The 56,878-nt window shown below is 61.1% G+C and carries 50 protein-coding genes, 1 other RNA gene and 4 pseudogenes (1 of these 55 cut by a window edge); 22 read left to right on the top strand and 33 right to left on the bottom strand.

What is annotated here, in order from left to right; all coding sequences use genetic code 11:
* The 4 genes from glmM to rlmE all read right to left on the bottom strand — a co-directional run.
* A protein-coding gene (glmM, locus tag ACTV8E_RS14670; RefSeq protein WP_443199943.1) for a phosphoglucosamine mutase crosses the window boundary here: on the bottom strand, positions 1 to 977 show its 5' portion. Its footprint begins 361 nt before the window's first position; only the first 977 of its 1,338 coding nucleotides appear in the window; the start codon lies at positions 975 to 977; its stop codon lies off the left edge, out of view.
* 14 nt (positions 978 to 991) lie between these two features.
* Positions 992 to 1,846 carry a dihydropteroate synthase gene (gene folP / locus ACTV8E_RS14665; protein ID WP_251834997.1) on the bottom strand — a complete coding sequence of 285 codons (855 nt, stop codon included), beginning with the start codon at positions 1,844 to 1,846 and terminating at the stop codon, positions 992 to 994.
* A 12-nt stretch (positions 1,847 to 1,858) separates the two neighbouring features.
* Positions 1,859 to 3,766 (bottom strand): ATP-dependent zinc metalloprotease FtsH, encoded by a 1,908-nt coding sequence (ftsH, locus tag ACTV8E_RS14660; RefSeq protein ID WP_251834996.1) that lies wholly within the window; start codon positions 3,764 to 3,766, stop codon positions 1,859 to 1,861.
* Positions 3,767 to 3,922: 156 nt separating this feature from the next.
* Positions 3,923 to 4,552: a 23S rRNA (uridine(2552)-2'-O)-methyltransferase RlmE gene (gene rlmE / locus ACTV8E_RS14655; RefSeq protein ID WP_251834995.1), complete on the bottom strand. Its 630-nt coding sequence runs from the start codon at positions 4,550 to 4,552 to the stop codon at positions 3,923 to 3,925.
* Positions 4,553 to 4,623: 71 nt separating this feature from the next.
* On the opposite strand from rlmE, the gene ACTV8E_RS14650 reads away from it, so the two are divergent.
* Positions 4,624 to 4,935: a YhbY family RNA-binding protein gene (locus tag ACTV8E_RS14650; protein WP_251835359.1), complete on the top strand. Its 312-nt coding sequence runs from the start codon at positions 4,624 to 4,626 to the stop codon at positions 4,933 to 4,935.
* Positions 4,936 to 4,973: 38 nt separating this feature from the next.
* On the opposite strand, the gene ACTV8E_RS14645 is transcribed toward ACTV8E_RS14650, so the two are convergent.
* The 9 genes from ACTV8E_RS14645 to grpE form a co-directional block, all read right to left on the bottom strand.
* A complete protein-coding gene (locus tag ACTV8E_RS14645; RefSeq protein WP_251834994.1) occupies positions 4,974 to 5,408 on the bottom strand; it encodes a DUF4149 domain-containing protein in 435 nt (144 codons plus the stop codon).
* Positions 5,386 to 5,865, bottom strand: a complete 480-nt coding sequence (greA, locus tag ACTV8E_RS14640) for a transcription elongation factor GreA (RefSeq protein ID WP_251834993.1) — start codon at positions 5,863 to 5,865, stop codon at positions 5,386 to 5,388. Before greA ends, ACTV8E_RS14645 begins: the two co-directional genes overlap by 23 nt.
* Positions 5,862 to 9,083, bottom strand: a complete 3,222-nt coding sequence (carB, locus tag ACTV8E_RS14635) for a carbamoyl-phosphate synthase large subunit (RefSeq protein WP_443199942.1) — start codon at positions 9,081 to 9,083, stop codon at positions 5,862 to 5,864. The genes greA and carB overlap by 4 nt, the downstream gene beginning before the upstream one ends.
* Positions 9,084 to 9,098: 15 nt before the next feature.
* Positions 9,099 to 9,752: a leucine efflux protein LeuE gene (gene leuE / locus ACTV8E_RS14630; RefSeq protein WP_433962659.1), complete on the bottom strand. Its 654-nt coding sequence runs from the start codon at positions 9,750 to 9,752 to the stop codon at positions 9,099 to 9,101.
* A gap of 12 nt (positions 9,753 to 9,764) precedes the next feature.
* The gene (gene carA, locus ACTV8E_RS14625) at positions 9,765 to 10,901 is read right to left on the bottom strand and encodes a glutamine-hydrolyzing carbamoyl-phosphate synthase small subunit (RefSeq protein ID WP_251834991.1); all 1,137 of its coding nucleotides are present in this window, start codon (positions 10,899 to 10,901) and stop codon (positions 9,765 to 9,767) included.
* 201 nt (positions 10,902 to 11,102) lie between these two features.
* Positions 11,103 to 11,906, bottom strand: a complete 804-nt coding sequence (gene dapB, locus ACTV8E_RS14620) for a 4-hydroxy-tetrahydrodipicolinate reductase (protein WP_443199941.1) — start codon at positions 11,904 to 11,906, stop codon at positions 11,103 to 11,105.
* 80 nt (positions 11,907 to 11,986) lie between these two features.
* Positions 11,987 to 13,111, bottom strand: coding sequence for a molecular chaperone DnaJ (gene dnaJ, locus ACTV8E_RS14615; protein WP_251834989.1), 1,125 nt, complete (start codon positions 13,109 to 13,111; stop codon positions 11,987 to 11,989).
* Positions 13,112 to 13,233: 122 nt separating this feature from the next.
* Positions 13,234 to 15,159, bottom strand: coding sequence for a molecular chaperone DnaK (gene dnaK, locus ACTV8E_RS14610; RefSeq protein WP_251834988.1), 1,926 nt, complete (start codon positions 15,157 to 15,159; stop codon positions 13,234 to 13,236).
* 98 nt (positions 15,160 to 15,257) lie between these two features.
* Positions 15,258 to 15,824 carry a nucleotide exchange factor GrpE gene (grpE, locus tag ACTV8E_RS14605; RefSeq protein ID WP_443199940.1) on the bottom strand — a complete coding sequence of 189 codons (567 nt, stop codon included), beginning with the start codon at positions 15,822 to 15,824 and terminating at the stop codon, positions 15,258 to 15,260.
* 203 nt (positions 15,825 to 16,027) lie between these two features.
* Between grpE and recN the strand changes: the two genes are divergently transcribed.
* Positions 16,028 to 17,701 (top strand): DNA repair protein RecN, encoded by a 1,674-nt coding sequence (recN, locus tag ACTV8E_RS14600; protein ID WP_251834986.1) that lies wholly within the window; start codon positions 16,028 to 16,030, stop codon positions 17,699 to 17,701.
* 78 nt (positions 17,702 to 17,779) lie between these two features.
* Here recN and fur read toward each other — a convergent pair whose 3' ends face one another.
* The gene (fur, locus tag ACTV8E_RS14595; RefSeq protein WP_251834985.1) at positions 17,780 to 18,184 is read right to left on the bottom strand and encodes a ferric iron uptake transcriptional regulator; all 405 of its coding nucleotides are present in this window, start codon (positions 18,182 to 18,184) and stop codon (positions 17,780 to 17,782) included.
* A gap of 94 nt (positions 18,185 to 18,278) precedes the next feature.
* Here fur and ACTV8E_RS14590 point away from each other — a divergent pair.
* A pseudogene (locus ACTV8E_RS14590) lies at positions 18,279 to 18,638 on the top strand (outer membrane protein assembly factor BamE); the annotation flags it as partial.
* Between the two features lie 48 nt (positions 18,639 to 18,686).
* Here the strand turns inward: ACTV8E_RS14590 and ACTV8E_RS14585 are convergent.
* Both ACTV8E_RS14585 and ACTV8E_RS14580 read right to left on the bottom strand, forming a co-directional pair.
* Entirely contained in the window at positions 18,687 to 19,004 is a 318-nt protein-coding gene (locus ACTV8E_RS14585) for an RnfH family protein (protein ID WP_251834984.1), read from the bottom strand.
* The gene (locus ACTV8E_RS14580; protein ID WP_251834983.1) at positions 18,997 to 19,431 is read right to left on the bottom strand and encodes a type II toxin-antitoxin system RatA family toxin; all 435 of its coding nucleotides are present in this window, start codon (positions 19,429 to 19,431) and stop codon (positions 18,997 to 18,999) included. The genes ACTV8E_RS14585 and ACTV8E_RS14580 overlap by 8 nt, the downstream gene beginning before the upstream one ends.
* A 177-nt stretch (positions 19,432 to 19,608) precedes the next feature.
* On the opposite strand from ACTV8E_RS14580, the gene smpB reads away from it, so the two are divergent.
* On the top strand, positions 19,609 to 20,091 hold the full coding sequence (smpB, locus tag ACTV8E_RS14575; RefSeq protein ID WP_251834982.1) for an SsrA-binding protein SmpB: 483 nt from the start codon (positions 19,609 to 19,611) through the stop codon (positions 20,089 to 20,091).
* Positions 20,092 to 20,145: 54 nt separating this feature from the next.
* Here smpB and ACTV8E_RS14570 read toward each other — a convergent pair whose 3' ends face one another.
* On the bottom strand, positions 20,146 to 20,913 hold the full coding sequence (locus ACTV8E_RS14570) for a GntR family transcriptional regulator (RefSeq protein WP_251834981.1): 768 nt from the start codon (positions 20,911 to 20,913) through the stop codon (positions 20,146 to 20,148).
* Positions 20,914 to 21,270: 357 nt separating this feature from the next.
* Between ACTV8E_RS14570 and ACTV8E_RS14565 the strand changes: the two genes are divergently transcribed.
* The 12 genes from ACTV8E_RS14565 (at position 21,271) to ACTV8E_RS14510 (ending at position 35,658) form a co-directional block, all read left to right on the top strand.
* On the top strand, positions 21,271 to 22,959 hold the full coding sequence (locus tag ACTV8E_RS14565) for a lactate permease LctP family transporter (RefSeq protein WP_273536889.1): 1,689 nt from the start codon (positions 21,271 to 21,273) through the stop codon (positions 22,957 to 22,959).
* 82 nt (positions 22,960 to 23,041) lie between these two features.
* Positions 23,042 to 23,866 carry a (Fe-S)-binding protein gene (locus ACTV8E_RS14560; RefSeq protein WP_443199939.1) on the top strand — a complete coding sequence of 275 codons (825 nt, stop codon included), beginning with the start codon at positions 23,042 to 23,044 and terminating at the stop codon, positions 23,864 to 23,866.
* Complete coding sequence (locus tag ACTV8E_RS14555; protein WP_443199938.1) at positions 23,863 to 25,302, top strand: LutB/LldF family L-lactate oxidation iron-sulfur protein; 1,440 nt, start codon at positions 23,863 to 23,865, stop codon at positions 25,300 to 25,302. The genes ACTV8E_RS14560 and ACTV8E_RS14555 overlap by 4 nt, the downstream gene beginning before the upstream one ends.
* Positions 25,302 to 25,973: a LutC/YkgG family protein gene (locus tag ACTV8E_RS14550; RefSeq protein ID WP_273536885.1), complete on the top strand. Its 672-nt coding sequence runs from the start codon at positions 25,302 to 25,304 to the stop codon at positions 25,971 to 25,973. The genes ACTV8E_RS14555 and ACTV8E_RS14550 overlap by 1 nt, the downstream gene beginning before the upstream one ends.
* A complete protein-coding gene (locus tag ACTV8E_RS14545) occupies positions 25,970 to 28,777 on the top strand; it encodes an FAD-binding and (Fe-S)-binding domain-containing protein (protein WP_443199937.1) in 2,808 nt (935 codons plus the stop codon). The genes ACTV8E_RS14550 and ACTV8E_RS14545 overlap by 4 nt, the downstream gene beginning before the upstream one ends.
* Before the next feature lie 139 nt (positions 28,778 to 28,916).
* Positions 28,917 to 29,177, top strand: a complete 261-nt coding sequence (locus tag ACTV8E_RS14540) for a hypothetical protein (RefSeq protein ID WP_273536882.1) — start codon at positions 28,917 to 28,919, stop codon at positions 29,175 to 29,177.
* A 69-nt stretch (positions 29,178 to 29,246) separates the two neighbouring features.
* A complete protein-coding gene (locus tag ACTV8E_RS14535) occupies positions 29,247 to 29,579 on the top strand; it encodes a hypothetical protein (protein ID WP_251834974.1) in 333 nt (110 codons plus the stop codon).
* Between the two features lie 59 nt (positions 29,580 to 29,638).
* Positions 29,639 to 29,887 carry a hypothetical protein gene (locus ACTV8E_RS14530; RefSeq protein WP_251834973.1) on the top strand — a complete coding sequence of 83 codons (249 nt, stop codon included), beginning with the start codon at positions 29,639 to 29,641 and terminating at the stop codon, positions 29,885 to 29,887.
* A 105-nt stretch (positions 29,888 to 29,992) separates the two neighbouring features.
* Positions 29,993 to 30,386: a transfer-messenger RNA gene (ssrA, locus tag ACTV8E_RS14525) on the top strand.
* 166 nt (positions 30,387 to 30,552) lie between these two features.
* Positions 30,553 to 31,179, top strand: a complete 627-nt coding sequence (gene imuA / locus ACTV8E_RS14520; protein ID WP_443199936.1) for a translesion DNA synthesis-associated protein ImuA — start codon at positions 30,553 to 30,555, stop codon at positions 31,177 to 31,179.
* 7 nt (positions 31,180 to 31,186) lie between these two features.
* Positions 31,187 to 32,593: a Y-family DNA polymerase gene (locus ACTV8E_RS14515; RefSeq protein ID WP_443199935.1), complete on the top strand. Its 1,407-nt coding sequence runs from the start codon at positions 31,187 to 31,189 to the stop codon at positions 32,591 to 32,593.
* Positions 32,590 to 35,658 carry an error-prone DNA polymerase gene (locus ACTV8E_RS14510; RefSeq protein WP_443199934.1) on the top strand — a complete coding sequence of 1,023 codons (3,069 nt, stop codon included), beginning with the start codon at positions 32,590 to 32,592 and terminating at the stop codon, positions 35,656 to 35,658. Before ACTV8E_RS14515 ends, ACTV8E_RS14510 begins: the two co-directional genes overlap by 4 nt.
* Before the next feature lie 77 nt (positions 35,659 to 35,735).
* Here the strand turns inward: ACTV8E_RS14510 and ACTV8E_RS14505 are convergent, their stop codons facing one another.
* The 11 genes from ACTV8E_RS14505 to ACTV8E_RS14455 all read right to left on the bottom strand — a co-directional run bounded on the left by ACTV8E_RS14505 (position 35,736) and on the right by ACTV8E_RS14455 (position 47,907).
* Positions 35,736 to 38,126, bottom strand: a complete 2,391-nt coding sequence (locus ACTV8E_RS14505; RefSeq protein WP_443199933.1) for a response regulator — start codon at positions 38,124 to 38,126, stop codon at positions 35,736 to 35,738.
* Entirely contained in the window at positions 38,123 to 39,367 is a 1,245-nt protein-coding gene (locus ACTV8E_RS14500; RefSeq protein WP_443199932.1) for an EAL domain-containing response regulator, read from the bottom strand. The genes ACTV8E_RS14505 and ACTV8E_RS14500 overlap by 4 nt, the downstream gene beginning before the upstream one ends.
* A 17-nt stretch (positions 39,368 to 39,384) precedes the next feature.
* A complete protein-coding gene (locus ACTV8E_RS14495) occupies positions 39,385 to 40,434 on the bottom strand; it encodes a protein-glutamate methylesterase/protein-glutamine glutaminase (RefSeq protein ID WP_443199931.1) in 1,050 nt (349 codons plus the stop codon).
* Positions 40,431 to 41,258 carry a CheR family methyltransferase gene (locus ACTV8E_RS14490; protein ID WP_443199930.1) on the bottom strand — a complete coding sequence of 276 codons (828 nt, stop codon included), beginning with the start codon at positions 41,256 to 41,258 and terminating at the stop codon, positions 40,431 to 40,433. Before ACTV8E_RS14490 ends, ACTV8E_RS14495 begins: the two co-directional genes overlap by 4 nt.
* An 11-nt stretch (positions 41,259 to 41,269) precedes the next feature.
* The gene (locus ACTV8E_RS14485; RefSeq protein WP_251834965.1) at positions 41,270 to 41,791 is read right to left on the bottom strand and encodes a chemotaxis protein CheW; all 522 of its coding nucleotides are present in this window, start codon (positions 41,789 to 41,791) and stop codon (positions 41,270 to 41,272) included.
* Positions 41,792 to 41,799: 8 nt separating this feature from the next.
* Positions 41,800 to 43,416 (bottom strand): methyl-accepting chemotaxis protein, encoded by a 1,617-nt coding sequence (locus tag ACTV8E_RS14480; RefSeq protein ID WP_443199929.1) that lies wholly within the window; start codon positions 43,414 to 43,416, stop codon positions 41,800 to 41,802.
* 63 nt (positions 43,417 to 43,479) lie between these two features.
* Entirely contained in the window at positions 43,480 to 45,426 is a 1,947-nt protein-coding gene (locus ACTV8E_RS14475; protein ID WP_443199928.1) for a chemotaxis protein CheA, read from the bottom strand.
* An 8-nt stretch (positions 45,427 to 45,434) separates the two neighbouring features.
* Positions 45,435 to 45,713, bottom strand: a complete 279-nt coding sequence (locus tag ACTV8E_RS14470) for an STAS domain-containing protein (protein ID WP_251834962.1) — start codon at positions 45,711 to 45,713, stop codon at positions 45,435 to 45,437.
* 4 nt (positions 45,714 to 45,717) lie between these two features.
* Positions 45,718 to 46,083, bottom strand: a complete 366-nt coding sequence (locus ACTV8E_RS14465) for a response regulator (RefSeq protein ID WP_251834961.1) — start codon at positions 46,081 to 46,083, stop codon at positions 45,718 to 45,720.
* A gap of 11 nt (positions 46,084 to 46,094) precedes the next feature.
* Positions 46,095 to 47,186 (bottom strand): methyl-accepting chemotaxis protein, encoded by a 1,092-nt coding sequence (locus ACTV8E_RS14460; RefSeq protein WP_443199927.1) that lies wholly within the window; start codon positions 47,184 to 47,186, stop codon positions 46,095 to 46,097.
* Positions 47,187 to 47,301: 115 nt separating this feature from the next.
* Positions 47,302 to 47,907, bottom strand: coding sequence for a response regulator transcription factor (locus ACTV8E_RS14455; protein ID WP_443199926.1), 606 nt, complete (start codon positions 47,905 to 47,907; stop codon positions 47,302 to 47,304).
* Between the two features lie 268 nt (positions 47,908 to 48,175).
* On the opposite strand from ACTV8E_RS14455, the gene ACTV8E_RS14450 reads away from it, so the two are divergent.
* Positions 48,176 to 48,955 carry a TatD family hydrolase gene (locus ACTV8E_RS14450; RefSeq protein ID WP_443199925.1) on the top strand — a complete coding sequence of 260 codons (780 nt, stop codon included), beginning with the start codon at positions 48,176 to 48,178 and terminating at the stop codon, positions 48,953 to 48,955.
* Positions 48,956 to 48,994: 39 nt separating this feature from the next.
* Here ACTV8E_RS14450 and ACTV8E_RS14445 read toward each other — a convergent pair whose 3' ends face one another.
* The 4 genes and pseudogenes from ACTV8E_RS14445 to ampD all read right to left on the bottom strand — a co-directional run bounded on the left by ACTV8E_RS14445 (position 48,995) and on the right by ampD (position 52,612).
* A complete protein-coding gene (locus tag ACTV8E_RS14445; protein ID WP_443200053.1) occupies positions 48,995 to 49,699 on the bottom strand; it encodes a methyl-accepting chemotaxis protein in 705 nt (234 codons plus the stop codon).
* 153 nt (positions 49,700 to 49,852) lie between these two features.
* Positions 49,853 to 50,035: pseudogene (locus tag ACTV8E_RS14440) on the bottom strand (HAMP domain-containing protein); the annotation flags it as partial.
* A 1,180-nt stretch (positions 50,036 to 51,215) separates the two neighbouring features.
* Positions 51,216 to 52,052, bottom strand: coding sequence for a regulatory signaling modulator protein AmpE (locus ACTV8E_RS14435; RefSeq protein WP_443199924.1), 837 nt, complete (start codon positions 52,050 to 52,052; stop codon positions 51,216 to 51,218).
* A complete protein-coding gene (gene ampD / locus ACTV8E_RS14430; RefSeq protein WP_443199923.1) occupies positions 52,049 to 52,612 on the bottom strand; it encodes a 1,6-anhydro-N-acetylmuramyl-L-alanine amidase AmpD in 564 nt (187 codons plus the stop codon). The genes ACTV8E_RS14435 and ampD overlap by 4 nt, the downstream gene beginning before the upstream one ends.
* A gap of 531 nt (positions 52,613 to 53,143) precedes the next feature.
* Here ampD and ACTV8E_RS14425 point away from each other — a divergent pair.
* From ACTV8E_RS14425 to ACTV8E_RS14410, 4 genes and pseudogenes are all read left to right on the top strand, one after another.
* Positions 53,144 to 53,962 carry a zinc-dependent peptidase gene (locus ACTV8E_RS14425; protein WP_443199922.1) on the top strand — a complete coding sequence of 273 codons (819 nt, stop codon included), beginning with the start codon at positions 53,144 to 53,146 and terminating at the stop codon, positions 53,960 to 53,962.
* 96 nt (positions 53,963 to 54,058) lie between these two features.
* Entirely contained in the window at positions 54,059 to 54,586 is a 528-nt protein-coding gene (ppa, locus tag ACTV8E_RS14420) for an inorganic diphosphatase (protein WP_251834953.1), read from the top strand.
* A gap of 103 nt (positions 54,587 to 54,689) precedes the next feature.
* Positions 54,690 to 54,874, top strand: a pseudogene (locus ACTV8E_RS14415) (IS3 family transposase); the annotation flags it as partial.
* Positions 54,875 to 55,465: 591 nt separating this feature from the next.
* A pseudogene (locus ACTV8E_RS14410) lies at positions 55,466 to 55,650 on the top strand (hypothetical protein); the annotation flags it as partial.
* Here the strand turns inward: ACTV8E_RS14410 and ACTV8E_RS14405 are convergent.
* On the bottom strand, positions 55,647 to 56,126 hold the full coding sequence (locus ACTV8E_RS14405; RefSeq protein ID WP_443199921.1) for a VOC family protein: 480 nt from the start codon (positions 56,124 to 56,126) through the stop codon (positions 55,647 to 55,649). The pseudogene ACTV8E_RS14410 and the gene ACTV8E_RS14405 overlap by 4 nt on opposite strands.
* Positions 56,127 to 56,352: 226 nt before the next feature.
* Here ACTV8E_RS14405 and ACTV8E_RS14400 point away from each other — a divergent pair, with 226 nt between their 5' ends.
* Positions 56,353 to 56,844: a MarR family winged helix-turn-helix transcriptional regulator gene (locus tag ACTV8E_RS14400; RefSeq protein WP_443199920.1), complete on the top strand. Its 492-nt coding sequence runs from the start codon at positions 56,353 to 56,355 to the stop codon at positions 56,842 to 56,844.
* Positions 56,845 to 56,878 lie beyond the last annotated feature (34 nt).

Here is a 56,878-nt window from a genome sequence, read left to right as displayed (position 1 = left end):
GACCCCTCACCGCCCAGCTGCCAGCCACGAGCTGACAGCTCAGCCATCACATGACGATCCCCGACCTTAGCTCGAGTGAACGGAATTTGCAGCTCTTGAAGCGCGACCTCCAGACCCAGATTACTCATCTGAGTGCCCACGACCCCACCGTTGAGGATGCCGCGCTCATGATAGTCACGGGCAATGATGAACAGCAGTTCATCGCCGTCCACCGCCTGCCCACTCCGATCGACCATCAGCACCCGATCACCATCACCATCGAAAGCGATCCCGATATCTGCGCCTTGCTTGAGCACTTCGGCCTGCAGCGACTCTAAATGCGTGGAGCCGCAACCCTCATTGATATTCAAGCCGTCGGGCTGGGCAGACAACACACTCACCTGCGCACCCAGCTCGCGAAATACGCTGGGCGCCACTTTGTATGTAGCCCCATGGGCGCAGTCGATCACCAGCTTCAGACCACCGAGCTTAGTGCTGGTCGGTACACTGCTTTTGCAAAACTCGATGTAACGCCCGGCGGCATCGTTGATTCGCGATACCTTGCCGATCTGAGCCGACTCGACAACACTCATCGGTTGATCGAGCAGCTCCTCGATCAACGCCTCCACTTCATCAGGCAACTTGGTACCCTGACCGGAGAAGAATTTGATGCCATTGTCATAATGCGGGTTATGCGATGCACTGATGACGATTCCCGCTTCGGCATTGAAGGTGCGAGTTAGATAAGCGATGGCCGGGGTCGGCATCGGCCCGAGCAGCATCACATCTGCGCCCGCTGCTACCAGACCCGCCTGCAAGGCCGATTCAAACATGTAACCGGAGATCCGCGTGTCCTTGCCGATCAACACCCGGCAAGTACCCTGCCGACGGAAAGCCATGCCTGCCGCCCAACCCAGCCTGAGCATGAACTCGGGAGTAATTGGAAATTGGCCGACGCGTCCACGTATGCCATCGGTACCAAAGTACTTTCTACTCATGCTTGCTCCATAAATTACTCAGCGGACTCGACTGCCGCGATCATCCTTACGACATCGGCCGTTTCCGCGACATCATGAACCCGAATGATGCGAGCCCCCTTGGCCACCGCCAGGGCTGCCAAGGCCAGGCTGCCGTAAAGCCGTTGTGGGACCTCACGGCCCAATGCCTGACCAATCATTGTCTTGCGCGAGACACCTACCAGCAACGGACGACCGAGCTTGTGCAGGTCGGTCATGTGTTTAAACAAGCTCAGGTTATGCTCAAGCGTCTTGGCAAAGCCGAAGCCCGGATCGAGCACGATGCGCTCCTCGGAAATACCCGCCTGTACGCATTCAGTCATGCGCAGCCGCAAGAACTCCGCCACTTCAACCGTTACTTCCCGATCATAGTGCGGGCTGTGCTGCATGGTCCCCGGCTCACCTAGCATGTGCATCAAGCAAACCGCCATGTTGCTATCCACAGCCGCATCCAAAGCGCCATCGCGACGCAGGGAGCGCACATCATTGATCAATCCTGCGCCCAGACGAGCCGTTTCACGGATCACTGCCGGCGTGGATGTATCAACCGAGATCACCACATCCAGTTCGCGAGCAATGGCCTCGACAATCGGCGCCACGCGCTCAATCTCCTCAGTGGGGGATACCGGTCGCGCTCCCGGGCGCGTCGACTCGCCGCCTACATCGATCAGCGACGCGCCGGCCTGTACCATTGCCGCCGCATGTCGTAAGGCTGAGTCGCGTTGAGTGTAGCTGCCGCCGTCGGAAAAGGAGTCCGGCGTGACATTGAGGATGCCCATCACGTGTGGACGGGACAAATCAAGAACCCGGTTGCCGCAAGGCAACCGGGTCGGGTCAAGCAGTTTGGTCATGAAAAACCTTGATCAGTGTTCGCCTGCCGGGCCTCCGATGGGCGACTCCGGCCGTTCGGCACGAGGCTCGGAATTGCCCGAGGCGCCCGAACCATCCTCCCAGTCGCGTGGCGCTCGTGGCGTGCGACCGGCCATAATGTCATCGATCTGTTCGGCATCGATGGTTTCGTATTTCATCAAGGCTTCAGCCATCGCGTCCAGCTTGTCGCGATTATCCACCAGCAGTTGCTTGGCGGTGGCATAGCAGCCATCAATGATACTGCGAACCTCTTCATCGATCAGCTTAGCCGTTTCACCCGAGACATTGGTGTGCTGGCTGCCTGCGCTGCGCCCGAGGAACACTTCGCCTTCTTCTTCGGCATACATCAGCGGACCAAGCTTTTCCGAAAGCCCCCATTTGGTCACCATGTTCCGCGCCAGCTGTGTGGCCCGCATGATGTCATTGGAGGCACCGGTGGTCACGCCATCAAAGCCCAGTGTCATCTCTTCGGCGATACGTCCACCGAACAACGAGCAGATCTGGCTGATCAGTGCGCGCTTGGACAGGCTGTAGCGATCCTCTTCCGGCAGGAACATGGTCACACCCAGAGCCCGACCACGGGGAATGATCGAAACCTTGTAAACCGGATCGTGCTCGGGCACCAAGCGACCCACGATTGCATGCCCGGCCTCATGAAAAGCGGTGTTGAGCTTTTCTTTCTCGGACATGACCATGGTCTTGCGCTCGGCGCCCATCATGATCTTGTCTTTGGCCAGCTCGAATTCCTTCATTTCCACCAATCGCTTGCCGGCACGCGCAGCAAACAAGGAAGCCTCATTCACCAGGTTGGCCAGGTCGGCACCGGAGAAACCGGGTGTACCACGGGCAATTACCGAGGCCTCGACGTTATCGCCGATCGGCACCTTGCGCATGTGCACCTTGAGAATTTGTTCGCGACCGCGGATATCCGGCAGACCGACCACCACTTGCCGGTCAAAGCGCCCAGGGCGCAGCAGCGCCGGGTCAAGCACGTCGGGACGGTTGGTGGCCGCGATGACGATCACACCATCGTTCGCCTCAAAACCATCCATCTCCACCAGCAACTGGTTGAGCGTCTGCTCGCGCTCGTCATGACCGCCACCCAGCCCGGCACCACGGTGACGACCGACGGCGTCGATTTCGTCGATGAAAATGATGCAGGGCGCGTGCTTTTTGGCCTGCTCGAACATGTCACGCACACGACTGGCGCCGACACCGACAAACATTTCCACAAAGTCCGAACCGGAAATGGTGAAGAACGGCACCTTGGCCTCACCCGCAACGGCCTTGGCCAGCAGGGTTTTACCGGTACCCGGTGAACCGACCATCAGCACGCCGCGCGGAATGCGTCCGCCCAGGCGCTGGAACTTGCCCGGATCGCGCAGGAACTCAACCAACTCGCTGACTTCTTCCTTGGCCTCGTCGCAACCGGCGACATCGGCAAAGGTGGTTTTGACCTGGTCTTCCGAAAGCAGGCGCGCCTTGCTCTTGCCGAAGCTCATCGGACCGCCCTTGCCACCAGCGCCACCCTGCATCTGGCGCATGAAGAACATGAACACGGCGATGATCACCAGAATCGGGAAGCTGGCTACCAGCAACTGAGTCCAGATGCTCTGCTGCTCAGGCTGCTTGCCTTCGATCACTACGTTGTTGTCGATCAAGTCCCCGATCAGGCCACTGTCCTGAATGGCCGGACGAATCGTCTTGAAAGTCCCACCATCGGTGCGCTTGCCGGCGATCACGAAGCCATCGACGGTCACCCGCTCGACGCGCCCCTCTTTCACCTGACTGATGAACTCGGAATAGTTCAACGTTTGCGGTTCGTTGGGGGTGGAGAAGTTGTTCATCACCGTCACCAGCACGGCTGCGATGATCAGCCACAGGATCAGATTTTTTGCCATATCGTTCAATTAGCTACCCTCTGAAGCTGGCCCCGGTCCGGAGCATGCCCCGCATGACGGCTGGTTTATTCCGGCCTAACTTACTACACAACCCCTGCCAGCGCAGGTGCCGTCTGTAACCCTTTATGAACCTTTGACTGCAGGCTCGGGCGTTAATTACATCTGCTGATCGCGAAAACCGCGGGCCAGCAAATACTGCTCTCGCGATCTATCCCGCGAGGACAGGGGCTTGCGCATCTGCACCTTCTCGAACATCTGGCGCGTCTGCTTGTGATACTCGTCGAAGCCTTCACCCTGGAAAATCTTGATCAGAAAATCGCCACCAGGGCGCAGTACCCGGGTGGCCAGGTCCAATGCCAACTCGCACAAATACATGGCGCGTGGCTGATCGGAGGCTCTGACACCACTCATATTGGGGGCCATATCGGAAATCACAAGGTCTACTTTGGAATCACCAATGGCTTCCAGCAATTGCGCGAACACGACATCATCGGTGAAGTCGCCCTGGACAAAGGTCACATCAGGGATGCTGTCCATCTCCAGAATGTCCGACGCGATCAGGCGCCCCCTGTCACCAATAACCCGGCTGGTCACCTGTGACCAGCCCCCAGGGGCAGCGCCCAGATCGACCACGGTCATGCCGGGGCGCAGGATGCGATCCTTCTCCTGGATCTCCAACAATTTGTAGCTGGCACGGGATCGGTAACCGTCCTTTTGCGCCATCTTCACATAGGGGTCATCAAAGTGTTCTTTCAGCCAGCGCTGGCTAGTCTTGGAACGGGCCACGTAATACCTCTTGGACGACGGCTCGGGTACACTAGCCGCCTTTTTTGTACATTGAACTTCAGGGCTTGATTATGGCGCTCTCGCAAGAGCAGAAGAAACAATTCAAATCTATCGGCCACCATCTGAAACCGGTATTGATCGTCGCGGATAATGGCTTGAGCGAAGGAGTCCTGGCTGAGCTGGAACGCGCGCTTGCCGACCATGAACTGATCAAGATCCAGTTTCGCATCGCTGAACGGGATGATCGTCACGCAGTGATCGTGGAGCTGTGCCAGGCCGCCAACTGCGAGCTGGTACAAAGCATCGGAAAAATGGCCTTGGTGTATCGCAAAAATCCTAATGCGAACCGCCAGCTTTCCAACGTCCATCGGCACCAGGCTTAAGCAAAACGCAAAGCTGGAAGCCAACAGGCTGCCAGCTTCTAGCGCTGCTCTCTGCCCGGCACGGGCTGCAGCACAAGCAGCAAACCACAGACCGCCATGGCCAGGTAGCTGAATACTTGCCAATACGCCGAGCCCATCCAGCCAGCACTACTTGCCAGATGACCGGCCGCCAGCAACACGACAGCCAGTAACAATTGGCTGCGCGTGTCTCGCCAAATTCCCCGCGCGCCTTGCGCTAATACCAGCACGACAGCCTGCATAACCGCGCAAAAAGCTGCAAAGCCTACCAGCAGTGGGCGCAGCCCATTGGCAATTTCGTCAATCAGTAGTGGTGCCAGCCCGACTTTTTCCAGCGCAGGAAAGACCACGAAATGCAGCAACCACAGGCCGCCAACCCAGAATGTCTGGGCCAGCAGCCAGGTGATGCCAGCGGCCCGCAAGGGCCGTGAGTCAGATGTGTCGAACCTGGACAATCTCGTACTCAATCAGCCCACTCGGTGTCTTTACCGTCACCACATCACCCTCTTCCTTGCCCACCAGGGCGCGGGCGATAGGCGAACTGACCGACAGCTTGCCGATTTTCACATCAGCTTCGTCGTCACCCACGATTTGGTAGGTCACCTGCTCGTCGGTTTCGCAGTTAGCGATATCCACAGTGGTGCCGAAAATTACTTTACCGGTGTGAGCAATGGTCGTGACATCGATAACGATCGCATGCTGCAGCCGACCTTCGATATCGCGAATGCGCGCCTCGACCATGCCTTGCTGCTCGCGGGCCGCATGGTACTCAGCGTTTTCCTTGAGATCGCCCAATTCACGCGCCGTACCGATCTCCTTACTAAGTTTCGGGCGCACGACCTTGGTCAAGTGAGCCAATTCTTCTTCCAGGGCGCGAGCGCCCTGAACGGTCATGGGAAATTTGCTTGTCATGCCTTGATTCCTGCATGGAGCTCCTGCAGCCGACGGACCGTCTTCTCGGGGCCGAACTTCAGCGCTTCACACACCGCCTGGCCGCCTGCCAGTGTGGTGGTGATGCATACTTTGTGCTGCAGGGCATTACGTCGAATGGAATAAGAATCAGCGATCGACTGACGTCCTTTGGTGGTGTTGATAATCAGCGTCACTTCTTCGTTTTTGATCATATCAACCACGTGAGGACGACCTTCGGTCACCTTGTTCACGCGGCGCACCGGCAGACCGGCGGCCTCGATGATTTTAGCGGTACCAGCGGTTGCGACCACTTCGAAGCCCAACTCGACCAGATCAGCAGCTACCTGCGCAACGAACGGCTTGTCGTCCTCGCGCACGCTGATAAAGGCACAGCCACCGGTCGGCAGTACTTCACTGGCACCCAACTGAGCCTTGGCGAAAGCCTCGGCGAAGCTGTCGCCCACGCCCATGACTTCGCCGGTGGACTTCATCTCTGGGCCAAGGATGGTGTCGACGCCCGGGAATTTGGCGAACGGGAAGACCGCTTCCTTGACGCTGTAGAAGTTTGGAATGATTTCCTGGGTGAAACCGATTTCCGCCAGGGTCTTGCCGGCCATGACGCGCGCGGCCACCTTGGCCAGCGACTCGCCGATGCACTTGGACACGAAGGGTACGGTACGCGAAGCACGCGGGTTCACTTCGATGACGAAAATATCTTCGCCCTGCACCGCCATCTGCACGTTCATCAGACCGACCACGCCCAGTTCCAGGGCCATGGCCTTGACCTGTTCGCGGATCTTGTCCTGGATGTGCATGGGCAGCGAGTAAGGCGGCAGCGAGCAGGCGGAGTCGCCTGAGTGCACGCCAGCCTGCTCGATGTGCTGCATGATCGCGCCGATGACCACTTGCTCGCCATCGCACACGGCATCGATATCGACCTCGATGGCGCAGTTGAGGAAGTGGTCCAGCAGCACCGGGCTGTCGTTGGAGACTTGCACGGCTTCGCGCATGTAGCGCTTGAGTTCTTCTTCCTGGTAAACGATTTCCATCGCCCGACCGCCGAGCACATAGGAAGGGCGTACTACCATCGGATAACCAATGGTCTTGGAAGCGGTCAACGCTTCGTCTTCGCTGCGCGCGGTGGCGTTCTGCGGCTGACGCAGGCCCAAACGCTGGACCATCTGCTGGAAACGCTCACGGTCTTCGGCGCGATCGATGGCGTCCGGGCTGGTGCCGATGATATTGACACCCGCTTCTTCAAGCGCGCGGCACAGCTTCAGCGGCGTTTGACCGCCGTACTGCACGATCACGCCCTTGGGCTGCTCGATGCGCACGATTTCCAGCACGTCTTCCAGGGTGACCGGCTCGAAATACAGACGATCAGAGGTGTCGTAGTCGGTCGAGACGGTTTCGGGGTTGCAGTTGACCATGATGGTCTCGTAACCGTCTTCACGCATCGCCAGCGCTGCGTGCACACAGCAATAATCGAACTCGATGCCTTGGCCGATACGGTTCGGGCCGCCGCCAAGAATCATGATCTTGTCGCGGTCAGAAGCATTCGCCTCGCACTCTTCCTCATAGGTCGAGTACATGTAGGCGGTATCGGTGGCGAACTCGGCGGCGCAGGTGTCCACGCGCTTGTAGACCGGCAGCACCTTGAGCTTGTGGCGATGGTTGCGCAGGCTCTTCTCACTGACGCCGAGCAGCTTGGCCAGGCGCGCATCGGAGAAGCCCTTGCGCTTCAGCTTGTACATCAAATCTCGATCGATGCTGGAGAGGTTCAGGGTCTTGACCTTTTCCTCCTCCTTGACCAGGTCTTCGATCTGTACCAGGAACCACTCGTCGATGCGGGTCAGCTCGAACACGTCGGCAATCGTCTTGCCTGCACGGAAGGCATCGGCGACGTACCACACGCGGTCGGCGCTGGGCACGGTCAGCTCACGCTTGAGAATGCTCTCGGCTTCCGGGTCGTTCAAGTCGAGCATGGGATCGAAACCGCTCACACCCACTTCCAGTCCGCGCAACGCTTTCTGCATGGACTCCTGGAAGGTCCGGCCAATGGCCATGACCTCGCCCACCGACTTCATCTGTGTGGTCAGGCGAGCGTCAGCCTTGGGGAATTTCTCGAAGGCGAAGCGCGGAATCTTGGTCACGACATAATCGATGGCCGGCTCAAAGGAGGCCGGGGTGCGGCCGCCAGTGATGTCGTTGGACAGCTCGTCCAGGGTATAGCCGACCGCCAGCTTGGCGGCAATCTTAGCGATCGGGAAGCCGGTGGCCTTGGAGGCCAGCGCCGAAGAACGCGACACGCGCGGGTTCATCTCGATGACCACCATCCGGCCGGTGTCCGGGCAGATGCCGAATTGCACGTTGGAGCCGCCGGTTTCCACGCCAATCTCGCGCAGTACCGCCAGGGAGGCGTTGCGCAGGATCTGGTATTCCTTGTCGGTGAGCGTCTGGGCCGGGGCGACAGTAATCGAGTCGCCGGTATGCACGCCCATCGGGTCGAAGTTTTCGATGGAGCAGACGATGATGCAGTTGTCGTTCTTATCGCGGACAACCTCCATCTCGTACTCTTTCCAACCGATCAGCGATTCGTCGATCAGCAACTCGTTGGTTGGCGACAGGTCCAGACCCCGGGTGCAGATTTCTTCAAACTCTTCCCGGTTGTAGGCAATGCCGCCACCGGTGCCGCCCATGGTGAACGAGGGGCGAATGATGCACGGGAAACCGACCTTCTCGAGCACCTTGAAGGCTTCTTCCATGCTGCGCGCAATGCCTGAGACCGGACAGGCCAGGCCGATGTCTTTCATGGCCTTGTCGAAGCGCGATCGGTCTTCGGCCTTATCGATGGTGTCGGCATTGGCTCCGATCATCTCGACGCCAAATTTTTCCAGCACGCCGTGCTTTTCCAGGTCCAATGCACAGTTCAGCGCGGTCTGGCCACCCATGGTCGGCAGCAGCGCATCGGGACGCTCTTTCTCGATGATCTTGGCCACGGTCTGCCATTTGATCGGCTCGATGTAGGTGGCGTCGGCCATGGCCGGGTCGGTCATGATGGTGGCCGGGTTGGAATTCACCAGAATGACGCGAAAACCTTCCTCGCGCAGGGCCTTGCAGGCCTGGGCGCCGGAGTAGTCGAATTCGCACGCCTGGCCGATGACGATGGGGCCGGCGCCGAGAATCAGGATACTTTTAATGTCTGTACGTTTTGGCATGGGACTCTCGAGTAATCAGGACAAGGTTGCGGTGGCCAGCTTCACGCCAAAGCCGACGAACAAGGCGCCGATGCCACTACTGGCACCGGCGACCAACCGCTGCCGCTGGCGAAACCACTGCGCCAGGCGTGCACCGGTGAAAATCAGAACGCTCAAGTAGGTCAGGCTGATTACCTGCAGAATCGTGCCCAGCACCAGGAATGACAAACCCGGATTGGCGTATGCCGGGTCGACGAACTGGATAAAAAAGGACACGAAAAACAGGATCGCCTTGGGGTTCGACAGGCTGAGCAACAGAGCGCGCCGGAACGGCTCAGCCAACTCATGCGCGGATGTTCCAGCTGCTTTCTGCTGCGGCTGATGCCACTGGCGCCAGGCGCCGCGCAGCATGTTGAAGCCGATGTAGAACAGGTAGGCCGCTCCCAGGTACTTCAGGGCAACGAATAACAGCGGCTCGGCCTTGAGCAGCGAGACCACGCCCAGTGCAGCAGCGAGCATCAGCAGGCTGTCACCGATGAACACCGCAGCAGCGGCACTGTAGCCGGCTGCCACCCCTCGACGAGCAGCGCTGGCGAGCACGAACAGTGAATTGGGGCCTGGCAACAGAATCACCAGTACCGTCCCGAGGACATAGGTCCACAGGTCAATTACCCCCAGGCTCGCCAGCATCGTCGCGCGACCTTACTTGCGCGCCGCCATGGCGGCGATGAAGCGGTCGAACAGCGGAGCCACATCGTTGGGGCCCGGGCTGGCTTCAGGGTGACCCTGGAAGCCAAAGGCAACCTTGTCGGTGCGCTCAATACCCTGCAGGGTGCCATCGAACAGCGACTTGTGCGTGGCGCGCAAGCACGACGGCAGGTTGTCAGCATCCGCAGCAAAACCGTGGTTTTGGCTGGTGATCATCACCACGCCAGTTTTGAGGTCCTGCACCGGGTGGTTGGCACCGTGATGGCCACAGCCCATTTTCACTGTCTTGGCGCCGGACGCCAGGGCCAGCAATTGATGACCCAGGCAGATACCGAACACCGGGATGTCTGTCTCGAGAACGTCCTTGATCGCCTGGATGGCGTAGTCGCATGGCTCGGGATCGCCAGGACCATTGGACAGGAAGATGCCATCGGGATTCAGCGCCAGGGCCTCGCTGGCCGGCGCCTGGGCTGGCAGCACGGTCACCCGGCAACCCCTCGCGACCAGCATGCGTAGGATGTTGCGCTTGACGCCGTAATCGTACGCCACGACATGGTAGGGCAACTCGGCTGCGGGGATCTCCGGATGGCTGTCAGTTTCCAGTGTCCACATGCCCGAGCGCCACTCGTAGCGCTCCTGGGTACTGACTACCTTGGCCAAGTCCATGCCTTTGAGGCCGGGAAAGCTGCGCGCCAGCTCAAGGGCTTTTTCCTCGGTGGCGTCGGTACCGGCCAGGATACAGCCATTCTGAGCGCCTTTTTCACGCAGGATACGGGTCAATCGACGAGTATCAATACCAGCAATGGCCACCGTGCCGTGTTCTTTGAGGTACTCATCCAGCGGCTGCTTGCAGCGCCAGTTACTGGCCAGCAACGGCAGGTCGCGAATGACCAGGCCGGCAGCCCAGACACGATCGGACTCGGCGTCTTCCGGCGTGGTGCCGGTGTTGCCGATATGGGGATAAGTCAGGGTGACGATTTGCTGTGCGTAGGAGGGATCGGTGAGGATTTCCTGATAGCCGGTCATGGCGGTGTTGAACACGACCTCGCCGATGGTTTGCCCATCGGCACCGATGGATTCACCGCGAAAAATGCTGCCATCAGCAAGTGCAAGTATGGCTGGCGTACTCAAGAGACCTCCCGTAGATCTGGCTGGCGCAAACGCAGACTGTAAAAAAGCGGGATGACGTGTGAAGGTCATCCCGCTTTTTTATTGGGTCATTCTGCGTAACTTTAGTGGACACACTAAATGCGAAAGTGTACAGAAATGACCGATTTGGGTCCACCGTTAATGCGCATGGATTTTCGCCTCCAGTCGCACCGCCTGCATCCATTACTGGAGCCCGAGCACATCCTGCATGTCATACAGCGACGCTGGCCGATCCTTCAACCACAACGCGGCGCGCACCGCTCCCTTGGCAAAGGTCATGCGACTGGATGCCTTATGGGTGATTTCCACGCGCTCGCCATCAGCAGCGAACAGCACGGTGTGGTCACCGACCACATCGCCAGCGCGGACGGTGGCGAAACCGATGGTTTCGCGCTCTCGGGCACCGGTCTGACCTCCGCGCCCATACACCGCAACCTTCTGCAGATCGCGCCCCAGGGCATTGGCGACGACTTCGCCCATGCGCAGCGCGGTACCCGACGGTGCATCGACCTTGTGACGATGGTGGGCCTCGATGATTTCGATATCCACATCGTCACCGAGCACGCGCGCGGCGGTGTCCAGCAACTTCAGGCACAGATTGACGCCGACGCTGAAGTTGGCCGCAAAGACGATCGGAATTTCCTTGCCTGCTTCGGCCAGCAGCTCTTTTTCTTCAGGACTGAATCCTGTAGTGCCAATTACCATGGCCTTGCCGGCCTGACGGCAGAGCTCGAGATTCTTCAACGTCACGGTCGGGTGAGTGAAATCGATCAACACGTCAAAGTTGTCCAGCACGCTGGCCAGATCACCCGACAGTTGCACGCCGATTTTGCCCAACCCCACCAGCTCGCCGGCATCCGCGCCCACCAGACTGCTGTCTGGGCGATCGATGGCGGTGCTTAGCTGAGCACCCTCGACCTGGCGCACCGCTTCGATCAGGGTTTTGCCCATGCGCCCGGCGGCGCCCATGACTGCTATACGTTGCATAAAGTCAGCTCCGAGCTGCAAGCCTCAAGCTGCAAGCGCCGCCTGATTGAGGCTTGCAGCTTGCAGCTTGCAGCTTTGAGTTATAGATCGCCGAAAAAGCGCTTCATGCCTTCGAACCAGCCGCTGGCCTTGGGCGAATGCGAGCTGTCGTTCTGCAGGCTGCTGCGGAACTCTTCCAGCAGTTCGCGCTGACGCTTGCCGAGATTCACCGGGGTTTCCACCACCACCCGGCACATCAGATCGCCTGCACCGCCACCGCGCACTGGCGCCACGCCCTTGCCGCGCAAGCGGAACATCTTGCCGGTCTGGGTCGCCTCAGGGATCTTCAGCTTGACGCGGCCATCCAGGGTCGGCACTTCCAGCTCACCGCCCAGCGCGGCATCAGCGAAGCTGATCGGCACTTCACAGTACAGATGCTTGCCATCGCGCTCGAAGATTGCGTGCTCACGTACGTTGACCACCACATACAGGTCACCGGGCGGGCCGCCCAGCGTGCCGGCCTCACCTTCGCCCGACAGGCGAATGCGATCTCCGGAATCGACGCCCGCTGGCACTTTGACCGACAGGGTCTTGTGCTCTTCCGTGCGCCCCTGGCCATGGCAGGTGCCGCAGGGATCGGTGATCATCTTGCCACTGCCATGGCAGCGCGGGCAGGTCTGCTGCACCGAGAAAAAGCCCTGCTGCATGCGCACCTGACCGATACCGCCGCAGGTCGTGCAGGTGACCGGGCTGGTGCCCTTCTTTGCCCCGGAGCCGTCGCAGGTTTTGCAACCGACCAGGGTCGGCACACGGATGGTCACTGTCGTGCCGCGCACCGCTTCTTCCAGATCCAGCTCCAGCGTGTAGCGCAGATCGCTGCCACGCATCGGACCGCCGCGCTGGCCGCCACGCTGACCGCCGAAGAAGTCACTGAACACGTCGCCGAAGATGTCGGAGAAGCTTGCGTTACCACCGAAGCCGGCCCCACCGCCCATCTGCGGATCGACACCCGCGTGGCCGTATTGATCATAAGCGCCGCGCTTACTGGCATCGGAAAGAACTTCATAAGCCTCATTGGCTTCTTTGAATTTCTCTTCCGCGTCATGGTCGTCCGGATTGCGGTCGGGGTGGTACTTCATCGCCAGACGTCGGTAAGCCTTTTTCAGCTCGGCCTCACTGGCACTGCGCTCCACGCCCAGTATTTCGTAATAGTCTCGTTTTGCCATTTCTCTCGGATTCCTCTGACGCCCCTCCAGACACGTCAACGCGGGAGCAGGCTCCCGCGTGGCGTGTCAAGGACGCACGACCCCAAGGGCCGTGCGTGGTGAGGCGGAAGCAAACGTGACGTTTACTTGTTTTCCTTGACCTCTTCGAACTCGGCGTCGACCACGTCGTCGCCAGCCGATTTGGCACTGCTCTCGTTGCCAGCGCCCGGCTGGGCTTCGCCGGCCTGGGGCTGTTCGGCATACATCTTCTGCGCCAGCGGGGCGGTGACTTCCGACAACGCGGTCATCTTCGCCTCGATCACCGTCTTGTCGTCGCCCTTCACCGCGACTTCAAGTTCGCCAATGGCTTTTTCGATGGCAGCCTTGTCTTCGTCGGTGGCCTTGTCGCCCGCTTCGACAATCATCTTGCGGGTGGCATGCACCAACTGATCGCCCTGGTTGCGCGCGCCGGCCAGCTCTTCGAACTTGCGGTCTTCCTCGGCGTTGGCTTCGGCATCACGCACCATTTGTTCGATTTCTTCATCGGAGAGGCCGGAGTTGGCCTTGATCACGATGGACTGCTGCTTGCCGGTGGCCTTGTCCTTGGCGGACACGTTGAGGATACCGTTGGCGTCGATGTCGAAGGTCACTTCGATCTGCGGCACGCCGCGCGGTGCCGGCGGAATATCGGCCAGGTCGAACTTGCCCAGCGACTTGTTCTGCGCGGCTTGCTTGCGCTCGCCCTGCAGCACGTGGATGGTCACGGCGCCCTGGTTGTCGTCGGCGGTGGAGAACACCTGAGATTTCTTGGTCGGGATGGTGGTGTTCTTCTCGATCAGCGGAGTCATCACGCCACCCAGGGTTTCGATACCCAGGGTCAGCGGCGACACGTCGAGCAGCAGCACGTCCTTGACATCGCCGGCCAGCACGGCGCCCTGGATGGCAGCACCCATGGCCACGGCTTCATCCGGGTTGACGTCCTTGCGCGCTTCCTTGCCGAAGAACTCGGCAACTTTCTGCTGCACCAGCGGCATGCGAGTCTGACCGCCGACCAGGATCACGTCATCGATCTTGCCGACGTCGATACCGGCATCCTTCAGAGCAATGCGGCACGGCTCAATGGTGCGCTGCACCAGGTCTTCGACCAGGGCTTCCAGCTTGGCGCGGGAAATCTTTACGTTCAGGTGCTTCGGACCCGACGCATCGGCGGTGATGTACGGCAGGTTGACGTCGGTCTGCTGCGCGGAGGACAGCTCGATCTTGGCCTTCTCGGCAGCTTCCTTCAGGCGCTGCATGGCCAGCGGGTCGCCCTTGAGGTTCATGCCGGTTTCTTTGTTGAACTCGTCGACGAGGTAGTCGATCAGACGAATGTCAAAGTCTTCACCGCCCAGGAAGGTGTCGCCGTTGGTGGCCAACACTTCGAACTGGTGCTCACCGTCGACTTCAGCGATCTCGATGACCGACACGTCGAAAGTACCGCCACCCAGGTCATAGACGATTACGGTGTGGTCGCCCTTGGCCTTGTCCATGCCATACGCCAGCGCAGCCGCGGTGGGCTCGTTGATGATGCGCTTGACGTCCAGGCCAGCAATGCGACCGGCATCCTTGGTGGCCTGACGCTGGCTGTCGTTGAAGTAGGCCGGCACAGTGATGACCGCTTCGGTAACCGGCTCGCCGAGGTAGTCTTCGGCGGTCTTCTTCATCTTCTTCAGCACTTCGGCGCTGATCTGCGGCGGGGCCATCTTGTCGCCCTTCACCTCGACCCAGGCATCGCCATTGTCAGCCTTGACGATCTTGTAAGGCACCATGCTGATGTCTTTCTGCACGACGTCCTCATCGAAACGACGGCCGATCAGACGCTTCACCGCGTACAGGGTGTTGTGCGGGTTGGTGACCGCCTGGCGCTTGGCCGACTGGCCAACCAGGGTTTCGCCATCATTGGTGTAGGCGATGATCGACGGAGTGGTGCGACCACCCTCGGCGTTCTCGATAACCTTGACGTTACCGTTTTCCAGAATAGAGACGCAGGAGTTGGTTGTCCCCAGGTCGATGCCGATGATTTTACCCATTTCATTTCTCCCGAAATTTGGTTTTTACCGCGTCCCTATTCCGGGCCGCTCCAGCTCAATTACGCTTGTTCACACAGATGGGGGCTGGCTGATGGATTTCAAGCCTGCTCGTTGATCGACGGCGGCGTGTTGGCCGCGGCCTTGCTGACCACCACCATGGCCGGGCGCAACAGCCGGCCATTGAGCAGATAACCCTTCTGGAACACCTTGACCACGCTGCCTGGCTCGAGCGTTGCGCTCTCTTCCATGGCCATGGCCTGATGATGCTCAGGGTCGAAAGGCTCGCCGTGGGGGTCCACTTGCTCCAGTTGATGGCGCTTGAGCGTGTCGAGCAGCAGTTTATGCGTCAGCTCCAGGCCTTCGCGTACCGCCTTGCTGGCCTCATCATTCGGGTTGGTCATTTCCAGCCCGCGCTCCAGGCTGTCGACGACGACCAGCAGGTCCGCGGAAAACTTTTCCAACGCGAACTTGTGTGCCTTTTCCACATCTTGCTCTGCGCGGCGACGCACATTCTGCAATTCGGCTGCGGTGCGCAACACTTGATCCTGTGCGCCGGCCAGTTGCTCTTCCAACTCTTGGATACGAGCGTCCAGCGCCTCGCCATTTGCCTCAGCAGCCGGGGCTGCTTCCGCATTCTGGTTTTCCAGGTTTTGTTCATCAGCCATGGGAGTCTCCTATGAAAGGGAATGCCGGACATTGCCAGCGTCGAATGCCGGCCAATATGGGGGCGCCGCCTGCTTCTTCAACCCCCGCACGCACACACACCCCCAACATCGTAATTTTTTTCTTCAAACCAGGAAGAAGGACGCTTGAAGCGCCCCCGCCGACCACTGTATAAATACACAGCCAAGAATTCTGGGAGCTCATCATGCTGGCGCACCTGTCCATCCATAATTACGCCATTGTCGAACACCTGGACCTCGAACTGAGCGGCGGGATGAGCGTCATCACCGGCGAGACGGGGGCCGGCAAGTCGATCATGCTCGACGCCCTCGGTCTGGCTCTGGGCGATCGCGCCGACAGCAGCGTGGTACGCCCCGGTGCAGACAAGGCCGATATCCTGGCCAGCTTTGATGTCACCCGAATTCCTGAAGCCCAGGCCTGGCTGCGCGAGCGCGACCTTGAACAAGACGGCCCATGTATCCTGCGCCGGGTGATCACCGCCGAAGGACGCTCACGCTCCTATATAAATGGCACCCCCTGTCCGCAGGGCGATCTCAAAGCCCTGGGCGAATTGCTTATTGATATCCACAGCCAGCATGAGCATCAGTCGCTGCTGAAGATCGACACCCATCACCGCTTGCTAGATGCCTATGCCGGCGCCAGCGAACTGGCCCGCCAGGTGCAACTTGCCGCAGTTCGCTGGCGGCAGACTCGCCAGGAATTGGAGCGCATCTCCAGCACCAGCGAAGAGCAGCGCGCGCGCCACCAGTTGCTCAGTTACCAGCTGGAAGAATTGGAAAACCTGGCCCTGGGCGAACAGGAACTGGAACAACTGGAGCAGGAACACAAGAATCTCAGCAATGCCGAACAGCTGCTGAGCGCCTGCCGTCTGGTGATCGAGCTGTGCAGCGAGAACGATGCCGGCAACGTCCTCTCGGCCTTGACTTCCAGCCTCAGTCGCCTGACTGGCTTCAGCAGCCAGCCCGGCGCACTGAGCGAAGCCGTGAACCTGCTGGCCAGCGCGCAGATTCAGGTCGAAGAAGCCGTCGGCGAGTTGAACCGTTTCCTCGATCATTTCGATGCCGATCCCGAGCGCCAGCAATTTCTCGAAGAACGCCTCGACACCATCTATACCCTGGCCCGCAAACACCGCGTGCAACCGAGCGAGCTGGGTGAATTGCAGCAACGCCTGCTTGATGAGCTGGAGGGTCTGAACGCCGATGACCAGGCACTTGAACGCCTGGACGAAGAACTCACCGCTTACACCCGTCACTATCAGGACAAAGCCACCGAACTAAGCGCCTTGCGCAGCGACGCCGCCCAGCGCCTGAGCGCGGCCGTAGAACAGGAAATGCAGCGCCTGGGCATGCCCGGCGGGCGCTTCAGCATCGAACTGCACGCCGGCAAGCAGGACATTCCGCAGCCTCAAGGATTGGAGCTGGTTGAGTTTCAAGTCAGCGCCAACCCCGGCCAACCTCTGCGCCCACTGGGCAAAGTGGCGTCAGGCGGCGAACTGTCGCGCATCAGCCTGGCCATCCAGGTGATTACGGCACAGACCTCGCGCGTACCCACTCTGGTGTTCGATGAAGTGGACGTCGGCATTGGCGGCCCCACCGCCGAAGTGGTCGGTCAGCTGCTACGCCGCCTAGGCGAAGGCGGCCAAGTATTGACCGTCACCCATCTGCCCCAAGTCGCCGCGCAAGGTCACCAACACCTGTTTGTGCACAAACTGCGCGGCAGCGATGAGACACGCACTGCCGTGACCCACCTTGAGTCGGCACAACGCATCGAGGAAGTCGCACGCATGCTCGGCGGTGTCGACCTGACCAAAGAATCTCTGGCCCATGCACGCAAGATGATCAGCAGCGCCAAGGCCTGACTTGCACGCAGAGCAACCAGAACACCGCCATAAAAAAGGCGACCTATAAAGGTCGCCTTTTTGCTATTCGGATTCGCCTTATGGCTTCTTGCGTACGTACAGCACCAGATTGTGGTTGACCAGCTCAAAGCCATGCTCTTCAACAATCTGCTTTTGGCGCCGCTCGATATCGGCGTCCATGAATTCGATGACCTCGCCGGTATCGACACACACCATGTGATCATGGTGGCCACTGTCGGCGAGTTCGAAAACGGCGTGACCACCATCGAAATTATGCCGAGTCACCAGACCGGAGGCTTCGAATTGGGTCAGCACGCGATAGACGGTGGCCAAGCCAACATCTTCGCCAGCCTCCATCAATGCTTTGTAGACATCTTCCGCGCTCATGTGCCGCTGTTCTGCGGTATCCAGCATTTGCAGGATCTTGACTCGCGGGAGAGTTACTTTAAGGCCTGCCTTTCGCAGTTCGTTGTTTTCAGACATGGTCAGCTTTCTCGTGGCTGCTGTTTCGCAGCTCCCTACATACGGGTATGATCCGGGTCAACTGCCCGGCCAAGATAGTGGAAGTCACCCTCCGATGCAAAACACCAAGCTCTTGCTCTCGAGTTTCTGCCTGATGGCACTCCTGGCAGTCGCCGGCTGTTCATTCCCTGGGGTCTATAAAATCGACATTCAGCAAGGCAATGTCGTCACGCAGGACATGATAGACCAGTTGCGCCCTGGAATGACCCGACGCCAAGTGCGGTTTATCATGGGCAACCCCTTGATTACAGATACATTTCACGCCAATCGCTGGGATTATCTCTACAGCCTGCAGCCCGGTGGCGGTGAGCGTCAGCAAGAACGCATAAGCCTGGAATTTGATGGCAACGACCAGCTGGTCAGCATGTCTGGCGACTTCCGTCCCGGCGTCAGCCGCGATGAAGCCATTCTGGGTACAGCGCCCCGCCCGTAACGCCTAACGCGCGCTTGGGCGCCAGGTGCTTTAGTCCCCCTCGCCCGCCTTGGCGCGTGCCGCACGCGCAGCACGCTGCTTGCGTACTTCCTTGGGATCAGCTATCAGCGGTCGGTAGATCTCCACCCGCTCACCGTCTTCCAAAACACGCTCCTCCGGCTTGGCCACCGCCTTGCCAAAGATTCCCAGCGGACTACCCGCCAGATCCAGCCCCGGAAACTCCGCATCCAGCCCCGAGCGCAACGCAGCCTCGCGCAGGGTAGTGCCGCTCGGCACGCTCAGTCGCAGCAATTTCTGCTTGTCGGCCAGCGCATATACCACCTCGATGGCGATAGGCGACTTATCCATATAGCTGCTTGGCTCGCTGGCAAAAAGCATCCACCAAGGTGTTGGCCGCCTGATTGAATAATGGCCCCAGGGTCGCCTTGATCAACGGACCGTCGTAATCGAATGTCAGGTCCAGGCTGATCTTGCAGGCTTTTTCAGTCAGCGCTTTAAAATGCCAAACCCCGTGCAGTTGACTGAACGGGCCATCCTCCAGGTCCATGATGATGGACTCGCCCGCCTGCAGGCTGTTACGGGTCACGAAGCGCTGACTCATACCCGCCTTGGCCAAGGTCATGCTGGCCCGCATCTCGTGCTCATCACTGGCCAGGATTTCGGTGGCTGAACACCACGGCAAGAACTCCGGATAACGCGCCACATCATTGACCAGGTCATAAAGCGCCCGCGCCGGATACGGCAACAGCGCGGAGCGTTGGATATGCGTCGTCATGCGGACTTAAATTCCTCGATTCGGCGGCGCAGCACCGAAAACGGCAATACGTCGTGGCCGCTGGCCAGGGGATGACTAAAAACTGCGCGCATTGTCGGAGATTAGTCGCTGTCTCTCAAGTTTTGACATGCGCGGGCAGTCGCCATCAGCATCGCGACTCCCTATAATGCGCGCCCTATGGCTAAACAAAAGAAACAATCGCAGGGCAGCATCGCACTTAATAAAAAGGCGCTGCATGATTATTTTATCGAGCATAAGTTCGAGGCCGGCCTGGCCCTGGCTGGTTGGGAAGTCAAAAGTCTGCGCGCGGGCAAGGCCCAGCTGGTGGATAGCTATGTCCTGCTCAAGGATGGCGAAGCCTGGCTGATGGGTTGCCATATCAGCCCGCTCAAGACCGCCAGCACCCACGTCATTGCCGACCCGACACGGACCCGCAAGCTGCTGCTGAATGCGCGCGAGCTGGACAAGCTGTTTGGCTCGGTGCAGCAAAAAGGCTATACCTGCGTGGCCCTGTCGCTGTACTGGAAAAGCCACCTGGTCAAATGCGAAATCGCCTTGGCCAAGGGCAAGAAGGACTTCGACAAGCGCCACACCGAGAAAGAGCGCGACGCCGATCGCGAGGTGCAACGCGCCATGCGCACCAAGGGCAAGGGCGACTAAGCGCTCCAGCTCCCGGTCGGGCGCCCTGCTTCTAGCATTCAGGCGCCCCGCCCACTACACCCCTACCCGCCGTCGCGCTCGCGCTTCGCGCTGCTCTTCCTGCTGACCGGCCGCCAACACATCCTGCACGTAGCTGATATGCCGGTGCACGATATCTCTGGCATCCGCTGCTCGGCGTTCGATAACCGCCTCGTACAACTCCCGGTGCTGCTGCATCAGCATGTCACGGGTTTCGCTGCGCACGGCGTACATACCACCAATATTGGTGACCACGTTGCGCTTGAGCAGATCGAACAAGCCGCGAATGGTGTGCAACAGAACCGCGTTGTGGCTTGCCTCGGCAATGGCCAAGTGAAAGTGCGCGTCCGCCACGCCTTCTTCCATACGCGTGACGGTATCGCTGCGTGCGTAACACTCCTGCAGCTCAGCAAAAGCGGCAGTCAGGCGCTGCTGATCAAGCTCCGTCGCCCGCTGGGCGGCGTAGTAGGCGCATGCACCTTCCAGGGTGTGGCGAAATTCCAGCAGATCGCGCTGGGCATCGGCATTATTCTCCAAGAGCTGCAGCAGCGGATCGCTAAATGTCGAACCCAAGGCTTCAGCGACAAAATTACCGCCGCCCTGACGACTGACCAACAGCCCCTTGGCCGCCAGTTTTTGGATCGCCTCGCGTAATGAAGGGCGCGATACACCAAACTGCTCGGCCAGCACGCGCTCGGCCGGCAGGCGCTCGCCTGGTTTGAGGGTGCCTTCCAGAATCATGCTCTGCAATCGCTCGACGATATCGTCTGATAAGCGCCGCTGCTGCACCCGCCCGAACCCCATACGCCCTTCCCCTTTCACGCATTGATTAAGTCAGCGGTCATTCTACCCGCGCCGTCTGAGCCCTGATATGTCGCCCTTTCGCCACCGACAGCTCATCGGCGCCGGCCGGTCCCGTATCAGCGCTGCATATACTTTAAACGACCCATTCCTCTTGCTTGGCTCGCTAGATCGCACCAACCCATTACGTGGCGCAACCAATACCAAAGTCGCAGGTGCGCAAATTGACAGGCAATCGACAGCACTTTTACTCTGTCGATCCTGAACTGTAAATTGGTCTGACCAATTATCCTGTCAGCTGTTTTTGCTGCCCTAGCGGCCACCCGCCGGGCGATCACAACAATTAGGGAGCCACCCCAGATGCAAACCTGGCAACAACTCTACGCCCCACTGGGCAGCCTCGGCCTTTCCGCACTGGTGGCGCTGATCCCCATTGTGTTCTTCTTCCTGGCCCTGGCGGTGTTCCGCCTCAAGGGGCATGTGGCGGGCACCATCACGCTCGCGCTGTCGATCCTGGTCGCCATTCTGGCCTTTGGCATGCCGGCCGAAATGGCCGTCGCCTCAGCTGGCTACGGCTTCATCTACGGTCTCTGGCCGATTGCCTGGATCATCGTCGCGGCGGTGTTCCTCTACAAGCTCACGGTGAAGAGCGGCCAGTTCGAGATCATTCGTAGCTCGGTGCTGTCGATTACCGGGGACCAGCGCCTGCAAGTGCTGTTGATCGGCTTCTGCTTCGGCGCGTTTTTGGAAGGTGCCGCCGGCTTTGGCGCACCGGTGGCAATCACCGCCGCCCTGCTCGTTGGCCTGGGTTTCAACCCGCTGTACGCCGCAGGCTTGTGCCTGATCGCCAATACCGCGCCGGTGGCCTTTGGCGCCCTGGGCATCCCGATCATCGTCGCCGGCCAGGTGACCGGCATCGACGCCTTCGACATCGGCGCCATGGCCGGTCGCCAACTGCCGATTCTGTCGGTCATCGTGCCGTTCTGGCTGGTGGCAATGATGGACGGCTGGCGCGGCATCAAGGAAACCTGGCCTGCAACTCTGGTAGCTGGAGTCAGCTTTGCCGTAACCCAGTATTTCACCTCCAACTACATTGGCCCGGAACTGCCGGACATCACCTCGGCGCTGGTCAGCCTGGTGTCCCTGACGCTGTTCCTCAAAGTTTGGCAGCCGGCGCAGGCCGCCGTGCCCGCAGTGGCTGGCGTCAGTGCAGGCAGCGCAGCGGTAGCCGGCGGTTTCGGCAAGATGCGCACCACCGAGCCGTCACCCTACAACTTCGGCCAGATCCTCAAGGCGTGGTCGCCCTTCCTGGTGCTGACCGCCATGGTGACGCTGTGGACCCTGAAACCATTCAAGGCGTTGTTCGCAACCGGCGGCCCGCTGGATTTCACCGTGTTTATGTTTGAAATTCCGTATCTGCATAATCTGGCGATCAAGATCGCGCCGATCGTCACCGAGCCGACGCCGATCGCTGCGGTATTCAAGCTTGATCCGATTTCTGCCACCGGGACCGCGATCTTCTTCTCGGCGCTGATTTCCATGCTGATCCTGAAGATCACGCCTAAAAATGGCCTGACCACTTTCAAGGACACCGTGGTGGAACTGAAATGGCCGATCATCTCCATCGGCATGGTGCTGGGCTTCGCCTTTGTTACCAACTATTCGGGCATGTCCAGCACCCTTGCGCTGGTCTTAGCCGGCACTGGCGTCTTGTTCCCGTTCTTCTCGCCCTTCCTGGGCTGGCTGGGCGTGTTCCTGACAGGCTCGGACACGTCGTCCAATGCCCTGTTCAGCTCGCTGCAGGCCACTACTGCGCAGCAGATCGGCGTCAACGAAACCCTGCTGGTGGCGGCTAATACCAGCGGCGGCGTAACCGGCAAGATGATTTCGCCACAATCCATCGCCGTGGCCTGCGCCGCCACCGGCATGGTCGGCAAGGAGTCGGATCTGTTCCGCTTCACCCTGAAGCACAGCTTGATCTTTGCCACGTTCGTCGGTCTGATCACCCTGGCCCAAGCGTATGTATTCACTGGCATGCTAGTGAACTGATTTCACCACCATAACAACAAGCCGGGCTCCGCCCGGCACCTGCCACTTCGTGGACAACCGGGCCCACCGGGAGAATTAGCCGATGAGCGATCTGTTTTATAACGCAGCCCCCAATACCACACGGGTGGCGCCGCCGCTACCTGCTCCGCGTGAATATCCAGCCAGCAAGCCTGCCGAGGTTTACCTGTTCGGCACTTGCGTGGTCGATCTGTTCTTTCCCGAAGCCGGCCTCGACACCATTCATTTACTGGAACGCGAAGGCATCAAGGTGCACTACCCCCAGGGCCAGAGCTGCTGCGGCCAGCCTGCTTACACCAGCGGCTACACCGATGAAGCCCGAGAAGTGGCGCGCGCTCAGCTCAAGCTGTTCGACGAAGGTTGGCCGGTGATCGTGCCGTCCGGTTCCTGCGCGGGAATGTTTCGCGAGCACTACGCGCTGTTGTTTAAGGACGAGCCGCAGATGCTGAAACAGGCCCAGGCGCTCGCCGAGCGCACCTTCGAGCTGGCCGAATTCCTCCTGCATGTGTGCAAGGTGGACTTCCAGGACCAGGGCGCACCGATCAAGATTGCCCTGCACACCTCGTGCACGGCACGCCGAGAGATGAACACGCACCTGCATGGCCGCGCACTGCTTGCGCAGCTGAACAATGTCGAGCGTGTCGAGCACGACCACGAAAGCGAATGCTGCGGCTTTGGCGGCACCTTCAGCGTGCGCATGCCGGACATCTCCGGTGCCATGGTGGCGGACAAGACCCGTGCACTGAAGGAATCCGGCGCCGACCAGATGCTCACCGCCGACTGCGGCTGCCTGATGAATATCAATGGCGCCCTGGAAAAGCAAAACGCCACGCTGCGCGGCCAACACCTGGCCAGCTTCCTGTGGGAACGCACCGGAGGTAAGGCATGAGCCAGCAGATCCCCGTCGTTGACCTTTCCAGCCGCGAGCTGAAGCACAATGCCCACCACTCCCTTGGCGACGTCCAGTTGCGCAACAACATGCGCACCGCCATGGACTCGCTGATGGTCAAGCGCCTGATCTCGATGCCCGACGAGTACGAACGCGAACATTTGCGCGAGCTGGGCAACCACGTGCGCGCCCGCGCCCTGTCGCAACTGCCCGACCTGCTGGAAACGCTCGAAGCCAACCTGACCCGCAACGGCGTCACGGTGCACTGGGCCGAGACCACCGACGAGGCCAACGCCATTTTCCTAGAGATCGCCCAGGCCCATCAGGCCAAACAGGTGATCAAGGGCAAGTCGATGGTCAGCGAGGAAATGGAGATGAACCATTTCCTCGAAGGCCACGGCATCGAGGCGCTGGAGTCGGACATGGGCGAGTACATCATCCAGCTCGACCATGAAAAGCCCACCCACATCATCATGCCGGCGATCCATAAGAACGCCCGCCAGGTCGGCTCGCTGTTTCGCGACAAGCTCGGCATCGAGTACACCGAGGACGTCGATGCGCTGATCCAGACCGGTCGCAAGATCCTGCGCCAAAAGTTCTTCGAGGCCGACATTGGTGTTTCCGGGGTCAACTTCGCCGTGGCGGAAACCGGTACCCTGCTGCTGGTGGAAAACGAAGGCAACGGCCGCATGTCCACCGGTGTGCCGCCTGTGCACATCGCCGTTACCGGCATTGAGAAGGTGGTGGAAAACCTGCGCGACGTGGTCCCGCTGCTCTCGCTATTGACCCGCTCGGCACTGGGCCAGGGCATCACTACTTACGTCAACATGATCTCCGGACCGCGCCAGGCCGATGAGCTGGACGGCCCGCAGGAAGTCCACCTGATCCTGCTCGACAACGGCCGCAGCCAGGCGTTCGCCGACAGCGAATTACGCCAGACACTGAATTGCATCCGCTGCGGCGCCTGCATGAACCACTGCCCGGTGTATACGCGCATCGGCGGCCAGGCTTACGGCACCGTGTATCCGGGGCCGATCGGCAAGATCATCTCGCCGCACCTGCTGGGCCTGGAAAACACCCCGGATCACCCGTCCGCCTCGTCGCTGTGCGGCGCCTGTGGCGAAGTCTGTCCGGTGAAGATTCCGATTCCGTCGTTGTTGCGCCGTCTGCGCGAAGAGAACGTGAAAAAGCCTGACGCAGCCCATCACCTGTTGCGTGGCCAGGGCAGCAAGTACTCGGCTCAGGAACGGCTGCTGTGGAAAAGCTGGCAACTGCTCAACACCTCACCGCTGCTCTATCGCGTGTTCGGCTTCTTCGCCACCCGCTTGCGTGGCCTGACCCCGAACATTGGCCCTTGGGCACAGAACCACGGCGCGCCGAAACCGGCGGCCCGTTCGCTGCATGAACTGGCGAAACAGCATCTGGAGGCCAAATAATGTCTGCCAAAGCCAACATTCTCGCCAAGCTGCGCAACAGCCTGGCCGGCACCCAGCCGCTGATCGACGACTTCGACGAAGCCCTGGTGACCGAGCCCTGGAGCTACCCGGCCGAGCAACGCACCGAGCGCTTGCGACAGTTGATGGAAGCGGTGCACACCGAAACCCACCTGACCACAACAGATGCCTGGCCCGCATTGCTGGAAAAACTGCTGACCGACAAACAGCTGCCCAGCCTGCTGATCGCGCCGACCACGCCTTGGGGCGCGCAAATTGCCGAACACTTCGCCGGCCGCGACGCTGCGCCGACATTGAAGGCCTACGACCGTCCCATCGAGCAATGGAAAGCCGAGCTGTTCAACGACACGCCGGCCAGCCTGACCGGAACCCTGGGTGCCATCGCCGCCACCGGCAGCTTGATCCTCTGGCCGACCCCGCAGGAACCGCGCCTGATGAGCCTGGTGCCGCCGGTGCACTTCGCGATCCTCAAGGCCAGCGAGGTGTACAACAATTTCTACGAGGTGCAGCAGAAGCAACAGTGGGCACAGGGCATGCCGACCAATGCCCTGCTCGTCTCCGGCCCCTCGAAGACCGCTGACATCGAGCAGGTGCTGGCTTATGGCGCCCACGGCCCGAGGGACCTGATCGTGCTGATCCTGGAGGATGCATGAGTCTGCCCGGCGTCTTTCTTAAAGCAGTCGAGGCGCTGATTCCCCGCGAGCGGCTGTTCGACGACCCGCTGTCCACCCTGGCCTTCGGCACCGACGCCAGTTTCTACCGGCTGATTCCCAAGCTGGTGGTGCGCGTCGAGTCCGAACACGAAGTGGTCGAACTGCTCAAGCTGGCCAACGCCGAGCGGGTGCCGGTGACGTTTCGCGCCGCCGGCACCAGTTTGTCCGGCCAGGCGATTTCCGATTCGGTGCTGATCGTTCTGGGTGATCATTGGAACGGTCGTGACGTCCGCAACGGCGGCGCACAAATCCGCCTGCAACCCGGCGTGATCGGCGCCAATGCCAACGCCGTGCTGGCCCCACTGGGACGCAAGATCGGCCCCGACCCGGCCTCGATCAACGCGGCGAAGATCGGCGGCATCGTCGCCAACAACTCCAGCGGCATGTGCTGCGGCACCGCGCAAAACAGCTACAAGACCCTGGCCGGCTTGCGCCTGGTCCTGGCCGACGGCATGGTAGTCGATAGCGAAGACCCGGCTAGCGTTGCCGCCTTCGAACACAGCCATGCCGATTTGTTGGAGCAATTGGCCCAACTGGGTCGGGAAACCCGCGCCAACACCGCGCTGGCCGACAAGATTCGCCACAAGTACCGGCTCAAAAACACTACCGGCTTTTCCCTCAACGCCTTGGTGGATTTCGACCAGCCGCTGGATATCCTCACCCACCTGATGGTCGGCTCCGAAGGCACCCTGGCATTCGTCAGCGCGGTCACCTACGACACCGTGCCCGAGCACCCGCACAAGGCCACCGCGTTGATCGTCTTCCCCGACGTAGAAACCTGCTGCCGCGCGGTACCGGTGCTCAAGCAGCAGCCGGTGTCGGCCGTGGAACTGCTGGATCGGCGCAGCATGCGCTCGGTGCAGAACATGCCCGGCCTGCCGGAGTGGGTCAAAGACCTGTCCGCCACGGCCTGCGCGCTGCTGATCGAGTCCCGCGCCGCCACCCAGACGCTGCTGCACGAGCAACTGGCGAGCATCAACGCCTCGATTGTTGATTTTCCGGTGGAGAAGAAGGTCGACTTCAGCGAAGACCCGCTGGTCTATAACCAGCTCTGGCGCATCCGCAAGGACACCTTCCCGGCCGTCGGCGCGGTGCGCAAGATCGGCACCACGGCGATCATCGAAGACGTCACCTTCCCGGTGGAAAAACTCGCCGACGGCGTCAACCGCCTGATCCAGCTGTTCGAAAAGCACCATTACGACGAAGGCATCCTCTTTGGCCACGCCTTGGAGGGCAACCTGCACTTCGTCTTCACTCAGGGCTTCGACGATCCGGCCCAAGTGGCGCGTTATGAAGCCTTCATGCACGACGTCACCCAGCTGGTGGCCGTGGAATACGGCGGTGCCCTCAAGGCCGAACACGGCACTGGGCGCAACATGGCGCCGTTCGTCGAGCTGGAATGGGGCAGCGACGCCTATCAACTCATGTGGCGGATCAAGCACCTGCTCGACCCCAACGGCATCCTCAACCCGGACGTGATTCTTTCCGAAGATCCGCGCATCCACCTGAAGAACCTCAAGCCGCTACCGGCCGCCGACGAGATCGTCGATAAATGTATCGAATGCGGTTTCTGCGAACCGGTGTGCCCGTCCAACGGACTGACCCTGACGCCACGCCAGCGCATCGTCATCTGGCGCGATATCCAGGCCAAGAAACGCGCCGGCATCGATACCACTGATCTTGAGCGCGCCTACGAATACCAGGGCCTTGATACCTGTGCGGCGACCGGCCTGTGCGCCCAGCGCTGCCCGGTAGGCATCAACACCGGTGATTTGGTGCGCAAACTGCGCGGCGTCGACGCCCACCGCCAGGGCACCGCCACTTGGCTGGCCGAGCACTTCGCCACGGCGATGAAAGGCGCACGCTTCACCCTGGCAGCGGCCAATGGCGCCCGCAAGCTGCTCGGCGCGCCGCTATTGGCAAAAACCTCGGCCAGCCTGCGCAAACTTTCCGGCGAGCGCCTGCCACAATGGACGCCGGCCTTGCCCCAAGCGGTCAAACCCATCGCCTACACCCCGGCCAGCGAGGATGCACGGCCACGGGTGGTGTACCTGGCCGCCTGCGTGTCTCGCGCCATGGGCCCGGCGTTCAGTGACAGCGAACAAACGCCACTGATCGACAAGACCCGCGCACTACTGGAAAAGGCCGGCTACCAGGTCGTCTTCCCCGAGGAATTGGACAACCTGTGCTGCGGCCAGCCGTTCGCCTCCAAGGGCTACGCCGAACAGGGCGAGCGCAAGAAGCAGGAGTTGCTCGCTGCCCTGGCCAAGGCCAGCCGTGGCGGCCTCGACCCGATCTACTGCGACACCAGTCCCTGCACCCTACGCCTGGTACAGGACCTGGGAGATAGCCGCCTGGATATCTACGACCCGGTAAAATTCATCCGTGAGCATCTGCTCAATCGCCTGGACATCACCCCACAGGACACGCCGGTGGCGGTGCACGTCACCTGCAGCACCCAGCACCTGGGCGAAGCGCAAACGCTGATCGACATTGCCCGGCGCTGCGCCACGGACGTGGTGATTCCAGAGGGCATCCACTGCTGCGGCTTCGCCGGCGACAAGGGTTTCAGCCAGCCGGAGCTCAACGCCCATGCACTGCGTTCGCTCAAGGATGCGGTGCGGGTCTGCACGGAAGGCATCAGCACCAGTCGTACCTGCGAGATCGGTCTGTCCAGCCACAGCGGCATCGACTACCACGCACTGGTCTATCTGGTGGACCGCGTCAGTCACGCCAGGGCCTGAAGGTTCGCACAATATAGAGCCCCGCATCGACGGGGCTTTTTTATGCTTTATCCACAAATCTGAACCCTTGGCCAACCGGAGCGTCAACGTTATGAGTCCACGAACTCACTATTGCCCTGACGCAAACCGAGGACACACCATGAAAAGCCCAGCCCTGCTTATTGCTGCTGCACTGTTCTTTGCCCCGGCCGCTTTTGCCGACGATGACCAATGCTCGGCCAGCATCGACCAGCTGGATGAAGCCATGGACCAACGTGAACTGACCGACACCCTGGAAGACCAGGTCGATGAGCTCAAAGACCAGGCCGAACAATACAAGGATGACGACAACACGGCCGAATGCATCAGCACCGTCGACCAAGCCATGCAACTGCTCAACAGTGCTCCGATGAAAAACTGACACGGCGCTGGGCCGGCATAGTGGACGTGCCGCGGTGGCCAGCACCGCTTACCCGAGATGGAGTCCACCATGAAACGCATAGCGTGCTTACTCATCGCCGCTTGGCTCACTGCTCCGGCATTTGCCGCCGACGATCGCTGCTCCGCCAACCTCCAGCAAATCAATGACGATAAAGCCACCAAGATTACGGTCGGCGATCCCATGACTACCCAAATCGAGATGCTGGAACAACAAGCCCAGGAAGCGCAAAGCGCAGGTGATACCGAAGGTTGTATCGCCTCGAGCGAACGCGCCCTGCAAATGCTGGACAGCGCCAACCGTCAAGGTTCCGGTGAGGGCAGCGGCTCCGGAGGTGCGAATGGCGGCACGGGCGGTGGTGCGGGTGGCGGCGCTGGGCAGTAAGCCCGCGCGCCCACACCGCAGACTATTCCCACCCAGCCGCTCTTTGCGTGAGGTGATTTATGCGCCGTTTAATGCTTACCCTTGCAGCCGTGTTGATCAGCTCTTCGGCATGGGCCATGCACTGTCCTCAAGACATGGCCCGTATCGATGCCCAGCTCAGCAGCGATCCACCCAGCGATCCCGCCGTCCTCGCACAGGTGCAGAAGTTGCGCGCCGAAGGCGAAACGCTGCACAACGAAGGCAAACACGAGGAGTCCATTCAAGTGCTGGAACAGGCCCAAAGCCTGCTCGACGAGCATAAAAACTGACCAGCGGCCTTGAAAAAGATCTTCGTGCCCTTATCTTGATGACAAGCGTTCGACGCAGTGACGCCTTTGGCGTACACTGCGCCAACGTTGTCACCACAACGTTTTGGGGCCGATTAGGATTCGACGCCGGTTGCGAAACTCTAGGTGCATGCCGAGTTGGTAACAGAACTCGTAAATCCACTGTTGCAACTTCTTATAGTTGCCAATGACGAAACCTACGGGGATTACGCTCTCGCTGCGTAAGCAGCCTTAGCCCTTCCCCCCTGGTCGCTTCGGCGCCAGCAATCATCAGGGGATGCCTGTAAACCCAAAATGATTGTCATATAGAACAGGATCGCCGCGTAGTACGTTGTGGACGAAACGGCTAAATATTACACAACTCGCCCAAAACACCCTGCCAATCGGGCGGTCGCGGGTTAACTCAGTAGATCTGGCTAAGCATGTAGTACCGACAGCGGAGTACTGGCGGACGGGGGTTCAAATCCCCCCGGCTCCACCAAACAAACAAAAGACGTCTTCGGACGTCTTTTTTTGTGCCCGGATTCCGGGGTTGGTGGGCGGTGCTGGCGATCCCCCAACAACTGGTCCGGCATTTATCGCCACTGCTTGACCGATTCTTGGTCAAACGAAATACTGTACCTATATACAGTATACGAGTACTTAGCATGTCCTCCGTGGTCGCCCTTGATCGCCTGCTCGATACGCGTCGTGTCTGGCGTGGCCAGGCCGTCGTTTCGCACTCCGCCCGCCAGCCCACCGGGCACACTGAGCTAGACGCCGCCCTGCCTGGTGGTGGCTGGCCGGACGCCGCGCTGAGCGAAATTCTCGTCGTTGCCACCGGCCTGGGCGAGCTGCGTCTGCTGTGGCCGACCCTGGCACGCCTCACCGCTGCCGGCGAGCGTGTGGTGCTGGTCGATCCGCCCCATGTTCCCTACCCGCACGCCTGGCTGGCGGCGGGCGTCGATCTGCGTCAGCTGAGCATCGTCCAGGCCCGTGGCCGCGACGCCCTCTGGGCCGCCGAGCAGTGCCTGCGCTCGGGCTGCTGCGGCGCTGTGTTGTGCTGGCCAAAACAGGCCGATGACCGCGCCCTGCGTCGCTTGCAGATTGCTGCGGAGACCGGCCAGACCCCGGCTTTTGCTTATCGCTCGCTGGACGAAGCGGCCAATCCCTCGCCCGCCGCCCTGCGCCTGGCAGTGGACCCCAAGCAGGTGCGTATCCTCAAGTGTCGCGGCGGTCTGATCCCGGCCCGGCCGATTGCTACAGCGGCCTTCGCTGCCCCCGGTGGGCGCTGAGACCGTTATGCGCTGGGCCTGTATTCTGCTCCCGCAACTGGCCATGGATGGCGAATTGCGCCAACGTGCAAACCCAGACGAACCGTTGGTCTTGCTGGCCGGCCCGGCGCAGCGGCGCAGGCTGCAGGCGGTCAATCCGGCAGCGCGCGCCCTTGGTCTGAAGCCGGGCCAATCCCTCACGTCCGCCCAGGCACTCAGCCAGAATTTCGCAACCGCCCCATACGACCTGGCGGCGATTGAGCGTTGCCAACAGTTTCTGGCTGCCTGGGGGTACCGTTACAGCGCCCAGGTCAGTCTGCATTATCCGCGCTGCCTGCTGCTCGAAGTGCAATCCAGCCTGGGCCTGTTCGGCCCCTGGCCGCGCTTCGAAGCGCGCCTGCGCAAAGAGTTGACCACTCTGGGCTTCCGCCACCGCATTACCCTCGCGCCTAATCCCGCTGCCGCGCGAGCGCTGGCCAATGTTCATGATGGCCTGGCAGTGGACGACGGAAATGCACTGCATCAGGCTCTAGGCCAGTTGCCGGTGGATCGTATCGGGCTCTCCCGCGAGGTTGCCACCGCACTCTCCCGTATGGGCGTGCGCAACCTCGCGCAGATTCTCACCCTGCCTCGCGACGGCCTGGCCAAACGCTTTTCTGCCGAGGTGCTGATTCAGCTGGACAGGCTGCTCGGACAGCGCCCGCTGGCGCTGGAGTTCTACCGGCCGCCGGATGTGTTCCAGGGGCGCATCGAGCTGAACTTTGAAGTCGAGTCGCACCAGGCACTGCTCTTCCCGCTGCGCCGGCTGACCGCCGATCTCGCCGCCTACCTGGCGGGGCGCGACAGCGGCGTGCAGCGTTTCATCCTGCACCTCGAACACCGCAACCGCCCTGACAGTCAGGTGCCGGTCGGCCTGCTGAGCGCCGAGCGTGAGGCAGCCATGCTCTTCGAGCTGACCCGTGGTCGCCTTGAACAGCAGCAACTGCCGGCACCGGTTCTGGCAGTACGGCTGGTGGCCCATGATTTGCCACCGTTCGTGCCGGAACACCGCGTGATGTTCGAGGAACGTCCACAGCAATCGCTGCCCTGGGAACAGCTGCGCGAACGGCTGCGTGCGCGCCTTGGCGACGACGCCGTGCAAGGGCTTGGCGCTCGCGCCGACCATCGTCCCGAACGGGCCTGGAGCAGCCGGTGGGCAGACGTGACGCTGCCGCCCTGCGGCCCCCGCCCCGGCTGGCTGTTGACCGAGCCGCAGCCACTGCGCGAAGGCTCCGTGAAGCTATTGAGTGGCCCGGAGCGCATCGAATCCGGCTGGTGGGACGGCGGCGATGTGCGCCGCGACTATTACCTGATCGAAACCCGCGCTGGCCAGCGTGGCTGGGCCTTCAGGACGGTGGGCGACGGGTCACTGATGCTCCACGGGTGGTTCGCATGAGCGACTACGCCGAGCTGCATTGCCTGTCGAATTTCAGCTTCCAGCGCGGCGCATCCAGCGCGTCTGAACTGTTCGAGCGTGCCGCCCGTCTCGGCTACAGCGCCCTGGCAATCACCGACGAGTGCTCGCTGGCCGGCATCGTGCGCGCTTGGCAGGCGGCCAAAGAGCATAATCTGCCCCTGATCGTCGGCAGCGAAATGCGCATCGAGGACGGCCCGAAGCTAGTGCTGCTGGTCGAGAACCTGGTCGGCTATCAGACGCTGTGCCGGCTGATCACCCAGGCCCGACGCCGCGCCGAAAAAGGCCGTTATCGTCTGCTGCGCGAGGATTTCGACGCACCATTGGACGGGTTGCTGGCCATCTGGCTACCGGACAATGACGCTGGGCAGGCCATCTGGCTGCGGGGCTGCTTCCCGCAGCGACTTTGGCTGGGGGTGGAACTGCACCGCGGTGCGGACGATGCAGCGCGTCTGCAGCACATGCTGGAAATAGCCACTTCCCGCGACCTGCCGGCCGTCGCTTGCGGCGATGTGCACATGCACGCCCGCGGGCGCCGAGCCCTGCAGGACTGCATGACTGCCATCCGCCATCACCTGCCGGTCAGCGAGGCCGGCGCCCACCTGCACCCCAACGGCGAACGTCATTTGCGCCGCCGCGAGGAGCTGGCCGAGCTCTACCCGCCCGAGTTGCTCGCCGAAACCCTGCGCATTGCCGAACGCTGCACTTTCGAGCTGGGCCAGTTGCGCTATCAGTACCCGCAAGAGCTCGTCCCCGCCGAACACACTGCGACCAGTTGGCTGCGTGAATTGGTCAATCAGGGAGCGCGCGCGCGCTGGCCGGATGGGGTGCCGGACAAGGCACAGGCGCTGATCGATCATGAGTTGGCGCTGATCGCCGAACTGAAGTACGAAAGCTACTTTCTGACCGTCCATGACATTGTCCGCTGGGCTCGCGCACAGGGCATTCTCTGCCAGGGGCGCGGCTCGGCAGCCAATTCAACGGTGTGTTTTGCACTGAGCATCACCGAGCTGGACCCGTCGCGCAGCCGGCTGCTGTTTGAGCGTTTCCTGTCCCATGAGCGCAACGAGCCACCGGATATCGACGTCGATTTCGAGCACGAGCGCCGCGAGGAAGTCATCCAGTACATCTTCCACCGCTACGGCCGGGAGCGCGCAGCGCTCACCGCCGTGGTGAGCACCTACCATGGCGCCGGTGCGGTACGTGATGTGGCCAAGGCGCTTGGCCTGCCACCCGATCAAATCAATGCCCTGGCCGACTGTTGCGGGCGCTGGAGCGATCAACCGCCGGCTACCGAACGCCTGATGGAGGCCGGCTTCGATCCGAAAAACCCGCTGTTACATCGGGTGCTGACGCTTACCGGCGAGTTGATCGGCTTTCCTCGCCATTTGTCCCAGCACCCGGGGGGCTTTGTCATTTCCGAGCAACCGCTGGCCACCCTGGTGCCGGTAGAGAACGCCACCATGGCCGAGCGGACGGTGATCCAGTGGGACAAGGACGATCTGGATCTGGTCGGTCTGCTCAAGGTCGACGTGCTTGCCCTTGGCATGCTCAGCGCACTGCGCCGCTGCTTCAACCTGATCAAGCGGTATCGCGGCACGCGCTGGACCCTGGCCACCCTGCCCCAGGAGGACCCGGCCACCTACCGCATGATCAGCCGCGCCGACACCATCGGCGTATTCCAGATCGAGTCGCGTGCGCAGATGGCCATGCTGCCGCGCATGCGCCCGCAGACTTTCTACGATCTGGTGATCCAGGTGGCCATCGTGCGTCCCGGGCCGATCCAGGGCGACATGGTCCATCCCTACCTGCGCCGGCGCAACGGCGAGGAGGCGGTGCTCTACGCCTCGGAGGAACTGGTCCCGGTATTCGAGCGCACCTTGGGCGTACCGTTGTTCCAGGAACAGGTCATGGAGCTGGCCATGGTTGCCGCTGATTACACCCCGGGCGAAGCCGACGAGCTGCGCCGCAGCATGGCCGCCTGGAAACGCCATGGCGGCCTGGAAAAACACCGTGAGCGGCTGACCGAGCGCATGCTCGCCAAACAGTACCCACCCGAATTCATCGCGCGCATCTTCGAGCAGATCAAGGGCTTTGGCAGCTACGGTTTTCCCGAATCCCACGCGGCCAGCTTTGCGCTGCTCAGCTACGCCAGCAGTTGGCTGAAATGCCACGAGCCAGCCGCCTTCGCCTGCGCGCTGGTGAACAGCTGGCCGATGGGCTTCTACAGCCCCGATCAGGTGCTGCAGGACGCCCGTCGCCATGGCATCGACGTGCGCCCCGTTGATGTGTGTTGCAGCGACTGGGATTGCAGCCTGGAGGATGCCGGCGGCCCGCAACCGGCAATCCGCCTGGGGCTACGCATGATTCGCAGCTTTCGCCAGGCCGATGCGCAGCGCATTGAGGCGGCTCGTCAGGCGGGTCCCTTCATGTCGGTCGAAGACCTGAGCCTGCGCGCCGGCCTTGACGCTGTCGCCCGCGAACGCCTGGCCGATGCCGGCGCCTTGCGCGACCTGGCCGGCCACCGTTATCGGGCGCGCTGGGCCGTGGCGGGAGTAACCCCTCAACTACCGCTGTTTGCCGGTCTTTCGGCCGACGAGGAGACATCAGTAAGCCTGCCACTGCCCACGGTGAGCGAGGACATGTTCACCGACTACGCAACCTTGGGCACTACCCTGGGCCCACACCCGCTGACGCTGCTGCGTGGCCAGCTCAAGGCCATGCGCTGTCGGAGCTCGCAGGAGTTACTCGTGGCCGAACCTGGCCCGCCAATCAGCGTTGCCGGCCTGGTCATCGGCCGTCAACGTCCCCAGACCGCCAGCGGCGTGGTCTTCGTGACCCTGGAAGATGAATTCGGACTGGTGAATGTGATCGTCTGGCACGACCTGGCAGAGCGCCAGAGACGACCACTGGTGCAAGCACAGCTACTGCGCGTCGATGGTCATCTGGAAGCGGCGGATGGCATACGCCATGTCATCGCCGGCCGACTGACCGACCTTTCCCCGCTTCTGACCGGCCTGGAGGTGCGCAGTCGAGATTTTCGGTGACGGCCGGTGATGTGATTGACAACGCGACTCCTTGCCCGGGGTCGGCGCACGGCGGGTTATTTCATCCGCCTTTGCCCTCAAGAGGCCAGCCCAGCCTTGATCGCCTTCAACAATCGGTCGAATTCAGCAACGAAACGCTCATACATCCCGCCCCAGGCACGCCCTTCCCGCAGGCACAGCTCCAGATCCACGCTGAGTTCCTGCAAGCGCTCAGCGCCTAGAGTGGCGGCCATTGACTTGAATCGATGCAGCGATTCCTGCGCGTCCGCGAATTGCTGTTGAGTCAGGTTGGCGTAGAGCTTGTCCGCCACATCCGCGTGATCATCGACAAAGCGGTGCAGCAGGCTGCGGTACAGCTCATGATTGTTGAGCAGACGTCCCAGTGCGGCATGCTGCTCGAGGCCTGGAATGGCGGGTAATCCCCCCTCGGCCGGGATGGGAATGCGCAGAGCGAGGGCCTGTTGTGATCGGCGGCCCAGCCAGCGCTCGAGCACGGACTCGAGGTGTTGCGGGTCGATGGGTTTGGCCAGGTAGTCGCTCATGCCTGCTTGCAAGCAGCGTTCGCGGTCGCCGCTGAGGTTGTTGGCGGTCATGGCGATGACAGGGAGATCAGGATGGCCGGGGCGCAACCTGCGTATGGTTTCCAGCCCATCCATGACAGGCATTTGGATGTCCAACAGGACCAGATCGATGCTCGGGTCGCTCGCCAGTTGCCGCAAGGCCTCGGCGCCGTTTACCACCGAGGTGACTCGCAGCTCCAGTGCCGCCAACAGTTCACCAGCGACCTCGCGATTCAGCGGGTCATCCTCGACTAGCAGAACGTGCCGGCCCCGCACGGATGGCATAGTGAGCACATCGCCATAGTCCTCTTCCGGCACTGGCGTACCAGGTGCAATTTCTAGGGTGAGCAGAAACCCGAACAAGCTGCCAGCCCCTAGCTCACTGCGGATCACCAACTGCCCACCCAGCAGGGTCACCAACTGCGCGCTGATGGCCAGCCCCAAACCTGTGCCGCCGTAGCGGCGGGTCGTGGAGTCATCCAGTTGCTGAAAGGGCTTCAACATCTCATCCAGCCGGGCGGCAGGGATACCGATGCCGCTGTCTTGCACCTCGAAACACAGCCGGCAATGACCCTCACCCTGTTCTTGCTGGCGCACTCGCAACGTGATGCTGCCGCGCTCGGTGAACTTGATCGCGTTGTCCATGAAGTTGATCAGAATCTGCACAATGCGCAGCGGGTCGCCAAAGAACAGCCCTGGCAATTGCGGGTCCACATCTACAACGAGCTGCAGCGGCTTGTCCCTGGCACGCTCCCACACGATGTCCACCGCGCTGTCCAGCAGACGCTGCAGGGAGAATTCCACCCGCTCGGCCTGCATTTCTCCGGCCTCCAGCTTGCTGAAGTCGAGGATATCGCCGACCACGTTCTGCAAGTGCTCTGCCGATTTGATGATCTTGTCCAGATAGGTGTTCACCTTGAACTCAGAGTTTGCGCGCCGGGCCAGGTGCGTGAGTCCCACCACTGCGTTGAGGGGCGAACGAATCTCGTGGCTCATGTTCGCCAGGAAATTGGCCTTGGCCTGCGTAGCGGTCTCGGCTTGCTCCTTAGCCTCCATCAGCTCGGCGGTTCGCTCCTGGACCTGCCTGTCGAGATCGGTGGCCAAGCTCGCCAACGCGTGCCGTACACGTGCCTGCTCAGTCTCATCGATGGCCAGGCTGCCCAAGGCTCGTGGTTGGCCATTCGTGTCATGAATCGGAAATGAAATCAGCCGGTAGGCTCTGAAATCAGGATGCTCCACCTCGCCGGTTTCAAAATGCCGTGTTTGAGGAGCTTCTGAGTGCAGCGTGTCTCGCTGTATCTGCCAGAGAACACGCGTTAATGGGGGTAGCTCGTTGCCGGGGTTAATGTCCGACAGGTTGAGGCTACCCCATCGGGCAACCTCCTCAGACTTCAAGGTCGCCCGGTTCTCGAACTTCACCTGGCCCGTCAGGCCACGAATGCGCACCATCAGAGGCAGATGGTTGAGTACCTGGTGATAGAGCACCTCGCGCTCAGCGAGATGCTTGCGGTTTCGCCGCGTCCACATCGTCAGCCAGATCACCAAAGCAATGGCCACGGCGCAGAGTGTCAGTATCAGGTTTCGCGCAAGCCGATGCGTGTCGCGCAACAACTGCAAATCGTGCTCTACATGCAGGCCCAGCTCGAGTTCGTCCAGCCATAGCGTTGCGCCTGTCTGGGGAGCACTGCTGTAGTCGAGCTGATTCTCGGCATAGCCTACCGTGCCCAGTGGGCGCCGGTTGCCGGCCTCGTCCACTGCGAATACGCGTACCTTTTCGCGTAACTGCGCGGCATCACAGTCGCCGAACTTGCCCTCCACCGCCTGCAGGGTCGCTAGGGTGATCAGTACCAGTAGCAGGCACGCGCCTGCCGGAGCGAGCAGCCAGGAACACCTTGTACCCCGCTTCACCCGTCAATCCACTGCGCAAGTGACGTGCGACCCGCATGCCGCTGATGCCAGCCAGCCAGCTGCTCGCCTGGCATCGGGCGTGAAAAAAAGTAGCCCTGGCCGGAATGGCAGTCGAGTGATTCCAGCAACAAAAGATCTTCAGGGTGCTCAATACCTTCGGCAACACAGGGCAAACCGAGCTTGTGCCCCATCTCGATGGCTGAGCACAAAATAGCCCGCGCTCGCTGGTTCTTGTGCGCCTCGCGGATAAAGGCATGATCGATTTTGAGTTCGGTAAAGGGCAAACGCGAAAGCTGGCGTAAGGTGGAAAATCCAGTGCCATAGTCGTCGATCGAAAGACCAAAACCTGCCAGACGCAAGCGACCCACCGAAGCCAGGGTGAGCATCGGATCGTTCATCAAGGCACTCTCGGTCACTTCCAGCACCAGTTGGCTCGGCTGGCAGCCGGCCGCAGCCACCCGATGGATCAGCTCATCAGCAAAATGGCGGTCGGCCAGGAGACTGATATCGACATTGAGCGCCATGCTGATCGAGTCATCCGTCAGTCCCAACAGATCTTGCAGAACCTGCTCCACAAGGCTGAACGTCAATTTGCCGAGCAATCCGCAGCCCGTTGCCAGAGGAATGAAGTCGGCCGGGTGAATCAATTCGCCGTCAGGCTCCACCCAACGCGCCAGCACCTCGTACCCCGTCACGCGCCCGCTCTGCAAGTGCACCTTGGGCTGGTAAAAAGGGTGGATGAAGCCCCGCTCAATCGCCACATCGAGTTCGGCCTCGTCCGGCGAGCGCCGTGACAAGACACGGCGCCTTGAGCCAGCTCGCCTCTCGCCCGCGGTGGATAGCAGCCGGTGCAGGTCCTGCCCCACGATGGGCTTTTGCAAGCTACCCAGCAACGGCATATCCGCCGCCTGCAGCATGCCCTCAACGGTAGAAATCAGCGCTTCCTCACGCCCACTGATGATCAGCACTTCGGCGAGAATATGTTCCTCAATCAAGCGCTGCAGCAGCTCAATGCCATTCATGACCGGCATTTCCAGATCGATCAGCAGCAGCGGCAATTCATCGCGGCACTCGCGCAAAAGCGCTAACGCAGCGTCCCCATCGGCAACCTGCTGAACGTCAGCGATTCCAAACTCCCTCAGCAATGCGCCAAGCAGTTCACGCTGGAAGGGGCTGTCTTCGACGATAAGTCCCTTTCGCTGCCGGACGGCATCGGGGAGTTCGGGCAACGCTGCACACATAGATCGTTCCGTTGATTTCATACTCTCTGCCCAAAATGGGCGATTCGCTCGGGTATCTCGTCCAGGCTACAAATCTGCGCGACCCCGCCAAGGCGGATGGCCTCCTTGGGCATGCCAAACACCACGCAGCTCTCTTCGTCTTGAGCCACGGTAAAGGCTCCTGCATCGCGCATGGCCTTCAACCCACGGGCGCCATCATCGCCCATGCCCGTCATAATGACACCGAGTGCGTTACTTCCCGCTGCCTTGGCAATCGAACGGAACAGGACGTCCACCGAAGGTTTATGCCGCGACACCGGCGGGCCATCCTGCACCGTTACCTGGTATTGCGCACCATTGCGTCGCACGCTCAGGTGCAAGCCGCCCGGCGCGATAAGGGCCCGCCCCGGCATGACGCGATCACCATCCTGCGCCTCACGAACGTCTATTTCACAGGCACCATTGAGCCGCTGGGCGAACTGCCGGGTGAAGTTGGCCGGCATGTGCTGGACGATCACCAATCCCGTGCAGTCCTTGGGCAACTGCTTGAGGAGAAACTCCAGCGCCCGGGTTCCACCCGTTGAGGTTCCGATCGCAACGATGGCATCGGTGGTGCGGCCCAGTGCAGCGACATTGGCCAGCGGTGCAACGCTACGCACCTTGGTTTTGACCGTGCGGCCTATCCTGCGCATGCGGCTGGAGGCTGCCTGACGCACCGTCTGCACCAGTTGCGCGCGCTGTTCCTGAATGAACTGACTCACCCCTGCCCCGGGCTTGCACAGGATCGCCACCGCGCCGGCATCCATGGCATCCAGCGCCACCGCCGAGCCTTGTTCGGCCAGGGAGGAAAACACAATGGTGGGGATAGGGTCCTCCAGCATCAGCTGACGCAAAAAGGTCAGCCCGTCCATGCGCGGCATTTCCACATCAACAACCAGCACATCGGGACGCAGGGTGCGCAGCTTCTGGAACGCGAACAGCGGATCAGGTGCGACACCAATCACGTCGATGTCCGGTTCTGCCTCCAGTTGCTCACGCAACAACGAGCGCACCACCGCCGAATCGTCGACGATCATGACCTTGATCATGCCGACACCCTGTGCACCGCGCGCTGTTCAGTGTTTCGATACACCGACGGCGCCAGTTGCTGCAGCGGCAAACGAATGCCGGCCAGGGACTCGCAATGCCCGGTGATCAACCACCCGCCTGGACGCAACGCTGCGCAGAGATTGTCGATCACCCGCTGACGCGTCGGCTGGTCGAAATAAATCAGAACGTTACGTAGAAAAATCACATCGAAGCCTCCAGCCTCGGGCCAGGAATGCAGCAGGTTATGCTGCTCGAAGCGCACCCGCTCCCGCAGTTCCCGATCCACCATCATCATGCCCTGATAAGCCCCCGTGCCACGCCGGCAATAGCGCTTGAGGTACTCCATCGGCAGCAGCTCCAGGCGTTCCATGCGATACAGCCCACGACTTGCCTGGTTCAGAGCGCGGCCACAAATATCGCTGGCCACCAGCTGCCAGCCGTCCAGGCCCAACTGGTCGGCGAGCACCATCGCCAGGCTATAAGGCTCCTCACCGGTTGAAGCCGCCGCGCACCAGATCCTGGCCGGGCGCTCCTTGAGGCTGGGCAGTATCTGGCTCTTGAGCCGGGCGAAATGCGCCGGCTCACGGAAAAAGTAGGTTTCGTTAGTGGTCAGGCGATCGAGCATTTCGCTGCGCTCCGCCGTACCTTCAGCACTGAACACGTAAGCGAGGTAGGCCTCGAAATTATCCAGCCCCAGCGCCTCTACCCGGCGCCATAGCCGGCTTACCACCATCGCGCTTTTCTGCGCATTGATGACAATGCCAGCGGTTTCGTAGACCCATTCCTGGATCCTGCGCAAGGACGCGGGGCTGAGCGACAGCATGGACATATCCCCTAATCAGCAGCCGTAGCTGCGCCGGCAGGGTCTGCGCCTGCTTCGATGAGCGCTTCCAGCTCGGCCATGGACAGCACCGAGGCGATATCGAGGATTGGAATGAAGCCCTGTTCGCGACGCAGCATGCCGATGACGAAGTCATTGCGCAGACCAATACCGAACTGCGGCTTGCGCTCCACTTCGGCCGGTTCCACTTCACGCACCTCGGTCACGCCATCGACCAGCACACCCAGCATGTGCAGGGTGTCGCCCTGCGCCACCTCCACCACCACGATGCAGGTGCGACGATTGATGCCGGTGGGTGCGCGATCAAAGCGCACCGACAGGTCCAGCACCGGCACCACCGCGCCGCGCAGATTGATCACCCCATGCATGAAGCGAGGTGCCAGCGGAATCGCTGTCACGCCTGGGTATTCAATGATTTCGCGGATGGCGTGAATCCCCACGCCATAGGTCTCACCGCCCAGATTGAACATCAGGTACTGACGTACCAATTCGAGATTTTCCTCGGACTCGGCCATGGAACACCTCAAAAATTAACGAAGAGTTTTTCGTCGACGGTATCCGTCACCGCAACGGTCTTGGAGACGCCACGCTTGGCCACTGGGCGCGCGCTGCGCGCTGCGGTCGGTACACGCTCGCTACGCTGTTCCGTGGTGAAGAACTGCATGACGCTCTGCAGCTGCAGGGCCTGACTGCTCATTTCCTCCGCCGTGGCGGAAAGCTCTTCAGAGGCCGAGGCGTTGGCCTGCGTGGTCTTGGAAAGCTCGACAATGGCGCCATTGATCTGATCGATACCCGAACGCTGCTCCTGGGACGCAGCGGCGATTTCCTTGACCAGATCGGCGGTGCGACCGATCGAGGGCAGCATCTCTTCCAGCAAGGTGCCGGCGCGCTCGGACATCCTCACGCTGGAACCGGCCAGTGCGCCGATTTCCTGTGCAGCCACCTGGGAGCGCTCGGCCAGCTTGCGCACCTCGGCCGCCACCACGGCGAAGCCCTTGCCATGGTCGCCAGCACGGGCCGCTTCGATGGCCGCATTCAACGCCAACAGGTTGGTCTGGTAGGCGATGTCGTCGATGATGCTGATCTTGTCCGCGATGGACTTCATGGCATCGACCGTCTCGCGTACCGCATTGCCGCCTTCTTTGGCGGACGTGGCGGACTGAGTGGCCATGCTGTCGGTGAGGCCGGCATTCTCGGCATTCTGGGTGACGGTGGCAGCGGTTTCCTCAATGGAGGCGCTGATTTCCTCGACGCTGGACGCCTGTTCTGTGGCGTTTTGGCTCAGGGTGCCGGACGAGGCCGACACTTGTTCGGACGCGGAGGCCAGCGAATCGGCGGAAGAGGTGACCTGACCGATCACGTCGGTCAGGCGTTGCACCATGCCGTGCATTGCTGCAAGCAGGCTGTCTTCGTCGCCCTTGCGCAGATTCACCTTTACCGTCAGGTCGCCCTCGGCGATGCGACTCACCACGTCACGGGCATAGTCCGGTTCGCCGCCGATCTGGCGCACGACGATACGGGTCAGGAACAGGCCGAAGCCGATCGCGAACAGGGTGGCCAACGCAATGAGAATAGCCATGACGATCTTCATCGAAGCCACAGTATCCCGAGCACTCTGATCGGCGGCTGCGCCTTGTTGCAGCATCTCGCCAACCAGCGCACCAAAGTCGGTTTCGATTTGGTGGTTTACCGCACGCAGTGATCCGTTCAACAGCTCCAATCCGTCTAAGCTACGCCCCTGCCGGGCCAGTCTCACCGCGTCCTGCACCCCCTCAATGTAGGCATTCAGCCCCTTCTGGATCTTGTCTGCGATGACGTTCTCCTCTTTGGTCACCGCCGTTTTGCGGTAATCGTCGAAAGCGGCCTGGGAAAGCTGGCGGTATTCAATGGCCCGCTGAATGTTGTTTTCACGCTCCTCGCCTTCCTGGGTCAAGAAGCGAAGTGCGGTACGGCTGTAAACCAGGTATTCACGAAAGGCGATTTGCGCTTTCGAGGTCGCCACCAAGTTGTTCTCATACATCCGGTGCAGCGAATTGCCGACCGAGATGAGGTTACTCAGGCTGTAAAGGCCCATTCCCGCAGCAATCAGCGCCAGGGTAAAGAATGCGCTGAGCAACTTTTTAGCCAGACTGAGTTTCATGAACCAATTCATCGTTACGCCTCACGCTTGAAATCAAAAAAATTGAGCGACGGGAGATGCCCGTCAGACGGCGCTGCTGACCAGCGCCGGAATGTCGAGAAGCAGGGCGACGCTGCCGTCGCCGAGAATCGTTGAACCGCTGAAGCCCCGCATGCCTCTGAGCAGGTTGCCAAGGGGCTTGATGACCGCCTGGATTTCACCCACGAAGCGGTCCACCACAATGCCGGCACGGTGCTCGCCGCTCTGCACCACAACCAGGCACTCGCGGGCGGCAGGCTTTCGAGCGATGCCAAAACGATCGGCCAGGTGCAGGTAGGGCAAAGGCTGGCCGCGCAGGTTGACCACCTCATTCGTCTGTTCACTAAACTCCAGGCACTCAACGACCAGGTTCAACGGCAAGACGAAGTAGTCGTCCCCCACGGCCACCTGGAAGCCGTCGATGATGGCGAGCGTCAGCGGCAACTGGATGCGGAAGGTCGACCCCTTTCCGCGGGTGCTCTGGATATCCACGGTGCCGCGCAGCTGTTCGATGTTCTGGCGCACCACATCCATGCCCACACCGCGCCCAGACAGGTCACTGACCTTGTCCGCCGTGGAAAACCCCGGCGCGAAGATCAAGTTGAAGATGTCGCGCTCGGTCAACTGCGCGTCTGGCTCCACCAGCCCGCGTTCCCGCGCTTTTTTCAGGATGCGATCCGTGTCCAGGCCGCGTCCGTCGTCGCTGATCTCAATGACGACTGTGCCGGACTGGTGATAGGCGTTGAGCGCCAGAGTGCCCTGTGCGGGCTTGCCAGCGGCCAGACGTTCCTCGACGGACTCGATACCATGGTCCATCGCATTGCGCACGATGTGCAGCAACGGGTCGTTCAGCTTCTCGACCATGGATTTGTCCAGCTCGGTCTCGGCGCCGCTGACTTTAAGCTCGATACGCTTGCCCAGTTCATTGCACACGTCGCGCACCACTCGCGGGAAGCGCTGGAACACTTCGCCGATGGGCACCATGCGCAAGTTCAGGGCGCGGTCGCGGATCTGCTCGACCAGGTGACCCACATCCTCGAGTAGTTCACCCAACTCCGCATCCTGGCGGATCGCGGGATGGCTGTTGCACGCGGAATTGCGGATCACCAGCTCACCGACGGCATTGATCAGCTCGTCGAGTTTGCGAGCGTCGACCTTGATGAAGACCTGCTCCGCAGCCCGGGCCCGGCTGATTTCCGCAGGGTCCATCACACCGCTGCGCTCGGCTGGCTCGGTGAGCGTGCTCACCTTGTCTTCGCTCAGCACGTCGCCAACGGCGGTGGGCAACGCCTCGATCAGAATCTCGCAATCCTGCTCGATGAATTCCAACGCCTGTTCGAGGGCGCTGCGTTCCACATCGGCTCTCAGCTCAAGCACAAAGCCCAGGTGGCAACGCTCCGGGTCCAGTTCTGCCAGCGGCGGCAAATCGTCCTGCAGCACGTGCAGGTCGAGCACCTCGCCCATGTCGGCCAGGTAGTGCACGAACGGAATGGGGTCCAAGCCATGGGCGAACACCTGCGCCTGCGGTCGCAGGGTGATGCGCCACCGCGTGCCGCTAGTGGAAGACGGAGTTGCTGCCGGGCCAGGAGCCGCTTCAGGCGCGGCATCGAGGTACGCGCTCAACGCTGCGCACAGCATGGCACGCACGGCCGGGTCGGGATCTTCATCCTCGCGTCCCTGGGCAACCTTGTCGAACAGCCGGCTCAGGTAATCGCCACAATTCAACAACAGCGACACCAGCGGCCCGTCAATGGGCTGCTCGCCCGTGCGCACGTTAACCAGCAGGTTCTCCATCAGGTGGGTGAAGTCGACCACCAGCTGCAGATTGAACATGCCCGACGAACCTTTGAGCGTATGGGCCGCGCGAAAAATCGCGTTGATGCGCTCGCTATCGGCTCCCTGGGTCTCGATTGCCAGCAGCGCCTGCTCCATATCTGCCAGCAGTTCGCGCGCCTCTTCCAGCAGCACGCTACGCACGGCTTGCATATCCATGGGCTTCCTCAGTTATCCAGCAGAGAGTTGAGCCGCAGCCGAGCAAACATCTGCTGAAGGGCGGGGCTTGGTGCGATCAGTCGAACGGATGGCAACTGGCGCCGTAGCGCCAGCAGCAATTGCAGGCCGGCACAATCTATTTCGCTGATACCTTCCAGGTTGATGGCCTGGGGCGTTCTTTGCTGCAGCTCGTGCAGCAGCAGCGCCTGCAGTTCAGCAGCGCGCTCGATGGTGAAAGCCCCACCCAGGTGCAGCGTTGTGTCCGGGGAGGTCGGCAGTACGGGCATGGGCTCAGATCACCAGCTTGGAGACAGCATCGAGCAACATCGGCGGCTGGAACGGCTTGGTGATCCACGCACGCACGCCGGCGGCCTTGCCTTCGTGTTTCTTGTCGTCGCTGCCCTCGGTGGTGAGCATGATGACCGGGGTGAACTTGTAGGCAGCCAGTTGCTTGGCCGCCTTGACGAAACTGATGCCATCCATGTTGGGCATGTTCACGTCGGAAACGATGAGGTTGTATTTGCGACCGTCCAGCTTGCTCAGCGCGTCCTTGCCATCCTGCGCTTCGACAACGGTGTAGCCGGCGCCACGCAGGGTCAGGCCGACCATTTGACGCATGCTGGCCGAGTCGTCGATGACCAGAATCGTTTTGCTCATGCTTGTTTCCCTCAAAAGAAAGTAACGGAAGAAGCAGCGCCGGCCGACGTTGCGTTGCGGCCCTCGTGCAGCGCGCGCTGCTCAAGTGTCGTGTAGGTGCCACTGAGCCGTTGCAGCCACTCTGCGACATCGGGTAGATCGGCTCCGCTGGCCTGTTCGAGGCGCTGCATGTCGTCGCTGACGTGGCCCATGATCTGGTCGACGCGGTCCTGAAACTGCAGGTGCACCACCAGTTGGTTGATCTCGCGCTCCAGGTCATACCGCTCCTGATGCAGTTGCTGCAGCGAGCCCTGCAGCATCGTCGCGGTCTCGTTGAAGTCGTGCACGATGTGCTCGACCAGCTGTTGCGATTCCTGGACGAGGCTTTGCTCACGGGTGGCGAAGGACGCGGAGATGTTCTGCGCCTTGTGGATCACCTCGGTGACGGTGACCACCGTTTCGCGGATCAGCTTGCCGGTCTGCCCGGACTCGCTGGAGAGCTTGCGCACCTCGTCGGCCACCACGGAAAAGCCACGCCCCGCCTCGCCGGCCCGCGCGGCCTCGATGGCGGCGTTGAGTGCCAGCAGGTTGGTCTGGTCCGCAATCTTGCCAACCTGATCGGCCATGCGGCTGAGTTCGTGGGTGTGGCTGGCGATACGATCAATTTCAGCCAGGAGAAGGCCGCGGTACTGCTGGGTCTGCAGCAATGCATCGGTGATGGTGTGCAGGCCCTCTTCGGCACGCTGAATGGTTTCAATTGCGCGGCCGCTCTGCTCGTGTCCGTTTTGCGACGCACTGGTGCCCAGGCGTTGGCTCAATTCGGCGAAGCCGGACGACAACCCTGTGATGGCTTCGCCGACCTGACCGCGAGCCAGTGTCAAGTGCTGCCCCCACAGAGGCAGAACACCCGCCACGAGCGCCCGCAAGCCTTCGTGGGGCGGGGTTTGGGCAACAGCGTCGACGTGAGTTGCCCGCGTGTCGGTAGCCGACGGCCCCTGAACGACAACCAGCAACAGCAGGACCAGAACACCCCACGCCACGCCCCACCACCATGACGCGGCCAACAACCCACAGAGAATGACGTTGGCCAGTGCCAGGACCCGTGCCGCATTCGGATGTCGCATGACCGCTCAACTCCACCGCTATTCGCAAACGCGCAATTGTGCGCGCATGGCGGTGTGCCAGCATGAGTAGAACTACTCAAGGCATCCGAGAGAAACTACCCCTTCGGCTTACTGGTCAGAGCAACAGGCGAACCAGCTCAACCACCGAGCCGACGTGCAGTTTGTCCATGATGCGTGCCCGATGATTCTCCACGGTGCGCACGCTCAGGTTCGCCAACTCCGCAATTTCGCGACTGGAATGGCCTTGCACCACCCACTGTACGATTTTGCGCTCCTGCGCCGTCAGCAGAGCCAGGCGCGCGTCGCGAGCCTGCCGCTGCAGGCGCTCCCGGTGCCGCTCGCGACTGAGCTCCAACGCGGCGTTTACGCGATCCAGCAATTGCTGCCCATGCACCGGCTTTTCCACATAATCGAACGCCCCACGGCGCATCGCCTCGACGGCGGTCGCCACATCGGCATGGCCGGTGATGAAAATGATGGGCGTGTCTACGCCGCGCTCCAACAGCTCTGTCTGCAACTGCAAACCACCCACCTCGGGCATGCGCAGGTCCGACAAAATGCATTCACAGGGCAAGGAGACATACTCGTTCAGGAAGGCCCGCGACGAGGTAAACAAGTGCACATTCAAGCCGATTGAACGCAGCAGATCGGCATGCACTTGCAGAATGAACGCATCGTCGTCGACAAGGTAAACGCTGCCTTGCAGCGCGGGGGTATTCATGAGGGCATGGGGAGATAAGTCATGCTCGCATTGTAAAGGTCAGGCATATCAAAGAGCTATTAACGCGCAAACACGGGCGGTGATTGGCGAACCGCTAATCTCTTCGTTTAGGCTATCCACCCACTGCCTCGCGCCAAAGCCGAGCGGCCGCCGAGTCGCAACAGCATAGGGCGGCGGAGTATCCAGCGCGACGGGCGTATCTGCATCCCATCACCTCGCAGCGGGCGAAGCCGTCCCCTTTCGTATATCACCACAGGTCTCCTGGTTCATGCTCCTGATCGACACCCACAACCATCTCGACTTCCCCGACTTCGACACCGACCGCCCCGCCGTGCTGGCCCGTAGTCGGGCCTTGGGCGTCGAGCGGCAGGTGCTGATCGGCGTTTACCAGGCGCACTGGCAGCGTTTGTGGGATCTGGTGAGCGTCGAGCCAGGCCTGTATGCCAGCCTGGGCTTGCACCCCGCCTTTCTCGACCGCCATCGTCCCGAACACCTGACCCAGTTGCGCGACTGGCTGCAGCGCCTGGCCGGCCACGACAAACTGTGCGCCATCGGCGAAATCGGCCTGGATTACTACATCGAGCAGCCGGACAAGCCGGCCCAGCAGGCGTTGTTCGAGGTTCAGCTGAAATTGGCGATGGAGTTCGAGTTACCGGTTCTGCTGCACGTGCGACGCGCCCATGCCGATGTTATCGCCACGCTCAAACGCCTGCGCCCCGCGCGCGGTGGCATCGCCCATGCGTTCAGCGGCAGTTACGAGGAGGCACGTGAATACCAGAAGCTGGGCTTTTATGTTGGCCTGGGCGGCGCCGGCACCTGGCCCCAGGCACAGCGCATGCACAAGGTGCTTGCGCAATTGCCGCTGGACGCCATCGTGCTGGAAACCGATGCCCCGGACATCGCCCCCGCCAGCCATCCAGGCCAGCGCAACAGCCCCGAATACCTGCCGCAAATCTGCGCGGAACTGGCACGCATCAAAGGCGTTACGCCGGAAGATCTGGCGGCGGCGAGCTACCGCAACAGCTGCACCCTGTTTGGCTGGCGCTAGGCCTACCGTTTACTCAGCGACTCCCCAAAAGGTCTGTGATCAAACGCGGAACGCCCCGATCAATTGCTGCAAGCGCGCCACCGAGCCAGACAGCTCACGGCTGGCCTCGGCAGTTTCACTGGCACCCGCCGAGGTCAGTTCTCCGGCCTGGCTGATCTGCACGATGTTCTGATCGATGTCATGGGCGACCACGGTCTGCTGCTCCACTGCCGTGGCGATCTGCTGGTTCTGGTCGACGATGTTACCCACCGCGGCGAGGATATTGTCCAGCGCCTGCTGGACCGCCCCGGCATGGCTGACCGTGGTATCGGCCTGCTGATGGCTGGAGTGCATGACCTCTACCGCCGCGCCCACGCCTTGGTGCAAGCGGGCAATCATCTGTTCGATTTCCGCCGTGGAGTGTTGGGTACGCTGGGCCAGATTGCGCACTTCCTCAGCCACCACGGCAAAACCGCGCCCTTGCTCGCCAGCCCGTGCAGCCTCGATGGCGGCGTTCAGGGCCAAAAGATTGGTCTGTTCGGCGACGGTCTTGATCACGTCCAGTACCTGGCCGATGGCCTGACTGTCACCCGCCAGCCGGTTGATCACGTCCACCGAACGTTCAAGGTCGCCGGCCAATCCCTGGATGCCGGAGACCTGGGTGCCTACCAACGTGCGCCCACCCTCGGTTTCTTCATTCGCACCCTGTGCGCTGACCGCTGCCGCAGCGGCGCTGCGCGCGACTTCCTGTGCGGTAGCGGACATCTCGTTCATTGCGGTCGCCACTTGCTCGATACGGCTGCGTTGTTCGGTGACCGCCTGATGGCTCTGGGCGGAAATCGCCTCCACGCGTCGCGCCTGGTTATCCACCTCACCCACGGTGTGCCCCACACGTTCGATCAGCACACGGATCTGCGCCACGCTGGCATTGAATACCTTGCCCAGCTCGGCCAGCTCGTCGCGACTGTCGACACGGCACTCGACAGTCAGGTCGCCGGCAGCCACATGCTTCATGGTGCGGCCAAGGGATTTCAGGGTTGTGCGAATGGAGACAAAGAAGGCGGCGTACAAGTACGCGATCAGCAGCACCACCGCCAGCATGGCGCCAACCAGCAGAATCATCTGCTTGCGCTGGGCATCGCGGCGCTCGCCCAGCGCCGTGTCGAGCACCGCCAGGGTGGCATCTTCGAGGCCGTGAGTGAGGGCCAGCGCCTGGCTGACCTGATCAAAGAACTGCAACCAGGGCGCATCCAGAGTGTCGGCCAGGATCAGTTGTTCATCGAGCAACTCGCTGACGCGCGCCAGGCTGCCCTGGCTCCGTCGCGCCGGCTCGGCAAGGCGTTCCGCAGCACGGATGTCGCGCAGTACAGCGTCGAGGCTCAGTGCGTATTCACCGCGCAGCTGATCCATTCCCGTCAGCAATTCATCCAGGCGGTTACTGTCGGCAGACGTCAGCGCCCCCTGACCCAGGGCGCTGGAGCCAATGGCCCGCACCTGACTGATCAGGTCAAGCACCTTTGGCGTGCCACGGGTAAACAACTCGATCTGCTGGCGCACGGTACGTTCGGGGTCCTGGCTCAGACCGCTCTCGCCACCCACCAGACTGACGAACACTTGGGCCTCGCCGTGCAGTCGCTCAACCATGGCCGCCTGGTTAGCGTGAGAGGTTTCCGCAAGAATGCTTTGCAAACGGTGCAACAGGTCATTGCGCGCCTGCTCAATGGCTTCGCGCTGACGGTCGCCCAGCAGCGGCGCCGCCAAACCCTGCAAGCGCGTCGGCAGGCCGTCCTGCAAGCTGGCAATACGTGTGTCCAGGGCTTGGCGATCGGTTTGTGGTGACCGAGCGCGGATGATCAACAGATCCTTGAGATCGCCCAACTCACGCCGCACGGCCAGGCTGTCACCCAGCAGAGAAAGGCTCGTACGCGCCGCCTCGGTGCGTATGAACTGCTCATAGGCATCGCGCAACAGATAGAAGCTGGTAACCAAAATGGGCAAGAAGAACACCACGCTGATCAGGCCGAATTTCTTGGCGAAGCTCAGCCGGTTCATCAGTGCCATGGCAGGGGACAGCAGCGTCTTCATCACGCACCTCTTTTATTATTATTCCTTTTTATTGGTCACCGTACCTTGCAACTCGACAGCCTCACCCTCGCTGTCAAGCGCAGTGGCAACTTGCCTTATCTATAAACGATATCGTCCTCGCTGTGGGTAACTAAACGTAAACACTCGTGACCTTTGCGACGAATCGCTCAACCCTCCTTAAAAGCGTGGGAAGACGTCAGACTAAAAGGGTCCAGAGGGCAAACACCGCGTACCAGAATAGGCCCGCCCTCACTAGTAACTGCCAGAGGTTATTCAGACAGGTGACGCCCGCCTCACCCAATTGCGGCGCCTGGCATTCGCCCGCAGCCCGGAAGGCGTCGCCCACCAGACGGGGAATCGGCAGTGCCCAGTTCAGCAGCTCGGGCAACAAGACGCGGTTGAGGGCGACAAAGTTGCCAACCAGCCCGAGGCTCGCCGCCAGTGCTCGTGCCGGCAGCCAATCCAGGGCGTGGCGCACCTGCTGGGCGTGTTCACGCATGTCCAGGTGCAGTGACCGCTCGGCGACCAACGCCACCAAGCGATAGCCCAAGGCGGCCAGTGGGCCTAGCAGGGCATACCAGAAAATCACTGCGAAGAATCCTTGATGTGCCTGCCAGCCCACGTAGTCCTGCACGCGGATCAGCAGGGTCTGGACATCCTCCGCCACGACACCCATGTCCCGCTCGGCGACCAGCAACGCCGCTTCGCCGTCTTCTCGCCGCCAGGCATCGCGGAACGGCCCAAGTGCCGTCTGCAGATCGCCGCGCCCGAGGCTGTAAAGCAGCACCAGCAAATGCACCGGCAACGCCAGCCAGCCATAAGCCAAGGGTTGGAGCAGCCACAGCAACACACCCAGGCCCAGCAAGGGCACGCCAACCAGCAGCATCAGAGTCAGCCAGGGTTTGGTGACCAACCTTGAATTGCCCTCGGCTTTAGCCAATTGCCGCAACCAGGGCTCATCTCGCTGGATACGCTGGCGCCAGGAGGAAAACTTCTCCAGCCAGACCACTAACAGCAACACCAGAAAACTCATGACGAAGCTCCTTGCGTAACCAGAGACGCGCGCAAACGCTGCCAATCAAACGCCGGACCGGGATCGGTCTTGCGCCCTGGCGCAATATCGCTATGGCCGCAGACACGTTGCGGGGTGATCGCCGGCCAGGCCGCACGCAAGCAGGCCACCAGCGCCACCAACGCCTCGTACTGCGCATCGCTGTAAGGCTGCTCGTCAGTCCCTTCCAGCTCGATACCCAGGGAGAAGTCATTGCAGTTCTCCCGACCCGCAAAGCAGGAAACACCCGCGTGCCAGGCCCGCTCCAGGCAGGAGACAAACTGCGTGATCATGCCATCGCGCTCGATCAGAAAATGCGCCGACACCTGCAACTGCCAGATATCCGCGAAATAGGGGTGTTCATCGCCGGCCAGACAGTTCTGAAAGAATTGCTGCACCTTGCCGGTACCGAACTGGCCGGGTGGCAGGCTGATGTTATGAATCACCAGCAGGGAAATCTCCCCAGCCGGACGGGCATTGAAGTTAGGTGACGGGCAATGACGCAGGTCGGTAAACCAACCGGTAGCAAGATCAAGCTGCATAAAAACTCCTGTGCACCGCATCACTCTAATGCGGCGACGCGCCGCAGGCCAAGAGGCACGGCAAGGTTGCCGGCACCGTAAGCATGCGATAGCACCCCGATGTGGCCTGCAATCCAACCAAACGCCTCCTGGTAAACAAGGCGCCGCGACGGTGGTGCGTGTTATGCCCCGTCCCAGAGCGGGCGGGTCAGTGCGGCTAGAACGCTCAGTTATCAAACGCTCGTTCGATAATGGAAATTGACCGGCCAGTTCTACCTGATAATCTTGCGCCCGCTCCCGCCCCGGCGATTTCACGATTTCAGGGCGGAAGCACGGCCTTGCCCACGAAGCGGGGTCGTTCTTTTTACCGGTTGATCCGGTTTGTGGGAGCAAGCCCTGCCAATCGCCAGACCCGGCATGCGGGGCTTGGCTCTCCGCTCTGATGCTTCTCCACCCCGCCCGGCTTATCCTCGAAAAAGCACCCTGTTGTGAGCCGCTTGCCCAGCCCCTGCGCGGACGATTATGGTGAGTTCCCCCATTGGAGGCCTTGTCATGTGGTCTTTTCGCGCCTGGCGGCGGCAGCGCGTCCTCGCCCGCTCCCCAATCGAGCCCAGCGTGTGGCAGGCCGTTCTCGACAGCCTGCCCCTGCTGGACGGTCTCGATACCCCTGCACTGGAGCGTTTGCGCGAACGCTGCATCCTGTTTCTGCATGCCAAGCGACTCACCGCCCTGCCGGGCGTCGAACTGGACGCCTTCGCTCGCCTGCGACTGGCCGCCCAGGCCCAACTGCCCTTGCTGGCGCTGCCCGAGCTGAACTGGTACCAGGGGTTCCACGAGCTGGTGCTGTATCCCGATGATTTTGTCAGCCCGCAAAAACACCGCGACGGCAGCGGCGTCGTGCATGAATACGAAGACGCTCGCAGCGGCGAGGCCTGGCAGCAAGGTCCGGTCATTCTCGCCTGGCCCGGCGTGCAGGAAAGCGGCGGCTGGGAAGGCTACAACCTGGTAATCCACGAGCTGGCACACAAGCTGGACATGCTCAATGGTGGTGCCAACGGCCTGCCGCCCCTGCACCGCGACATGCGCTTGCAGGACTGGGCCCAGGCCATGCAAAGCGCCTACGACAGCCTCAACGCCACGCTGGATGCCAACCCGCACGCCGAAACGCCCATTGATTCCTACGCCGCTGAAAATCCGGCGGAATTCTTTGCGGTGACCAGCGAATATTTCTTCACCGCCCCGGATTTGCTGCATCCAGCCTTCCCAGCGGTATATCGCCAGCTTGCACTGTTCTACCGCCAGGATCCGCTGGCGCGCCTAAAAGAACTGCAGGCTCGGCACCCGGACTATCAACAATCGAACGACAGCTGAGCGCATAGCGGTGGTCGATGACTGGGAATGTCCCTATAATCCCGCCACTTTTTTCGCCCCCAGGCCAGAAACCGGCCGCCCACGGAGCCATCACCCATGAGCTACAGCAAACTTCCGGCCGGCAAAGACCTGCCGAACGACATCTACGTCGCCATCGAAATCCCGGCCAACCACGCGCCGATCAAATACGAAATCGATCACGACACCGATTGCCTGTTCGTTGACCGCTTCATGGCCACCCCGATGTTCTACCCGGCCAACTACGGCTTCATCCCGCACACCCTGGCGGACGACGGCGATCCCCTGGACGTGCTGGTCGTGACCCCTTACCCGGTCGCTCCAGGCTCCGTCATCCGCTGCCGTCCGGTCGGCGTGCTGAACATGACCGACGAAGCCGGCGGCGACGCCAAGCTGATCGCCGTCCCGCACGAGAAGCTGACCCAGCTGTACAACGACGTTAAGGAATACACCGACCTGCCCCCGCTGTTGATCGAGCAGATCAAGCACTTCTTCGAGAACTACAAGGATCTCGAGAAGGGCAAATGGGTCAAGGTTGAAGGCTGGGGCGACGCTGAAGCGGCCCGCGCCGAAATCATCAAGGCTGCTGCGGCTTACCAAAAATAAGCCAAAGCACCGAAGAAAAGCCGGCCACAAGCCGGCTTTTTTATGTCCATCGTCCCGTCCTGAATAAGGTTTACACCTTTCTCTCGAGAATCTGGAGGTCTCGATGGATCAAGGTGTTAAGCGGACCCAGCGTGATTATTCCGTGACTTTTAAGTTGGCCGTGGTCGATCAGATCGAAAAGGTGCTCGATGCCGCACAGGTGCGAGGCCTCCGCGAAGGCGAAAACCCCGTCCGCTGGCGTGGCCACCTAAACACCTCTTGCGTAAGGCGCAAGCGCAAGGCTCGTCAGCGGCAACACTTCCCGGCCATGCGCTGGCAAGGATGTGCCTGCCCTCATGAACACCCTCGCCCAGCGCGAGGAACTGCTGCCACTGCCACCCGCCTGCTTATCCTCACCGGCGCCCGTGCGCAGATGGTGCGCTTTGCCACGCAAGACGAATTTGAAGCCGCAGGGCTGATTGCGGTAAACCCGCTGCTTACCCTTGGGATCGGTTTCGGTCATTCATGACCGACAACAACCGGACCCAAAGCAGCCATTAACGAGAGGCAGACATCGGCCAGGAGCAGCCGCTCGGATGTACCTACAAACCAGGGGCGATTCAAACATACTCCTCGCGGGTTCCGTAGGTCGCTTACCGGCTGTAATGCTAGTTGTCACCCCCATCCTTTCGCCCCTCCACCCCGGCCCTCCCCTGCGCAGACAAGTGCGCAACGGGCAAATGCCAGCCGTAGCGAATCGCCATGAACCGCAGGCCAAAGCACAGTAGCCCTCCGGCCAGGGCGGAGATGCCGTAAGGCAGGCCTAGCTGGTCGCCGCTGACGACGATGCCGGCACCGGCCAGGGCGGCAACCGATCTCAGGCACCGACCCACTCGGCCCAACGAGTTCACCCACTATCCGCGTGAAGTCTGTGAACTGGCCTTGAGCGCAATCAGACCGAAGCCGCCTACTCGCGCTCCGATCTGCTGGAGAAGCGCCGGGCATTGATGAATGACTGGGCGGCGTTTTGTGTGAGCGAGTGCAGGCCAAGCCGCATGGCTGATTACGGTAAGGCCGCTGCTTAACCCTTCAGCGCAGCTTCGATTGCAGCGATATCGATCTTTTGCATGCCCATCATCGCTTCGAACGCGCGCTTGGCCGCCGCTCGATCAGGGTTGGTAATCGCGGCCGTCAGAACGCGCGGAGTGATCTGCCACGACAGGCCCCATTTGTCCTTGCACCAACCGCATGCGCTTTCCTGGCCACCGTTTCCAACAATCGCGTTCCACAAGCGGTCCGTCTCGGTTTGGTCGTTGGTCGCAACCTGGAACGAGAAAGCCTCGCTGTGCTTGAACATCGCCCCTCCGTTCAGCCCGAGGCAAGGGATGCCCATCACCGTGAATTCGACAGTCAGAACATCACCCTGCTTGCCCGCAGGATAATCGCCAGGGGCGCAATGGACAGCACCCACCGCGCTATCCGGAAACGTCTCGGCGTAGAACGTCGCAGCATCCAACGCAGTGCCGTCGTACCAGAGACAGACCGTATTTTTATTTATCATCTTGAATCTCCACGGGACTGATATCGATTCTAGCCGCGCAACTTGCCTTGAGCGTTACAGAGCATGTCGCTTCCTGACCAACGCGGTCTTCAACCCCAGGCTGGGAAAGTTCGTTTTTTGGCGCACTCCACTCTCCGCCTTAGCGGGGCCGATCCTGGAAGGCGGGACGACTTGCAAAGTACATTACAGCTAATGTAATTAACTCCCAACTGTCGGAGGCGCCGCCATGAACAGAAACAACGAGCCCGGCCTGGGCGAACTGCTGCGTTATGTATCGGAGTTGGTGGAGTTCGGGGCCGAGGAGCATTACCAGCAGATGGGCCTGAACTACCGGGCACGCTATACCCCTGTGCTGCGAGCCATCCGTTCGGGCGCGCACACGGTTACGGAGATCACCACATGTACCCATCTGACCCAGGGCGCCATCAGCCAGACAGTCGGCCACATGGAGGCTGACGGAGTGATTTCCCGTCAGCGCGGCGAGGATGCTCGCAAGAGCGTTATCCAGCTGACGCCGGTCGGAAAGAAACTGGTGGCGAAGCTGAACTCGCACTGGACCGCGACCTTCAAGGTCGTCGCGCAGCTTGAAGAAGAAATCGGCTACCCGCTGCGCTCTGCGCTGAAGGACACGGCCAGAGCGTTGGAGCGACAAGGTTTCTCGCAGCGGCTGACCCACATCAAGCAGAACCTCGCAGCGGGAGGCACCAACGATGAATAGCTCCGCCACAACACTGAAAAACTGGTTTGAGCAG

Origin of the sequence: Pseudomonas sp. B392_1p (assembly GCF_052245235.1) — a bacterium.
In the GTDB taxonomy this organism is placed as follows: domain Bacteria; phylum Pseudomonadota; class Gammaproteobacteria; order Pseudomonadales; family Pseudomonadaceae; genus Serpens; species Serpens gallinarum.
The sequence above is the reverse complement of the archived record's forward strand: the minus strand, read 5'-3'. Positions and strand labels throughout refer to the sequence as shown.

Bases quoted from the DNA above. Each gene is read 5' to 3' on its own strand.
- ACTV8E_RS14455 (WP_443199926.1), bottom strand. From the start codon at position 47,907: ATGAATACCCCCGCGCTGCAAGGCAGCGTTTACCTTGTCGACGACGAT.
- greA (WP_251834993.1), bottom strand. From the start codon at position 5,865: ATGACAAGCAAATTTCCCATGACCGTTCAGGGCGCTCGCGCCCTGGAA.
- ACTV8E_RS14475 (WP_443199928.1), bottom strand. From the start codon at position 45,426: ATGGATATGCAAGCCGTGCGTAGCGTGCTGCTGGAAGAGGCGCGCGAA.
- ACTV8E_RS14470 (WP_251834962.1), bottom strand. From the start codon at position 45,713: ATGCCCGTACTGCCGACCTCCCCGGACACAACGCTGCACCTGGGTGGG.
- recN (WP_251834986.1), top strand. From the start codon at position 16,028: ATGCTGGCGCACCTGTCCATCCATAATTACGCCATTGTCGAACACCTG.
- dnaK (WP_251834988.1), bottom strand. From the start codon at position 15,159: ATGGGTAAAATCATCGGCATCGACCTGGGGACAACCAACTCCTGCGTC.
- ACTV8E_RS14555 (WP_443199938.1), top strand. From the start codon at position 23,863: ATGAGCCAGCAGATCCCCGTCGTTGACCTTTCCAGCCGCGAGCTGAAG.
- fur (WP_251834985.1), bottom strand. From the start codon at position 18,184: ATGTCTGAAAACAACGAACTGCGAAAGGCAGGCCTTAAAGTAACTCTC.
- ACTV8E_RS14535 (WP_251834974.1), top strand. From the start codon at position 29,247: ATGAAACGCATAGCGTGCTTACTCATCGCCGCTTGGCTCACTGCTCCG.
- ACTV8E_RS14405 (WP_443199921.1), bottom strand. From the start codon at position 56,126: ATGATAAATAAAAATACGGTCTGTCTCTGGTACGACGGCACTGCGTTG.
- leuE (WP_433962659.1), bottom strand. From the start codon at position 9,752: ATGCTGGCGAGCCTGGGGGTAATTGACCTGTGGACCTATGTCCTCGGG.
- ACTV8E_RS14515 (WP_443199935.1), top strand. From the start codon at position 31,187: ATGCGCTGGGCCTGTATTCTGCTCCCGCAACTGGCCATGGATGGCGAA.
- ACTV8E_RS14585 (WP_251834984.1), bottom strand. From the start codon at position 19,004: ATGGATAAGTCGCCTATCGCCATCGAGGTGGTATATGCGCTGGCCGAC.
- ACTV8E_RS14495 (WP_443199931.1), bottom strand. From the start codon at position 40,434: ATGATCAAGGTCATGATCGTCGACGATTCGGCGGTGGTGCGCTCGTTG.
- ACTV8E_RS14485 (WP_251834965.1), bottom strand. From the start codon at position 41,791: ATGGCCGAGTCCGAGGAAAATCTCGAATTGGTACGTCAGTACCTGATG.
- ACTV8E_RS14460 (WP_443199927.1), bottom strand. From the start codon at position 47,186: ATGCGACATCCGAATGCGGCACGGGTCCTGGCACTGGCCAACGTCATT.
- ACTV8E_RS14435 (WP_443199924.1), bottom strand. From the start codon at position 52,052: ATGAGTTTTCTGGTGTTGCTGTTAGTGGTCTGGCTGGAGAAGTTTTCC.
- ACTV8E_RS14530 (WP_251834973.1), top strand. From the start codon at position 29,639: ATGCGCCGTTTAATGCTTACCCTTGCAGCCGTGTTGATCAGCTCTTCG.
- ACTV8E_RS14450 (WP_443199925.1), top strand. From the start codon at position 48,176: ATGCTCCTGATCGACACCCACAACCATCTCGACTTCCCCGACTTCGAC.
- ACTV8E_RS14510 (WP_443199934.1), top strand. From the start codon at position 32,590: ATGAGCGACTACGCCGAGCTGCATTGCCTGTCGAATTTCAGCTTCCAG.
- ACTV8E_RS14540 (WP_273536882.1), top strand. From the start codon at position 28,917: ATGAAAAGCCCAGCCCTGCTTATTGCTGCTGCACTGTTCTTTGCCCCG.
- ACTV8E_RS14570 (WP_251834981.1), bottom strand. From the start codon at position 20,913: ATGGGGTTCGGGCGGGTGCAGCAGCGGCGCTTATCAGACGATATCGTC.
- carB (WP_443199942.1), bottom strand. From the start codon at position 9,083: ATGCCAAAACGTACAGACATTAAAAGTATCCTGATTCTCGGCGCCGGC.
- ACTV8E_RS14545 (WP_443199937.1), top strand. From the start codon at position 25,970: ATGAGTCTGCCCGGCGTCTTTCTTAAAGCAGTCGAGGCGCTGATTCCC.
- ppa (WP_251834953.1), top strand. From the start codon at position 54,059: ATGAGCTACAGCAAACTTCCGGCCGGCAAAGACCTGCCGAACGACATC.
- ACTV8E_RS14425 (WP_443199922.1), top strand. From the start codon at position 53,144: ATGTGGTCTTTTCGCGCCTGGCGGCGGCAGCGCGTCCTCGCCCGCTCC.
- ACTV8E_RS14465 (WP_251834961.1), bottom strand. From the start codon at position 46,083: ATGAGCAAAACGATTCTGGTCATCGACGACTCGGCCAGCATGCGTCAA.
- ACTV8E_RS14500 (WP_443199932.1), bottom strand. From the start codon at position 39,367: ATGTGTGCAGCGTTGCCCGAACTCCCCGATGCCGTCCGGCAGCGAAAG.
- smpB (WP_251834982.1), top strand. From the start codon at position 19,609: ATGGCTAAACAAAAGAAACAATCGCAGGGCAGCATCGCACTTAATAAA.
- ACTV8E_RS14480 (WP_443199929.1), bottom strand. From the start codon at position 43,416: ATGAAACTCAGTCTGGCTAAAAAGTTGCTCAGCGCATTCTTTACCCTG.
- dnaJ (WP_251834989.1), bottom strand. From the start codon at position 13,111: ATGGCAAAACGAGACTATTACGAAATACTGGGCGTGGAGCGCAGTGCC.
- ACTV8E_RS14650 (WP_251835359.1), top strand. From the start codon at position 4,624: ATGGCGCTCTCGCAAGAGCAGAAGAAACAATTCAAATCTATCGGCCAC.
- ampD (WP_443199923.1), bottom strand. From the start codon at position 52,612: ATGCAGCTTGATCTTGCTACCGGTTGGTTTACCGACCTGCGTCATTGC.
- ACTV8E_RS14560 (WP_443199939.1), top strand. From the start codon at position 23,042: ATGAGCGATCTGTTTTATAACGCAGCCCCCAATACCACACGGGTGGCG.
- ACTV8E_RS14490 (WP_443199930.1), bottom strand. From the start codon at position 41,258: ATGCTGTCGCTCAGCCCCGCGTCCTTGCGCAGGATCCAGGAATGGGTC.
- ACTV8E_RS14580 (WP_251834983.1), bottom strand. From the start codon at position 19,431: ATGACGACGCATATCCAACGCTCCGCGCTGTTGCCGTATCCGGCGCGG.
- ACTV8E_RS14565 (WP_273536889.1), top strand. From the start codon at position 21,271: ATGCAAACCTGGCAACAACTCTACGCCCCACTGGGCAGCCTCGGCCTT.
- ftsH (WP_251834996.1), bottom strand. From the start codon at position 3,766: ATGGCAAAAAATCTGATCCTGTGGCTGATCATCGCAGCCGTGCTGGTG.
- imuA (WP_443199936.1), top strand. From the start codon at position 30,553: ATGTCCTCCGTGGTCGCCCTTGATCGCCTGCTCGATACGCGTCGTGTC.
- folP (WP_251834997.1), bottom strand. From the start codon at position 1,846: ATGACCAAACTGCTTGACCCGACCCGGTTGCCTTGCGGCAACCGGGTT.
- ACTV8E_RS14400 (WP_443199920.1), top strand. From the start codon at position 56,353: ATGAACAGAAACAACGAGCCCGGCCTGGGCGAACTGCTGCGTTATGTA.
- ACTV8E_RS14445 (WP_443200053.1), bottom strand. From the start codon at position 49,699: ATGTCCGCTACCGCACAGGAAGTCGCGCGCAGCGCCGCTGCGGCAGCG.
- dapB (WP_443199941.1), bottom strand. From the start codon at position 11,906: ATGCAACGTATAGCAGTCATGGGCGCCGCCGGGCGCATGGGCAAAACC.
- grpE (WP_443199940.1), bottom strand. From the start codon at position 15,824: ATGGCTGATGAACAAAACCTGGAAAACCAGAATGCGGAAGCAGCCCCG.
- ACTV8E_RS14550 (WP_273536885.1), top strand. From the start codon at position 25,302: ATGTCTGCCAAAGCCAACATTCTCGCCAAGCTGCGCAACAGCCTGGCC.